The following is a 57,671-nucleotide window of genomic DNA, read 5'->3' as shown; positions in this document are numbered from 1 at the left end:
GTAATGAGAAAGCTCAAAGCGATTGCGCATCGTCCAGCGGGAACTCAGTTTATACTGTCCGCTCAAGCGTACTTGTTGGCGCTGCACATCCGCAACGAACCGATGGGGTTGCTCCATAGCAGCATTCTCTTGGCGCTGCCGATACCGATAGCGCACGGATACATGTGCCTTCTTATACCAAGTATAGGTAAATTGCGTAAGTAAATCTACGCCACGCGACGGTACATCCACGCGGTAGCGCAACCAAGGGAAGCGGAAAAAATCAGCATACACCGTCCATTCCACTTTCCGGCTCGGATGATACACCAAACCGGTATAAAAACCGCGCTCGTTGGACACGCCGCTGCCGGCCGCGAGTCCCTGGCTAAAAAACGAATGGTAATTGCGCTGGTAGTTGCGGTAATGCAAGGCCAAAGACAGATGGTGGTGCAACGTGGCAATCAGCCCTTGCATAACTGCAAAACCACCACCATAATTATGTGCGGCCTCACCGAAAAGGTAAACTCCCCGCCACGAATGGCTGTAATAGAAGCTGCTGTTCCAAAGGGCGTCGCCGCTAAACGCATATCGGTTACGAAGCAGTGGCTGCGGTTCGATTGGCAGATCGAACCGGGTGTAGTAGGTTAATAACCCTGCGCGGAACCGTCTGTGCTGATACAATACGTTGGCCCCCGACACCCACTGCTGAACAGCATCGCGGTTAGCAACCTCGGTACGGGTACGGTGCAAACCGGTTTGACCCAGGGTGCCCACCGTCGTTCGGCCATCATCAGCCTGCGAAAGGGATCCGTCAAAACCACGCCTCGAAAAAAAAGGCGTAACTGCTAACTTTCCGAGCGACACCGTAGCCGCCCCACCCCGTAAAAACAACACCTCATTGGATGACGTATATGGCCGTAATCCTGTAGCTTGTTTGGCGATGCCCTGCACCATGGCACCCTTACCAAACCCAAGGCCATTCCACATCGCCAAGCCTTGCCCGAATTGAAGCGCATAATCGCCCACCACAACATCCCTCAACCTGCCTTGATTTCGTAAATGAACACTCCCGGAGTAAAAGTCAAAACCACGCTGCTGGGCGCCACTGAAAAACGACTCGCCCGCATCTTTCTTCATATTCAACGCCACCCGCAGGTCGTTGCCATAACGGTAACGATACCGCACGAACACCTGATCCGGGCTACCGAGATATCGTGAACGACTGGTATCCGTAATCGCGTAGCCCTTTCGTTGCTGTACCGTCCGGCCATACCGTACCATCAAATCGTGCGTCCCGGCCTTCAGTAATTCGCTCACACCGACACCAGACAATGCAGAGGTTTCTCTCACCGTTACATAAGGCAATAGCGAACGGAGCAATTCGATATTCAATCCATCAATCGCCTGCAGCTCTTCGATAGCAACAAATGCTCCCGAACGGCTGCGGTGTTCCAATAAATTATCAATGAATAATTGGGGCACAAATTGGAGTTCCCTTAATTCGCTGCCATCGGTACGGTTTAAGTCGATAGGATGTCGCTGGTAGTAATATAAACGGTCAGCGAGGTCCGACAAGTCGAAATTTTCGTCAAGGTCTTCCATGGCCAATTCAGTGAGCTGCTCGATTAACCGGTCTACGTTGTTTTGCCCGTAAGCATAATCCGAGGACAGCAAAACCACCAAGACGAGGCATAGACTAAAACGCATACCCAACACCGATTTGTGGCGACACACCCAAATGTGGGTGGAACGTCGCAGCTACATCAAACATAAAGTGCTGCCAACGGAAACCGAAACCGGCGTGTTGCTGCATGGGGTTAACGGACAACCCGCCACGTAAACACAAAATATCGCCAATCCAATACGCAATCCCCAAGTGGCCACTTAACCGATTCTCAAACCGATAGGCCAAGTCAACGGCTAGCGTAACCATTGCCAGCGGGTAACTGAACCCGATCTTCACGAAGGATGGGATGGTACCGTAAACCGCTGCGCCATACCCGGCATTGCCAATATTCGTGTACTGGGCACCAATCGTACTTCCCTGTTCGAAATGGTATTGAATACCCATATCGACAGCAAATGAGTTAACACTCAAATAATTTGGGATATATAGTTGATGGTAACTGGCCGTCATTCCCGCCGATAGATGCGGACCAAATCGGCGTGCAAAGGCGAACCCCGCTTTGGTGTCATGGTATGCACCCTCCATTCCGTATCGACGCACCACCAAACCCCAGGTACCCAGCCTTGTGGGAACACCGAATACGGCCGCTTGGGTGGTGATATCGGTCGCGAAAAAATGATGTTGGTAGCCAACGTTCAAGGCCATGTACTCGAGTCCCGCCAAACCTGCCGGATTCGCTGTTATGCTGTATATCCCCTCAAGGGCTGTGCTCGCTTGGCCCATGGCTTGCTGGCTTGGACCGACATAGGTTTGGGCGAAGCTTTCATAGGAGATCAGGAGGAGTAATATGCACCTTCCAAGCATGGAGGTGAAGATACTATGAAAAATTGATAATTGGAAACAAATGATTAACAACTAGTTCCCAATTATCAATTCAACAAAAAATTAAACCTGGTAATATTGTTCCCACCCCTTACGCGGTGGCGGACCAACCAACAACTCGTTGGCTAGGCTATTGTTCGTTATCTGCTTCTTCTTCCGGTCAAACTCCAATTTCGTATGGAGTTTCTGAGACATGACACCCAGCGAGAACACTTGGCTCAAAGGTGCTGAGATCTCAAACCGCGACCGCGTCTTTTCCTCACCTTTGCATGCCTTCAGGAAATTGGCAAAGTGGTTGGACGGGCTCACCGGCACTTCCGGCAGGCGCGATGCCATATCCAGCGCTTTCTCTTCGGGTATGATGGAAAGTGTGCTACCGTGGGAACCTCCCTTAAATGTGAGCTCCTTGCTGTAAATGATCTTACCCGGATTCAACTTCACGGGCTCAATATCGCCCGTGCTTGGCGGCGGGATATTGGGGTCCAACCCCGATACGCCGTACCCTTCAGGGATAGGCGGCAGGTTGTCGAGCCCGTCGTACCAGGTAATATCGAGCGCCGGCATCCGCTTGCGTTTGGGGAACCGGAACACGATGGTGGATGACATCGGGAAGAAAAAGTCGTTATGGCCGGTAGCTTTCGTGCATTCCACCTCGTAAGGCAAGCCGAGATCCAGGAACTCATGGGCAGTATCCATGATGTGCGCACCCCAATCGCCCAACGCCCCCATACCGAAATCATACCAGCAGCGCCACTGCCCATTGATGTAATCGTGGTTATAGTCGTGCTGCTTCGCAATGGCCGAGTGCCAAAGATCCCAGTCTATCGAATCGGGGATCTGTTCTGCTGGCGGAAACGATTTGATATTCGGATCCCACCCATGCCAGCGGCGCGGTGAGTTCATATGAGCGGTCATGGCTGTCACATCTTTGATGATCCCAGCATCCACCCATGCCTTGAATTGGAAATAGTTCGCTTCCGAATGACCCTGGTTTCCCATCTGGGTAACCACCTTGTTGTATTTGCGTGCCGCCTGCATCAGCAACTCACACTCCTGGAATGTGCGGGCAAGGGGTTTCTCGACATATACGTGTTTGCCCAACCCCATGGCGTGCATGGTGATCGGAAAGTGCGAATGGTCAGGCACTCCGATGGATACGGCATCGATTTCATTGCCCATTTTATCGAACATCTGACGGAAATCCTGAAAACGCGGTACATCGGGGAATTTCTCCAGTATCTTCACGGTATGCGGCGCGCCCATATCTACGTCGCACAATGCAACGATATTTGCCAACCCTGTCGCGTATAAATCGCCGATGATCTGTGCGCCCCGATTACCAATACCGATGCACGCCAAGTTGACGCGTTCGTTAGGAGTAGCCAACTTGGGCTTTGCCGTCAGTAAGCTAGGCGCAACAGTAGCCGCCGCAGACGCTAGCATTGCCTGTTTGAGGAATGCCCTCCTCGAATATTCATATTTATTCATTTATACTGATTTATTGATGGAACTAATTAATTACAACGTTTTTCCACTAGGAAGAAGCATCCGATACCCCTTTGAAATAACCGACGCTTTCTGCTAATCCTGCCAGTGGGTCTTTCATGTCTTTCTCGAACTCCAGACTGCATTTCCCTTCATACCGCACTTTACGTAAAGCGTTGATGAATGCCGGGATGTCGATCACCCCCCTCCCCAACTCACAGGTCTTTCCGTCTTTGTTCGCCGCCGTTACATTCTTGAAATGGATATCGAATATACGCTTATGGTATCGTTTGACATCGCGGATGGGGTCCTGGCCATCGCGCATGTTATGCCCCATGTCGAAACATAATCCCATTCGGGGATCCAAATCTTTCACCAGTTCAAAGACACTCGTAGCATTGGGATACAATTTATCCTCCGGTCCGTGATTATGAATGGCATACCGAATATCATATTCGGCGGTCTTCCCGGAAATATACGCTAAATCTTCTTTTTTTGGAATACCGACCATTAATTTCACACCTACCCGTTTGGCATACTCGAACGCATTATCGATCTCGCTTTTGGTTTTAGTCATGTATAGTGGCCCCACGGCGTAACCCGTTACACCAGATGCCGCGAGCTTTTCATGAAAGGCGGCTATTTCAGCACCTGTACTAGCCAAAGGAAGGTGAAAATCTTTGATACATAGGAAATTTACATCCATACGCTTCATCATCGCCAACGACGCGTCTATATCAAAATGTGCAAAACTGTAGCCAGCAATTCCGAGTGCAAACCCATCCGCTGCAATGGCACCGGAAGTGCTGCCGGAAGACGCCTGTACAGCGGACGTACCCATCACCGTGGCCGCAGACACGCCTAAAAGGCCTTTTTGAATAAATGTTCTTCTTGTTTCCATTATCTTCTTGTTTCCATTAATTTAAATAGTAAATCTTATGATGTTCATTCCGTATCGTTCCCGTACCCTCTTACTCCAGCTTTTTAGTTATATTAGCCCGATGGACCACAAGCGCGCTACATTAAAAGATATTGCATCGGCATTGAATCTTTCGCCATCGACCGTGTCTAAAGCGTTGCGGGACCATCCTAACATCGGGATAACCACCAAAGAGCGCGTCAAAAAGCTTGCAAAGCAACTGCACTTCGTTCCAAACCAGAGCGCTATCCGTTTCAAGCAGCAGAAATCATTTACGCTTGGTATCCTCATACCAAGCATGCTCGACCATTTTTACGTGGCTGCCGTGGAAGGATTCGAAAAATTTGCATACGACCATGGCTATAATGTGCTTATTGGCCAAAGCCATGAGAGCATCCAGCGAGAGAAGGAGCTTCTCATCACCATGCAAAGCAACCGGGTAGATGGTTTGATCATCGCTATATCACGCGAGACCGTAGACACCACCCATATCAATGAATTCGTGAACTCGGGTACACCAATCGTGTATTTCATGCGTAAGCCCATCAACGAAGAGCACCATTGCGTATGCAGTGATGTATATACCGGTGCTATCGATGCAATAGCGTACTTTGCATCGCGCGGTCACCGACGAATTGGTTTCATCAACGCTTCCTCATATTGGACCACCAGTCGGGATCGTTTTCTAGGGTATCGCGATGGCCTGATTCAGCACCAAATCCCTTTTGATAAATCGCTCGTACAGGAAAGTGATTTTACCCAAGCAAATAACGTGCTCGCTACGCGCCGCTTAATGCAGCTTGACAAGCCTCCCACAGCAATCCTCGCTTTCAAAGATCAGGTGTTGCTCGACGCGCTGAGCTGCCTGCGGCAGGATTTCGCGACGAAGGCCGACTCCATCGAATTGATTGGTTACGGCGCCAATCCCGTTATCCAATACCTCGAACGCCCCCCCCTAGCTTCACTCAAAGAACAACCTTATGAAATCGGACAAAAAGCCGGTTCATTATTACTGGATCTGGTTAATCACCCACAAGCGGCATATCAGCCCCAACTTGTCAAAACATCTTGTGAATTACAGGTCTTCTCCAGTCAGAAACAAAGGTAGCGAAAGCCGACTCCAAAATGCCTTAGCGATTATAAAACTTTGACCGACCGATTGGAAAGGCGACAGAAAAGTCGGGTTTTAGGTTTTTCAAACGATGTACTTGGTTTTTTGTTTGCCCGACGAGAAATTACCGAACGATGATTTCGTCAATGAAAACCCATGACGGATTACCCGCTGCCGGATAGCCTTCAGGTATGGGAACATATGGCCTCGCCTCTACCCGTAAGTAACGAATGTTGCGTGCAATTACCGGAATTTCTACCATACGTGTGGGTAATGCAGCAGCAGACAAATCGGGCCGGCTCTCGGTGAGCAATCGGGCATCGGCAGAATCAGCACCTCCCCACAGACGAACGTGTTGCGGTGGATAGATGTGACTGCCGTAATCCTGCTTGATACTGATACCAACCGTGTGGATATCGGTCGCTGTATCGAACGATAAAACGGCCATCATCGGCTCACCATAAAACCCTAGCCATTTTCCGTCGGCGTGGTTCGCCCCGCCGCTTTCAAGGTTATGCAGGGTATACCCTCCCCTGCCGCTGTATCGGGAGTCCGGCGACGTTAACAACGACACCACACTCGGAACACGACCGGAACGATGGAACGTCCGAGCAATTTCCCTGCTACTCATCCATCCTGGTTTGTAACCCTTTACCCGAATAGGGGTGATGTCGGTGATCAAAAATGGCTCCTTATAAACTGGCGCAATCAGGCTGTCGGGTTCGCTTCCGTCGATGGTATAATGCAACACTACGCCCGGTACAGGATGGCTAAGCGTAACCCAAAGGCTGTCACGGAAAAACTTGGTTGAAGGCGCAATGACGGGGTCATTTAAGGGTAACACCGTTTCCCCGTTATCGATGTAGCCCTGTTCAATACGGACATGTGCATATTCCCGCTGAAGTCTTCCAACCGCTGCCGAGTCGACGGCTGTGTTCCACACATAGACCGATCGCAAGGTTGGGGCGGACAACAAGGTGGTTAGGCCTGCTTCGGTTAATGCGGTACTGCTCACACGCAGTGTATGTAACTTGGGCAGGCTGGATAACATATCAGCCCAAGTGTCATCCACCGGTGTACCGTTTAATGTCAGCTCTCGTAAATTGATAAAACTCGCCAAGGTATTACGGTCGCCCGCAACAAGCGGTATACCACTGAGCGTCAACGAAACAACCTGCTGGTCGACCTGTGCCAATGCTTGAAGCGACTCCTCGGTATAGAATGATTTACCAAAGAAGCTGACCGACAACGCTGGCGATGATTGGGCAAGCGGACGCACCAAACGGTATGGGGTATTTAATGATTTGATAACATCGGCATCGGCAGCTGGGAAATCGTATGTATCTTCAGCCACTGGGTAGATCGCCTCCGCTAACCGGCGGATCGTATCGTCGGCGGGCAATGCGGCCAATGCTATATTGAAGTCCGCTCCCGACGCTACCCAAGCATTGATCAATGCCAGCTCATCGGCTGTCAATTGCGGCTTTCCCTTGGGAGGCATCCGGTGCTCATGGTCGAGATCAAGCAACAACCGCTCAATGAGGAGGCTTTCCGTCACCGAACCTTTCACCAACACCGGGCCGCTGTCGCCTCCCTGCATCAAAGAAGTCGTATCGGCCAATACAAGTCCACCTTTCGCTTTGCTACTGCTGTGGCAGTTCAAACATTTGGCCTTCAAGATCGGGTAAACCACATCCGGAAATACAACGGCGGTCGCAACATCCAATGCCGGCTGTCGATTACGGCGTAAAGGCTCAAAAAGATAATTGTCACCATGGGTTAGCGCGGCCCCGAAATGACCAGCAACCATCAAAACGACCAATGAAACAGTCAATCCTGCCCGAAAAAAAACGTGGTAACGGCCAGTAGCACCAATCGTATAGCGATGATACATTAGCAATAGAATTGCCAACAAACATAAAGCCACCCCCATCCATTTATGCCATTGGAAACCGTTGCCGTCATAGCCGCCTTCTTGCGCAAGCACCAAACCCGCCAGCACGGTAACAGCGGCCGTCCAAGCACTGACAAAAAGAAACGCATATACCAGCCGGGTAACGATGTGCCGCGGTAACGAGAACCGATCACCAAAACACGCCAACAGCCATGATAATACCAACAGGACAATTGGAAAATGTAACAACAGGGGGTGTGCACGTCCCAATACCTGTAACGCCGGCGGAACAACGATAACCTGTTCGAACACCAGGAAAAACAAGATAAATATAACGAGGCCAATCAGCAGATTCAGCAACAAAGAATGGACAATCTTCATCTTTTTTATGCCAATATATCCTTTACAACCGTTCCCGCAACGTCTGTAAGCCGGTAGCGCCTGCCCAGATGCCGATAGGTGAGTTGCTCGTGATCCAGACCTAACTGATGGAGTATGGTAGCATGGAAATCGTGCACATGTACCGGATCCTTGATAATATTATACCCGAATTCGTCCGTTTCACCATAAACGATGCCGGGCTTAACGCCGCCGCCCGCCATCCACACGCTAAAACAACGCGGGTGATGATCCCGTCCATAATTGTTGTGGGCTAATGCACCCTGGCAATAGTTTGTCCGTCCAAACTCGCCGCCCCAAATAACCAAGGTCTCGTCAAGCAGCCCCCGCTGCTTCAAGTCGGTAATTAGGGCTGCCGACGCCTGGTCGACATCTTTAGCCTGCATGGCCATCTGGCCGGGCAGGCTATCGTGCTGGTCCCATCCCTGATGGTAAAGCTGCACAAAACGGACACCGTTTTCGGAAAGTTTACGTGCCAACAGGCAATTTGCGGCATAGGTGCCGGGCACTAAACAATCGGGTCCATACAGCTTGATGATATGATCGGGCTCGTTCGAAAGATCGGTCACCTCTGGCACCGATGTCTGCATCCGGTAAGCCATTTCATATTGCTGTACTTTTGCCGTGATTTCGGGATCACCGAATGCATCGAATTGGATACTATTCAGTTCTGCCAGCTTATCGAAAAGCGCCCTACGGCTCATCCGGTCGGTCCCGGCGGGATCACTTAGGTAAAGTACGGGATCTGGACCACCCATAAACTGTACCCCTTGATGAATAGAGTCCAGGAACCCGTTTGTCCATAGCTTAGCATAAACGCCCTGCCCATTGCCTCGCCCCTTGGATACCAGCACGCAAAAAGCCGGCAGATTCTGGTTTTCGCTACCCAGGCCATAACTTAACCAAGCGCCCATGCTGGGCCGATTACCTTGTTGTGCCCCGGTCTGGAAAAACGTTATTGCCGGGTCATGGTTAATGGCATCGGTATGTAGCGACCGGATAATGCACAGGTCATCTACAACGTTGGCCATGTGGGGGAATACGCTGCTCACCCAAGCGCCACTTTTGCCGTATTGTGCAAAGTCATAGTAGGAACCCACCAATGGAAATGTCGCCTGACCTGCGGTCATACCGGTAAGCCGCTGGTCGCCACGCACCGATTCCGGAAGGTCCTGCCCCATCATCTCCCGTAACTTCGGCTTCGGATCGAACGATTCCAATTGGGAAACGCCACCGCTTTGGAACAGGTAAATTACCCGCTTGGCCTTGGGTGCGAAATGTGGGAGCATCGACGCCATCCGGTCGCCCCCCGTACCGCTGCCCGAAAAAAGATCCGGTATCAACAACGACCCCAGTGCAGCACTTCCAATGCCTATGCTTAGACGTGCGAGAAACTGCCGCCTATTCTGGTATAAACTGGCTTGCTCCACTTCCTTCGCAATCATGTTATCTTTCTTCATGCTTTTTCAGCTATCGATACGCCTTCAAATCTTCAAATCGTTACGTAGGTATATTAAGTTCGTGTAATCGCCTCTTCCAAATTATATAAGGCATGGACTGCTGCCATTAATGCGGCATGCTCCGCCACCGGCACCTCGGTATCTTGTGGAGCCTCACCTACGGTTAAAAATGCTTGGGCCGCATCCGGCGCCTTATTATACCGCTCCAACTCGTCTATATAATATTTTTCCATCAACGACAGTTCCTTCCCACTCGGATCTCTGCTTAGTATACGGCGGTACGCATGTTCAATATAAACACTCGGCCGGGCATTCGGCATCGCTCTCATCAATCGCCCCGACAGCACACGCGAAGCTTCAAGTATAACCGGGTCGTTTAGCATCACCAACGCCTGCAACGGTGTATTGGTACGTTGCCGGGTCACCTCGCACATATCTCGGTTACTGGCATCAAAAATCAGCATATTGGGTGGTGGAACGGTCAATTTGATGAACACGTACATGCCCCGACGGTACAAGTCCTCGCCGTGGTCTTGCACATAGTTAGCCAGCGCGCCCCGCCCCGAACTGGTAACTTCCCATAGCCCGTCGGGCTGGTAAGGTTTTATACTCGGACCGCCGATTTCCGTGTTCAGCAAGCCACTGCTGGCCAACGCGAGGTCGCGGATGGACTCAGCAGAGAGACGCAGTCGCTTTGAACGACTAAGGTATATATTTTCTGGGTCTTCGTTCAGTTGTCTTTCGGATATTCGCGACGATTGACGATAGGTAGCACTCATTACCAACTGTTTCATCAAACGTTTCACATTCCACCCATTATCGCGGAAATCAGCGGCGAGCCAATCCAGCAATTCCGGGTGGCTGGGAAGGTCCCCTTGGTTGCCAAAATCTGCTACAGTAGCAACTAAACCACGACCGAAGACCATCGCCCACAGCTGGTTTACCAATACGCGTGCAGTTAGCGGATTTTCCTTGCTAAATGCCCATTCGGCTAATCCAAGCCGGTTGGACTCGTATGCTGTACTATCAAAGGGTAAGATTGCCTCGGGTGTACTGGGGTATACTCTTTCGGTAGGCGAATCGTAGAGCCCACGATCTAAGATAAACGTAGGCCGCACCTCATCACGCTCGCCCATCACCGATACGGATACCGCCGAGGTATCATCTCCTTTATTGATGAATTGCAGGATATCCTCCACATCTTGCTGTGTGATGGTGAGGCGTGGAGTTTTCGATGGACCCGAATTAACCAATCCTTCCAGGCCTTTCTCCAAAGAGTTATTGAAAAATGCGTAAAGTTGGAAGTAGTTTTTTTGCGAGAAAGGATCGTATTTGTGGTCGTGGCATTGCGCGCACTCCATGGTGATGCCCAGGATGCCTTTGCTGAACGTGTTGGTCTTGTCAATAGCGTATGCCACGCGGTATTCTTCTTCGATGACGCCGCCCTCTTCGGTAATTTTATGATTCCGGTTGAATGCCGAGGCCAGCACCTGCTCCTTCGTCGCTTCGGGTAGCATATCACCGGCCAGTTGCCAAGTCACAAACCGGTCGTATGGCATGTTCCTATTGAATGCGTGGATTACCCAGTCGCGCCACGGCCACTGCGTCCGAATATCATCGTCCTGGTACCCATACGAATCCGCATACCGTGCTACATCCAACCAATGCATCGCCATACGTTCGCCGTAGGCCGGCATCGCCATCAGCTCATCAACCATCTTTTCGTAAGCATTTTCGGAGTCATCGGCGAGGAACCGCTGGAGCTGCTCTTCGGTGGGTGGCAACCCGGTAAGGTCAAAGCTCATCCGTCTCAGCAGGTAATGTTTTTTGGCTTCTGGATTGGGTTCAAATCCGTTTTCCTCCATACGGGTCAGCACGAAACGGTCTATTGCATGGGTAGCCCAATACTCATCATCGACAGTAGGTATCGGCCCCTGCTCGGGTGGAAGAAACGCCCAATGGGGCTTATATTCCGCCCCTTGCTCAATCCACTGTTCGATGAGCTTTATCTCGCGGTCGGTCAATGCCAGATTGGAAGATACCGGTGGCATCCGCTCCATTTCATCCGTACTGGTTATGCGTCGGTAGGCCTCACTCCTATCCGGATGACCCGGCACGATGGCATGCATACCGGCTGTTTCCACCAGCGCTTTATAGGCTCCCTCTTCCGTGTCGAGGCGCAGGTCGGCTTCTCGTGCATTCGGATCCGGACCATGGCACGCAAAGCAGTTATCGGAAAGAATCGGCCGGATGTGGTAATTGTAATCGACTATGGCAGGCATGGGAGCCGAACCCGCCCCGCCACTGTTCTTCCTCGACGTGTAGAAATAAGCCGAGAGCAATACCGCGATCAAAATAATCGCCGTACCAATAAACCATTTCGCTGAAAGAAGGCGCGTCATCATCGATCTATAGTGGTATTCCAGTCAAAATTAATGAAACTTTTGGAATAGTCAGTGCTAAATCGATAAAATCAGCATGCTGATAGCTAATCCTTTCCAAATAGCTGATACAGTTCAACTTGCGTAAATGGCTCCGTCCGTTTGCCGAACGTGGACCTAATGGCGCCCAGATCTTCCGGCAGTACCTCATCACCGGCGGCATTCCCCCATGCATTTCGGATATAGCTCAATAATTGAGCTAGCTCGGCATCGTCAATAGTTGTGTTATGGGCAATACCCGGCATTTCACCACTTACTTCGGGCGCCTCATACGTATGTCCGGCTACATCTACTGCCCCGGTGAGGCCGTATAGCACCAAGGCCATCAAGCGCTGCTCATCACCCGTTACCCATTGCGAACCCGCTAATGGCGGTGCTATGGGCGAAACGCCCCGACCATCTTCTCCATGGCAGGGTTGGCAGGTGTTCTGAAATAGTGCTATGCCTTGCGGATATCGCTCGGCCAATAACCGTTGATTGCCTTGTTTCTCTTTAGCCGCGATATCGTCCACAACGGTCGAAACACGGTGGTACAAGGCCGACGTTGTGTCGGGCAGCTGTTCCGCAATTTCCTTGAGGAAGGGTTGCTCCCGGCCGCCGAGTCCGCTGACCAGCGCATCAGCGAGGTATTTGTTGTTCGGATATTTCAAGGCCCACTGCTCGCTGGCCGTATCCTCCAAATCAGCAAATGCCGCCATTGCCAAGGCAGCATAAGGCATTAACAGCGTGTCCCGATTGGAAACGTGAGCGGTTATCATGTCTGCCAGTTCTTTTTGGGGAACGGTTGAGGCCAGCGATACCGCCGCCGCAATAGCTTGCGCGCGAAGTTGCCATTGCGGGCGCTCCAATACGGCTTGGATGTCCGCCAAATTCAATTCGGTCAACCCCTCAAGTGTCCACAACGCATGCACGACCTGTACGTGATTACGTCCGCTACGCAATATTTCGCGCAACTTGCCTACAACGTCTGTAGCGTGTCGGTCGACCAATACCTGCTGGGCTTTGTCGCGTACCCAGCCGTTAGCATGTCCCAATAGCGCAATCAGGGAATCCGCGCCTTGGGGCATCGTTGTCCAATACCTTTCAGCACCCTTGGGCATGACCCGATAAATCCTTCCCATATCAAGGGGAACGGTCAACTCACGGGCTTCGATTTCATTTTTCAGATAAGGCGTGAGGTAGGTGCTATGCTGGATAATACCGCGGTACATATCCACAATATAAAGGGCACCATCGGGGCCATCATAGAGATTCACGGGGCGGAAACGCTCGTCGCGGCTCGCCAAAAATTCCTTGCCACCATAAGCTTGTTCGCCTACGGTCCGGTACCCTTCTTCAACCAGTACATCCCGTTTAACCAGATTGGCGGCCGGCTCCGCAACAAAGGCATTGATGCCCGGCAACAACCCGCCCCGGTAGACCAACGGTCCGCAGGCTGCCGTGAAATTCACCAAATGGCCCGTACTATCGAGCACATTTTCCATATAGCCACGATTCACGCCAGTGGTGGGGTGAATCGGATAAACCCGGGTATCCGCCACGATGGTTTCCCGGTATCCGGCAACTTTGCGTTGGTTGGGGTTGCTCGAACCGAGACCGGGCGGAAAATAATCGCCCGAGAGGTTGCTCGAGTTGTCGTTGTAATATAACCTACCCCAATTATCCTGACTAATGCCCCACTGCCCGCGAAAATGGGTTTTCTCTTTCTGCCATTCTCCGTCGGGAAGCCGCCGGTACCGCCAATCGTATTTAGCACTGTAAATCCAATTATCCAACCCCCGTAAAAGGCCGTTAGGCTGATGCTCTACATTCCCACCCTCGGCATACGCACTGTCTACCAGTATACGACCAGTAGGTTTATCCTCCCGGATTTCGTAAAACCACAATTTCGGGGGCTCGGCCAAGAGCAGTCCGCTATCAACAAGGCATATCGCTCGCGGCATCACCAACGAGTCGAGGAACACGTTGCGTTCATCCATTTTACCATCACCATCTTGGTCGGTTAGCATAACAATACGGCCTATCGGCGCATCTTCGCCATCGCCCAATGTATCGGGCATATAACCTTCCATCTCTACGACCCAAATCCTGCCTTTTTCATCGAATGTCATGGCTACAGGTGCCATCACCAGGGGTTCTGCCGCCACCAACTCCACATCGAAGCCCGCTTCGACCTCCATGGCTTTCAACGACGCGCGAGGAGACAGCACACCGTCGCCGTCTTTTTCTTTGCAGCCCTTCAATAGCCCACCAACAGCAAAGATTACAGCGGTGGCAAAAAAACATAGTGCCTGTTTGCTGCCTATGTAGCGGCGTTGAAGATTACCAATACGTTTAATTTCCACGCGCCAAATTTGTAAAATTAAGTGCAGACATCCTAAAATCATGTAGAAACGTCGTGCTTGTTTTTACATAGCCGCATATCCATTTCTTAACCTAGGACAATGCCCCCAAAAAACATCTTCCGTACTTTTGTAGCAAACGGAGAACAATTATGGAATTAGGTATCAGTATGTTTGGGGATTTACCAGTAGATCCAGCAACAGGCAAATTTCTGCCAACGCAACAACGGCTTCAAGAAATCATCGAGGAAATTAAGCTGATGGACGAGGTGGGACTAGATTATTTTGGTATCGGCGAGCACCATCGCCCCGATTACGCGGTATCCAGTCCCGAAATCATATTGGCGGCCGCAGCTACGGTAACCAAGCGCATTAAACTGGGCAGCGCCGTATCGGTGATCAGTTCTTCCGATCCCGTGAAGCTTTATCAAAACTTCGCTATGATCGACCTATTGTCTGGTGGTCGTGCGGAATTGATGGCCGGCAGGGGTAGCTTTATTGAGTCTTTTCCACTGTTCGGGTACAACCTGCAGGATTACGAAGCGTTATTTATCGAAAAATTAGAGCTGCTCCTGGCCATTAATCATAACGAACAGGTAACATGGAGTGGAAAATTCAGGGCGCCGATTGACAACCAAGCGGTATTGCCGAGAGCGGTAAACAATGACCTCTCTATATGGATCGCCGTGGGCGGCACGCCCCAGTCGGTCGTCCGGGCAGGCAAATTGGGTTTGCCGTTAATGATCGCCATCATCGGTGGGTCGCCGGCACAATTCAAGTCACTCTTCGAACTTTATAAGCAGACCTACATCGAGCATGGCCACGATCTTTCCAAATACCGTGTAGGCATCCATTCCCACGCTTTGTTTGGCGATAATGACCAAGAGCTGAGCAGCAATTACTATCCTTTATATGCCGCACAGATGGACCGGGTAGGCAGGTCCCGCGGTTGGCCACCGTACCAACGCAGCCAATTCGACTTTGGCAAATCCAAACACGGGGCCCTATTCATCGGTGAGCCCGATGCCATTGTCGACAAAATCCTGTATATGCAGGAGTCATTTGGATTGACACGATTTGCGGCACATATGGATGTAGGTGCGCCCGCGCACAAAGACTTGATGAAGTCCATCGAGCTTTACGGCACTAAAATCGCACCCAAAGTAAAGGCTGCTCTTGCCGGCAGATAAAAGGCTATCGGCGAATCAATCGCGTGATTTAATCGCTTCGAATGTGTCGGGGAATGCATAGCCGAAGCGGTCTGCCGCTTCGGCATTGTATACACGCTTCCGCACATGGAGCATTTCCACTTGTAAGCCATCGGTCGATCCACTGGCAAGGTAACTCGCCGCCTGCGCACCACTTTGGTAGCCCCATTGATAAATATCGGCACCAAACGCGGCCACGGCGCCCCGTGCTACCAGACCCGATTCACTGGTAAACACTGGAACATCGCTATCATTGCAGTTTTTCAGGATGGTTTCAAACGCTGCGAACACGGTATTATCGGGATTGGCAAAAAAGGCATCGATGTTCTCGCTTAACAACGACCGGACAACCAATTGGGCCTCAGCTGAAGAATTGAGCGGCAACGCCACCAATTGCACATTCATGCTGTCTGCAAGTGCAGCAATCCGTTCATAGGCTTCCAGCGACTGCGGCTCGGATTGGTTATAAATCATGCCAACTTTTAACTGGGCTTCCTTGGGCTTCACCATTTCTGCGATAAGGGTGAACGACGTATCGATATAATTCAGGTTCTCACCCGTACCGAACAGATTATCGGGAGCTGCGCCGTCTGCCGCCAGTAGCCCCAAGATACTCGGCATGGCGGTGACGGCCTGGAATATGGGTATATCTTTGCCTCGCTGTACGGCCGCAATAGTCGCCAACGTGGTACTGGTACCGATGAGACTTACTTCCTTGCTGTTAAAATAGCTGATAATCTGGTTGAGCGTAGCCGCATCACCTTGCGCATTGCGATGGATGATTGCCACGGTACCTTCGGCTTCACTATATCCACTGTCGGCCAACGCATCCATAAAGCCATTACGCGCTTGCGAAATGGTAGCATCTTCAAAGGCCTCCACGAAGCCCACAACAGGCACGCCCGACGGTTTCTCGACAGACTGGCAGGCCATGATAAAACCACCCAGAAGTACGATTAGGATACGGCATTTTCTAAACATAAAACAAAATTAGCGAAAATGTGTCGCTTTTATGCCAAAATTCGTAATGTTGCCGAATGGCTTTCAATTTCAAGAAACTATGGGGTCGGCCGCAAAAAGTAGGTCTTGTGCTTTCGGGCGGCGGCCTACGGGGCATTGGCCATTTAGGCGCTATCAAAGCCCTCGAGGAACACGGTTACAAACCGTCAATCATTTCCGGATGCAGCATCGGCGCCATCGTAGGTGCATTTTACGCCGCGGGATATACAGTAGAAGAGATGTTGAGCGTCGTCAAGGAAAACAACCTGTTTCCCACAATGAGTTTGCGCTTGCGCACCTCCGGGTTTGTTGACAATCACTTCGTTTCGCGGCTTATCCAGAAATACATCCCTCAAAACACCTTTGAGTCGCTAAAGATCCCGCTCCATGTGTCGGCCACCAACTTTTTATCGGGACAAACCGAACGCTTTCAAACGGGCAAGCTGGATGAGGCATTGTTGGCGTCTTCGAGTATCCCGGTGATGTTCCCTTCCGTAAAACGTAATGGGTCGATTTACTATGATGGTGGTATCCTCGACAACCTACCGGTAACACCGCTGCTCGGACAGTGCAAGACCCTGATTGGTGTGCACGTAAATGCACCGGATCAGATTATGCCCGATAAACTTACTCCTGCTAAAATACTCGATCGGATAACCCACCTCGCCATTGGCCAATCTGTAGCGGATAGCGCCCGAAAATGCGATCTTTTTTTGGAACCACCCGAGATGCTGAAATTCAGCATGTTTGGCAAGAAAGAGTTAATGGATATTTATGAATACGTGTACACGTATTCATCCCGTTTTCTCGACCAACAGTAACAATGGGAGAAATTACCGATATAACATTTTTTATTTTTTTATTGACAATAACGAAAAATATCGTACATTTGGCTCGTCAAACAAAAAAGATGTTAACGCGGAACAATGCATACTGGTTTTTTGGTTTCTTTTATTTTAGCGATAAAAGCCGGGCTTGATATGCATTCATAACATAGAAGATATAAATGTAGAAAGGTCCCGGCAAAAAAGCCGGGACTTTTTTTATTTCCACGTACACAGTATATGAGCATAAAAGTAGCCATACAAGGAATCAAAGGATGCTTCCACGAAGAAGCCGCTTACAAATATTTCGGTGAAGACATCGAAACGGTGGAATGCGAGTCATTCAAAAAAACATGCGAACTGCTCAAACAGGGAAAGGTAGATTATGTGGTAATGGCCATCGAGAACTCCATTGCTGGAGGATTACTACCGAACCATAGCCTGCTTCGCGACTACCGATTTCCTATTATCGGCGAGGTGTACCTCCACATCAAATTACATTTGATGGTGGCTCCGGGCGTTACGATCCACGACATCAAGTTCGTGGAATCACATCCCATAGCCCTACAACAATGCGGTGATTACCTCGAGGAGAATCCGCAGTTCAAGGTGACCGAAGGGGAAGATACAGCTGGCAGCGCAAAGAAAGTAAGTGAGCTGCAACTGAAAGATACCGCCGCTGTCGCCAACCAGCTTTCCGCGAAGCTATACGGATTGGATATCCTGGAGCGACGTATCGAAACAAACAAGAAAAACTATACCCGCTTTCTTATTCTCGCTAAAAAAGCAGTCGAAAAAGCCGAAGTCAATAAAGCCTCGCTCTCTTTCCAAACGGGCAACGGTGTGGGGGCATTATCCCATGTACTGCAATGTTTTGCCGAGCAAAACATCAACCTCAGTCGAATACAATCCATGCCCGTATTGGGAAAACGGAACGAATACGACTTTTATGTCGATGTGGAATGGAACGACCAAGCAGCTTACGAAGCCGCCATACGCCGGGTGTTGAAACTGACGAACAACTTCAACATCATGGGCGAGTACGTCAAGAACGATAAGGTTTGATCGGGCAGTAAGTAAAAAAGCGCAAAAACAACGAGAAAAAAATAAGGACTAACAATAAAAACATAGAAAAACGATGAAACAGACATTAGACATTGTACCTTTAAATTCGTGGATCGATACGGGTGACTTGCCATTGGTCATTGCCGGTCCGTGCAGCGCGGAAACAGAAGAGCAAGTACTGGCTACTGCTCACCTGCTAGCTAACACCGGCAAAGTAAATGTACTTCGCGCAGGCATCTGGAAACCACGTACACGTCCGGGTGAATTCGAAGGCATCGGAAGCGTCGGCCTCCAGTGGCTTCGCAAAGCGAAGGAAGAAACCGGTCTCCCCATTACCACGGAGGTGGCCACCGCCAAGCACGTTGAGGAGGCACTTGCCGCAGGTGTGGATATCCTTTGGGTGGGTGCCCGCTCCACAGCCAACCCCTTTACCGTACAGGAAATTGCCGACGCACTAAAAGGTGTAGATGTCCCCGTATTGGTTAAAAACCCGGTTAACCCCGACCTGTCGTTATGGCTCGGTGCCCTAGAGCGCATCAACCGTGCCGGCATCAAAAAGCTTGGCGCTATTCACCGAGGCTTCTCTTCTTACGAAAAAACAGCTTTCCGTAACGAGCCGATGTGGGATTTGGCCATCCAGCTTAAAACGATGGTACCCGATCTTCCGGTAATCAATGATCCCAGTCATATCTGCGGTAACCGCGAATTAATCCCTTACATTGCACAAAAAGCACTGGATATGGATATGCAAGGGCTCATCATCGAATCGCATATCGATCCGTCCGTGGCATGGACCGACGCGAAACAACAAGTGACCCCACAAGCACTTGCCGAACTGATCACCAACCTCGTGGCTCGACATGCGGAATCCAACGATCCCGTATTCGAAGACACCCTTGCTGGATTCAGAAAGGACATCGACAAACTGGACGACCAAATCATCAAAATCCTTAGCGACCGGATGAAAATCGTAGAGAAAATCGGGGAATACAAGCGCGACAACAACGTCACCATCCTTCAGGTAAGCCGATGGGATGAAATCATCCAGAAACGCAGCAACGTAGCGCAGGCACTTAAGCTAGACAAGGATTTTACCGTAAAGCTCTTGGAACTGATTCACAACGAATCCATTCGCAAGCAGAATGAAATCATGAACACCACACCTATAGCAGAGGCGTAATGGCAGATCGGGCAATCGGGCTTTCCCACACAACCAAATCGCTCAGCGGCACCGTACAATTAACAGGTTCCAAAAGCGAGAGTAACCGGGCGCTGATCATCGAAGCGCTCGGTGGTGGTAATGTCGTGATCGAAAACCTTTCTGAGGCTGCCGACACGGTAACGCTTCAGCGGGCGCTCGCGCAGGTAGCAACCGCGGCCCCGGGTTCCGAAACACAGATTGATATTGGACCCGCCGGCACAGCCATGCGGTTTCTAACCGCTTATTTAACGATTGCTAAGGGCCGCTACCACCTCACGGGCAGCGAACGGATGAAACAGCGTCCGATCGGCATGTTGGTAGAGGCGCTGAAAACCTTAGGTGCCGACATCCAATATGCAGAGCAGCCGGGCTACCCTCCGCTCGCCATTCAAGGAGCTTTAACCCAACAGACAACCGCTGTACGCATAAAGGGCAATTTAAGCAGCCAGTATTTATCGGCATTGCTACTTATTGCTAACGCGCTACCTGAAGGACTGGAACTGCAGATCGAAGGTGAACTCACGTCCCGCCCCTATCTTACCATGACACTCGGTATGCTGGCAGAAGCGGGTATCTCGCACCGCTGGACAGGCGACACCATTTCTATCGCACCGCAAGAAGCCAAACCTTGCCGGTTGACAATCGAACCCGATTGGAGTGCGGCATCCTATTGGTATGCCATGGTAGCACTGGCAGAAAAAGCAGATCTTTTTCTACCCAACCTCAAGAAACACAGCCTTCAGGGAGATGCGGCCATCGCCTCCATCATGAGTCATTTTGGTGTGTTGTCTACTTTTGAAAATGGGGGACTGCGTATCCGGAAGGCTTCATCAAGCACCGCCGATCCGATAAAAGAACTCGATTTCACGGCGTGTCCCGATCTGGCACAAACGGTAATCGTTTGTGCGGCCGCACAACGGCGCAACCTTTCATTTACTGGCTTACATACGCTCCGGATCAAAGAAACCGACCGGGTAGCTGCGTTACAGACCGAGCTTGGTAAAATCGGGGTACAACTGGTGGAAGATGGCACAGCATGCCACCTTCGTACCGATGGGCTATTTCGGCCCGGAAGCCTGATCATCGACACCTATGAAGACCACCGGATGGCCATGGCATTTGCCCCGCTGGCATTGCTATTCAACGGGATGCAGATCAATGAGCCGGATGTGGTGGAAAAATCATATCCCGATTTCTGGAAACATTTGAAACAACAGGGATTTGTTATATCTTAGCCACCAAAAGCGATTGATGGGATTTGGGGTATGCCAAATCGTAAATCGGCAATCGTAAATCGACAATCAGTATGGCAGGGAACTCTTTTGGAGATGTATTTCGTATAACCACTTTTGGCGAGTCGCACGGCAAAGCGATCGGCGTGATTATTGACGGCTGTCCGGCTAACATCACCATCGACGAATCGTTCATCCAGTCCGAATTGGATAAACGCCGTCCGGGACAATCTAAAATCACCACCCAACGGAAAGAGAGTGATACCGCCCAAATACTCTCCGGCGTATTTGAAGGCAAAACCACCGGTACGCCATTAGCCTTGGTCATTCCCAATGAAGACCAGCGATCTAAGGACTATTCGCACATCAAGGATAAATACCGCCCCTCACATGCCGACTACACCTATCAAATAAAATATGGTATCCGTGACTATCGCGGTGGCGGTCGTTCATCCGCACGCGAAACAGCCGCGCGGGTAGCGGCAGGAGCAGTGGCAAAAAGCCTCCTCGCACAGGTAGGCGTCCGTATTTTTGCCCATGTCTCCGGTGTCGGTAAAATCGAAGCGCCGAATCTAGAACCGCTACCCATCGATGAACTCATTGCCATCCGGGAAAGTAATATTGCCCGTTGTGCCGACCCGGCTACGGCCAATGAGATGGTCGATTTCATAGACGGTATACGCAAAGCCGGCGATACCGTGGGGGGGCGCATCAGCGTGGTCATCCAACAGGTACCCGTGGGTCTGGGCGAACCTGTTTTCGATAAGCTGCACGCCGACCTGGCGAAAGCCATGCTCAGCATCAATGCCGTGCATGGTTTCGAATATGGATCGGGGTTCGCCGGTTCGGAGATGCAGGGATCCGAGCATAATGACATCTTTGTCAACCCCGAGCACGATGCCAAGGAGCTGAAAACATTGACAAATTTCTCGGGCGGTATACAAGGTGGGATTTCCAATGGCATGGATATTACCTTCCGTGTAGCGTTTAAGCCCGTAGCCACCATCATGCGACCTCAGCAAACGATTGACCAATCTGGGAAAGCCAGTGAAATCACCGGCAAAGGCAGACACGACCCTTGCGTGGTTCCGCGCGCGGTCATCATCGTAGAAGCAATGGCAGCACTTGTCTTAGCCGACCATTTACTCAAAAACCGAATTTATGACCAAAAATAACCCCATGGTAATCGCCGCAGACATCGGGGGAACCCACATTACCGTGGCAGGGGTAAATACCCACCACTGGCAAGTAGTTACTGAGTCTATCGTGAGACATTCTGTTGACTCACACGCCGTTGCTAAATCGATTTTATCAGCTTGGGCAACTCCGTTGCTCAATGCTGCCCGAAACGAACAGGATTTGACAAAAGTCGTCTTCGGAATCGCCATACCCGGACCCTTTGATTACGAAAACGGCATTTCGCACATGCGTAACCAAGATAAGTACGACAACTTATACGGTATGAACATCCGGAAGGAGCTCGCGGAACGAATCGGTGTGGATGGTACTCATATTCGCTTTATCAACGATGCAGCGGCATTCTTACAGGGCGAAGTCTTTGCAGGAGGACACAACGGCTACCCAAAGGTGTTAGGGATTACCTTGGGTACTGGATTAGGGACCGCTGTCTGGGAACAAGGTAGCAACGCCATGGATGCTGATCTGTGGAAAACCCCCTATCTCGGCAGCAACGCCGAGGAACATCTAGTAACCCGATGGTTTGTACGCAAGGCTGCGCAACACGGTATCGAGGTAACCGGTCTTCGGGAATTGTTGGCTTTACGAAACAACCAACCCTGCATCAATGACATCTTAGCGGAGTACAGTGATCACTTGCTCCATTTTATCCGGTTTTTTAGCGAAAGGGAAGCAGCGGATAGATTTATTATCGGTGGCAACATCGCTAAAGCATGGGACATTTTCCGGGCGTTCAGTCCCGCAGCATTTGACCGCTTCGATATTCGGATAAGCCAATTGGGAGAACACGCTTCATTGATCGGAGCAGCCGCACAATTTGCATAGATAAACAAAAGCTGAATTAAAATAACGCCGGGTATTTCCGTGGATCTGATTCGTGCATGATCGCATACACCGCCTCGATAACGTCGTCTGCCGAAGGCTTGGAGAAATAATCGCCGTCCGACCCATAAGGAGGACGGTGAGCTTTGGCTGTTAATGTGCAGGGTTGACCATCGAGATGATAGTACCCATTTTGTTCTTCCAACACCTGTTGCAGGATAAATGCCGAAGCTCCGCCTGGCACGTCCTCATCTACCACCAACAACTTATTTGTTTTGCTAAGCGAGTGGGTACAAAGGTGCTCCTCATCAAAGGGCTGTAAGGTCTGTGGATCGACGATTTCGATGGAAATACCGAGTTTTACCAACTCGGCGGACGCTTCCTGTACCACGCGTAGCGTAGACCCATAAGATATGACCGTGACATCCTCTCCCACCCTCACGATTTCGGCTTTACCTAATGGCACTGTGAATTCACCGATATTAGCGGGCATACGCTCCTTAATCCGGTAACCATTTAAGCATTCGATGACCAAAGCAGGTTCGTCAGACCGCAATAACGTATTGTACATGCCCGCAGCTTGAGTCATGTTCCGCGGCACGCATACGTGGATACCCCGAAGCGACCCCAATATCATACTCATCGGTGACCCCGAATGCCATATTCCTTCCAATCGGTGCCCCCGTGTACGGATAATCAGCGGCGCCTTTTGTCCACCTTTCGTACGGTAACTGAGACTCGCCACATCGTCTGTCAAAACAGTAAGGCCGTATACTAGGTAATCGAGATATTGGATTTCGGCAATGGGACGCAAACCACGCATAGCCAACCCCACTCCCTGTCCGATAATAGCCGCCTCCCGGATTCCCGTATCGAAGATGCGGTGCTCACCATACTTCGCCTGAAGTCCTGCAAACCCCTGGTTTACATCACCGATTTTTCCCACGTCCTCTCCAAATGCCACGATGCGTGCATCCCGTGCGAAGTTGGCATCAAAACAAGCGTTGAGCACTTCCCGTCCATCCACCGGTTTACTGTTCGGATCATATGCTGTAGCAACACTGGGCACATGTTGTGGCGCTTCGGTGGTTTCCGAAAAAAGATGAGAATTATAGCGATCATGATTGATTCCCTGCTTCTCACGATACCATGCTACCAAGGCCGACTTCTCTTCACTTTGTGTGTAACGCAATAACCGGATGGCTCGCCTTACAGCGCCATATACCTCTTTGAGCGATGGCTCGGTGGTTGATTTTAATTCATTGAGCAACATCTGGGTGGTCTCGTGAGGAATTACTGCCAACAATCCGATGGCCTCATCCACCTCTTTCTTCAGCATCTTATTGTAATCACTCCACGCACGTCGCTGCTCGGCACGGACCCGCCCCTTCAGGCTTTGTTCAATCGCAACCAGCTCGTCTTCGTCTGCAATGCCCGATTCGATCATCCACCTACGCATCTTCGTTATACAATCGTACTCCTCCTCCCATGCCAATCGCGCTGTCGATTTATACCGTTCGTGCGAGCCGGAAGACGAATGGCCCTGCGGCTGTGTCATCTCCGTAACGTGTATCAATACGGGAATATGCTGCTCACGACTGATTTTCGCGGCTTGTTCGTACGTCTCGCAAAGCCCGGGATAATCCCAGCCATTTACCTTGAAGATTTCAAGACCGTCACCTTTTTCGTCTCGCTGGAACCCCTTCAGCACCTCTGATATGTCGGCTTTCGTCGTTTGCACCTCGTTAGACACCGAAATGCCGTAACCATCATCCCATATCGAGATCACCACCGGAATCTGCCTCACTCCCGCCGTGTTCACGGCCTCAAAAAACACACCTTCGGAGGTAGACGCATTGCCCACCGTTCCAAAAGCCACCTCATTGCCATTATTCGAGAAGGTAGTCATTCCCGCCAAATCGGGATTATTCCGATACATCTTGGAGGCCAGCCCGAACCCCAACAAACGGGGCATCTGCCCTCCTGTAGTCGAGATATCCGCGGCCGCATTCTTCATCAATGTTTGATCTACCCACTGCCCTTCTGGTGTAAGCATCCGCGTAGCGAAATGGCTATTCATCTGCCGCCCCGCTGATGACGGATCTGCCTCGACATCGGGATGTGCGTAAAGCTGTGAGAAAAACTGATAGACCGAAATGATCCCCGCGGCAAACATAAAAGTCTGGTCACGGTAATAACCGGAACGCCAATCACCAAGTTGAAACACTTTTGCCATGGCTATTTGCGCCAGCTCTTTGCCGTCACCGAAAACACCGAATTTCGCCTTCCCGGTCAACACCTCTTTCCGCCCCAACAAGCTAACGGCTCTACTCTCCACGGCAAGGCGGTAGTCGTCGATAACAATAGCCTTGAAATCGTCATAACTAAGCTTGGCGCGGGTAGGGTGTTCGCTTTGTTTAATATGGGTATCAGACATAATTAAATTGCGTTTGATCCAAAACTACAGAAAAATATTTGCTCAAAAGCGTTTTTTACTTTCAAATTCAGTTGCTTTTGTCGGTTTTGGCAAAATTGGCCACTTGCAACGGATCGCGCTAACTGGTGCGCAGCGAAACCCGCCTATATTAATTACCACAATGATATAACGTTTCCCGCAGGAAAAGATTGCCCAAAAACATCAAATACACTAACCCAACACCTCCGCTACACGACCAATTTGCCCGTCTTCCAATCGCACTTTTATGCCACGGGAATGAAATGGGGCAGACGTAAGGATATCCTTCACCACACCTTCGGTAAGCTGACCGGTCCGTTGGTCCTTTTTTAAAATTATGGCAACTTCCAAGCCAGGATAAATGTCTTTACGATTCTTTCCGTCCATATTGCCAAAAGCTACGTCACTGTCCAGCCTGCACCCTTCGTCTGCCCCATGTTGGGCTTATTTCAACCACGAGTCGTGTACCGCGACCTTGTTCCAAAACTTCGAGTATTTTTCAATGGCGGCGAGATGGATGGGGTGAGTCTCGTATGTATTGATATCTTCCATCGTATCAAAGTATACTAATAGGTTATACGTAAAGCTATTGTCTACCACGTCACGGTCATGCGTACTGGCAGCACGGCCATAATGTAGCGATTTGATGGTTGGGATAGCTTTCAACTCCTCAAAAAAGCCGGCAAAATCGGTTATTTCTTGTTCAGAAAGGCCATCATTTAGCCAAAAAAGCACGTAATGGGCAATCACTTCCTTGTTTTCCATAGTTTCTTTAGTTTCTTCGTTTGTGTTTGATGATTGATTGTCTTCTTGATTTGATGTTGGCGGTGCACATGCAGCGATCATACCGCCGCCCACGCCTGCAAGGGCAACCGCTGCCCCCGCCCGTTTAATAAAATGACGTCTTTCCATAATATTTGATTTATTAATTTATGCAATATACTTTACGCGATATACCTGTTGTTTATTGCCTATCCGTTATCATTTATTCACAATCTTCAGAATGTCATTGCCGAAGACAAAAACCATGAGTGCCAGCAAGATAAAGAATCCGGCTATCTGAGCCTTCTCCAAGAACTTATCACTCAATGGTTTGCCTTGGATCATTTCAATAAGCAAAAAGACGACATGCCCGCCATCCAATGCCGGGATTGGCAAAAAATTCATCAGCGCCAACGCCATTGACAAAAGCCCTACCAACGTCCAGAACTTCACCCAATCCACCTCAGAGCCAAACATTGTCGCAATGCGAACAGGGCCCGATATGGCCTTATCTGCCCGCAACTCACCTGTTGCAATTTTACCCAAGCCCTTCGCGTTGTCAATCAGCGTACCCCACGCTTTGGAAGCCCCGATAGGAAAGGATTCGAAAAAGCCATAGGAGGTTGTGACATACGGGAAATCAGTATCCTGATTGATGAAAAAACCCAGTGCCCCTTCTTCAGGTACAGCCGCCAGCACCGTCGTAGTATCGCCGCCGCGGAGTAAAGCCAACGACACGTCCTTACCCACGCTGCCGCCTATAATATCTTTCACCTGATCCCAAAACGGTGTGGCCGACCCGTTGATGGTCAAGATGCTATCTCCCGGCCGAATACCTGCCCGATCAGCCGCACTTCCTACGATAACCGAGTCAATGGCCAATGTTCGCGCTCGAGGCCCCACAAACTCGTTGCGATCGTAATCGGCAACGTCGTTCAGGATATCTCCCGGCACCGGTATGGACAACGTTTCTCCCTCACGAACTACAGTCAATGTCGTATTGCCCATGAGTACTTTCGAACCCAAGAGATCTTTAAATCTCACGATCGGTTCTCCGTCTACTTCGGTAATGTGGTCACCTGCCTGCAAACCTATTTGTTTGCCAATTACGCCGGGGGTAATACCGTTTACCAACTGTGTGTTGTCGACATATGTTTCGCCATACTTGAATGTTAACATCCAAAAAATAAATATACCTAAAATGATATTGACGATAATACCCCCCATCATCACGATGAGACGCTGCCAGGCGGGCTTGGAACGGAACTCCCACGGCTGGGGCTCGCCTTTAAGCTGCTCGGTATCCATAGACTCATCGATCATCCCAGCAATCTTCACATAGCCCCCCAGGGGTAACCAGCCTATGCCATACTCGCAGCCCCGATACGTAAATTTAAATAGCTTAACGCCCCAGGCGTCAAAAAACAAGTAGAATTTCTCCACTTTGATTCCAAAAGCACGAGCTGCCAAAAAATGACCAAACTCATGCAACACAATCAATATAGACAAGCCCAATAACACTTGTCCAATCATCACCAATACACCCATTTATTTTATTTTGCTATGTGATATACTTTGCTAATATTCGTTACTAAATCCGCAGCCACTTCACGGCTTCGCCTGTCGGTCTCCATACAGTCATCCATCGTCGGTACCGCAATCGGACCCACTCGGCCCATTGTCTCTTCGATAACGTCACTCATCTGGATAAACCCCAGCTCGCCTCTCAAAAATGCGGCCACGGCCACTTCGTTGGCGGCGTTAAGTACGCAAGGCATGGTACCCCCTATTTCCAATGCTTGGTACGCCAACGCCAAATTACGGAACGTATCCATGTCGGGCTTCTCAAAAGTCAGCTCCGGAAAATCCATGAAATTGAATCGTTTAAGTTGATTGGGAACCCGCTCAGGATACGTAAGTGCATACTGGATGGGCAGCCTCATATCCGGCAATCCCAACTGTGCTTTGATACTGCCATCGGCAAACTGCACCAAAGAATGTACAATGGACTGTGGGTGAACAACCACGTCAATTTGTCGGGTTTGCAGATCGAACAGCCATTTTGCCTCGATAACTTCTAGTCCCTTATTCATTAATGTGGCAGAGTCTATGGTAATCTTTGCCCCCATCACCCAATTCGGGTGCCGCAAAGCCGCTTCGCTGCCCACTGTTGCCAAGTAATCCAATCTTTTCCCCCTAAAGGGTCCGCCTGACGCCGTCAGGTAAATTTTTTCAATCGGATTACGTTGCTCACCTACGATGCATTGGAAAATAGCAGAATGCTCAGAGTCTACCGGCAACAATCGTACGCCATGTTTTAGCACAAGGTCCATCACCAATTGGCCGGCCACGACAAGCGTTTCCTTATTGGCTAATGCGACATCTTTACCGGCCTTGATGGCTGCCACGGTGGGTCGGAGCCCAACAGATCCCACCAAAGCACTGACTACCAGATCAACGCCTTCGTATTGTACTACATCTTCTAACGCTGCACGCCCCGCCAGCACTTGTATAGGCATATGCGATAGTGCCGCTTTCACTTCTTGGTACTTACGCTCGTCGGCAATAACCACCGCACGGGGACCAAACTCCGTTGCCTGTGCAATCAAAAGCTTGGCGTTCGTCGCTGCCGTCAGCACAGCTACATCAAACCGATCCGTGTTCGCACGCACTACATCAAGCACCTGTGTGCCGATACTACCCGTGGCGCCAAGTATGGCTATTTGCTTTTTTACCAAAATAATCCGCTAACTTCAATCTATTAAATCACACCGCACACATTCACAATGCTACCTACCCACATGTTCACAGGTACCGTCACTCACAAAATATGTTTCATCACCGCCGGGTCGTCCCCCCCGCGATAGTCGGCCATCATACTACGATAAGCCATTGAAACAACCACGCTCGACAATGGCCCCACCAAAAAGGAATTAACCAAACTCAACACCGTCGATACCATTGGATAACCCCCGTAGTTGAAATATACATATAAAAGGTGCAAAATGGCAAAAAATGCCAATATCAGCAACAATCTGGTAACATTTCCTCTCGTAAGTGCAAAACTGAGACGCAACGCACGGAAGGGTTGTGCCTGTTGCTCAATAATAAAAAACGGATAGAAAGCTACCCGAAGCAAGAATGCGAACACAACAATAGCGGCCACCATACGTGCAATGCTCACCATCAATGAAACGTCGATACCCGTGTATACCAAGGGAAACGCCAACACCGAAATAAAAAGGTAAAACAACAATGCAAACAGTGCAATGCTCAACATCCCCCAAAAAAAGTAGCGCAATTCCCGAGCGCTGGGTATGGTATCGATAAGGTTTATCTTTTCTTTTTTGTCGGCCAACGCGAGAATGTATTTAAACAGCGTGAGCTGTGTCCCGAAATACAAGACAACGAAAAGCAAGGCCATAAATACGCTTAAGAACGTATTCACCTCACTGAAATAAAAGGCTAAGATACCGGACGTGTTGGAAGTCAAAAACAGCAGGAAACAAAGCCCCGCTATAGAGAAATAATGGCTCCTGAGCAGGTCCCAAGACCGGGAAATCACCTCATTTACGGCAAACGTACTGGCTTTCAGAAATTGAATCATCGGCATCCGTGCTAAACTGGCAACTAGCCCCTAAAAAAAATCCCGACAACGTCGGGACATTCCGTGGAGGATACCGGATTCGAACCGGTGACCTCTTGCCTGCCAGGCAAGCGCTCTAGCCAGCTGAGCTAAACCCCCATTTTGCGGACTGCAAACATAGATAAAATAGATTTTACTTGCAAGCGGCAAAATGAAATTTAACGCTAGCGGATATCTTTCAAATATCGGGATGCTGCTGGGCAAAAAGCAATAAGCCGTTGTTTCCTTTGATATCCAGTTTAGCACAGATATTCCTTCGATGCGTTTCAACCGTAAAAGGACTTAGAAAAAGCCGATCAGCAATCTCTTGGGTCGATTTATTCGCCCTTACCAATTGGATAATCTCCACTTCCCGCTTGGTAAGGTTATATTTCTGTCGGATGCTCTTCGGCCCATCATCGTCGTCATCCCCACCCGTCGGGCTTATTACAAAATATTGGCCTCCGCGGTGGATTTCTTCGATAGCCTGTATGAGCACCGTGGCGTCAGAATCTTTCGGAATAAAGCCCGAAACGCCCATCGCTTGCAGCGATGATTGCAAAGACGCCGTATAGTACATAGAGACAATCAGTATTTTCAATTGAGGATACATGGACAGCGCTTTGGTCGCAGCCTGCTGCCCGTCGATCCGCGGCATATTCAGATCCATCACGACAACATCGGGTTTACGATATTGAAGGAATTTAAGTGCTTCTCTCCCGTCATTTGCCGTGTGCATGACAGATAGATGCACGTGCTTATCCAAAATAGAACGCAATCCATCAATGAAGAGTTGATGGTCATCCACCAATAACAGGTTGATCTTGTTTGGTTCAGCGCGGTTGGTTTCCATGATTTTGCAGGGGTATCTCTAGGGTAATCGTTGTGCCGTTTTTATTGGAATCGATGGTGCAGCGACCACCCAAGTACTGTATTCGTGAATACACGTTATTGAGGCCGATACCTTCTGAGCTATCGTGCCTATCAAACCCAATACCGTTGTCTTCTACTGTAACAACAAGCTCATCGGCCGTTTCTACGAGTTGAATGGTCGCCTGCGTGGCGCACGAATGTTTCACCACGTTGTTGATGAGCTCATTCACCATGCGATAGATAGATAGCTCAATTTCGGGGTCCGACCGGCCTGTATATTGGTAAACAAACTCAAAGCTGATGACGCTGACCCGATTCAGGATAGAAAGCCGTTCCTGAAGCGTGCCAATAAGGCCATTTTCGAGAAAAAACTTAGGCTTAAGGCTATGCGATATTTCGCGGAGGTCATCGCATGCCCGCGTAATCAGTCTGATGGTTTCATCGTGTGCCTCTTTTTCCTCCGGCCGCAAACGATCCAACTTTGTTTGAAAGTCGGTTACTTTAAGCCGGATAACCGAAAGTGTACCGCCCAAATCATCATGCAAATCTTTAGCCAACCGGTCACGTTCATCTTCCTGCGCCTGGAAAACCTGTCGAACGGATTGCATCCGAATCAGGTCGTTTTCCTTTTTCAGCTGTGCCTTTTCACGCTTCAGGAAATTGTACCGCTGAGTGAGCGCAAAAGATAAAATCACCACCTCCGCCGCAAAGCCCACGGTAATCCCATTGGGTTTGAGCAACTGTTCGCCCACCAAACCCATAATCTGCAAGATGTAATTGCTGGCGCCAATAATCAACGGTAAAATGGCCAACAGGTAATAATAGCCTAAAATGAAGCCCCGCCTTATCCGTTCAATCACACAAACGGCAATGAGCGGCAGCGACAGGATAACGCTGATATTGGCCACATAGAAAATCGTTTTCTCTAACCCGATATTTACGGGAAAAAGCATCGCGAAAAATGGCAAGATACCCAAAACATATACCAGGTACTTATAGTAATTTGCCAAGTGATAAAGTTTGCTGTTCGCGGATGTTTGATTAGTAAACAGCTGCATCACCTGGATCAAAAGACCGCACCCTAACATGCCACTGGAAGATTTTACATAGTCGTGTAATCGTCCAACGTCGGAAAAAAACCATTCTTTTGCGAGCCCGACCTCATCAAGCACCAAAATAACCGAACACAAAATATACAGCGCATAATACAAATGGATCCGATCGGCAACCGAAAGATACATCAACACGTTGAAGAGGAATGCAAAAGCGAATATACCGGTATAAAACCCGAACGCCGCGTATATGGGGATGTCTTGTTGCAAAATCACTTCCCGCTTACCAAGCTTGGCTTTGATAGAGAAATTCTGCCCGCGTTTATCTACCTTGAATAACAGCGTCGTATGCTCATGCCCTGCAAGCCGGATAGGAAAAAGGAAATCCCGCACGGGCCATGGGCGCTGGGCAAAAGGCAGCCGGTCGCCCGTTTGGCTCACCAACGTTGGGGTATTGTCTCCGGCACCGCATCGATAAAAATCGATCCGGTTGATGCTCGGAATCGGTATAGAAAGAAATAAATCTACATAATCGGGAAGGGTGTTCTCGAGTTCGATCAACACCCAATAATACGAATCAGTATAACCCAGGCTCACGTAATCATCGCCATTAACGTTCGTGAATAGCCCCTTATCTTTGAATGCCAGCACGTCGTCAGGCGTCGCCATCAACGTCGTATCTTCGTAGTAAGCAACATATCCATTAAGGCTATACGTGTCTGAAGCATCGATACGTACAAGCCTAACCTCTTCTGCATGCACGCCCCAGACCGAACAGGCGTAACCAAAAAGGAGCAGAAAAAAACGATATACCCTTCTACGCATCAGCGAACTAAAATAATACCTAATCCAAGAACACCAAAAATACAATTGCTAGCTAATAATTGAAATACCGAACGTCAGGTAATTTTTGAGTGGGTATCGCCAGCTGTACAAACGGAACGGATCGGAACGTATTACCGTAATGCTTCAGGCACGGGTTTTTCTAATAAATATTGGTAATAAAACCGATACCGCTCTTTCCGGTCGTAGGCTGATTTCTCGCGCGAAAAGCCGTGTCGGCTTCCCGGATAAATCATCAGCTCGAAATGCTTATCCCTGTCCGTGAGGGCATCAACCAACTGGATAGTATTCTGCATGTGCACGTTATCGTCCATGTCGCCATGCAAAATGCGTAGCACACCTTTGTACTGGTCGGCATAGGTTAGCACCGAACCGTTTTTATATCCCTCTGGGTTATCCTGTGGCGTGTCCATATACCGCTCGGTATAATGCGTATCGTAAAGGTCCCAACTGGTTACCGGCGCACCGGCGATACCGTAGTCGAAATAGTCCGCACCTTTCGTCAGCGCCAAGCAGGTCATGTATCCGCCATAGCTGTGCCCGGTGATAAGCAGCTTATCGTTGGCCACCCAAGGCTTGCTTTTCAGCCACTTCGCGGCGGTAATATAATCCACCATTTCCCAATAACCGAGCTTGCGGTGCATCAACGCTACCCCCTCCTTGCCAAAATGGCCTGACGCCCGGTGGTCTACCGTGATCTGGATGATGCCTTCATTAGCCCAATACTGGTTGGCCGTACCTTTCCAGGTATTCTTTACCGAACCCGCATCGGGTCCGCCATAGATATTGAAGATAACCGGATGGGGCTTGGTCGCGTCAAAATCTGTCGGCCAGGTGATCGTTGCCGGCAGTGCATAGCCATCGGGCGTAGGGATGGTCATGAACTCCGTTTTAGCGTAGATATAGTCATCAAAATCGTCAGCCCGACTATCGGACAGTTCCTTGATGAGCTTCCCTTTGTTATCCAATAACGCCATTTTGGGTGGTGTGCTTACATTGGAATACGTGGTGATGAAATACTTGCCATCGGGCGATACGGTTACCTGGTGGCTATAATTGCCAAAGGTGAGTCGCCTGAGGTTCTTTCCGTCGTAATCAACGCGGTAAAGATCCTGCGTGGCCGAATGTTCCTTACGAGCCGTGAAATAGATGACCTCTTTTTTTTCATCGACCAGTTCTAGCGCAGCAACCTGCCATTCCCCTTGGGTAATCGGATTCACCAATGTACCATCAAGCGTGTAGAGGTAATAATGTGCCCAGCCCGTCTTATCGCTCTTCAAGATATAATGCTTATTATCCTTCAGGTAGGTAATGCGTTCCTCGTGGCTAAGGTCTATCCATGCGTCCTGCCGTTCGTCGTAAATTTCCTTTTTAGCACCCGTTCCTGGATCTACCTGGTAAAATTTGAGATTCGTCTGGTCGCGGTTCATCCATTGCACCATCAAATTGCTGCTATCGAAGCTCCAATAAGGCTGTCCGAAATACTGATCATCTTCCGCATTGAAATCGGCCCAGACCACATCGCCACCTTCCACAGGCACGAAGCCCACTTGCACTTCGGGGTTGGGATCGCCCGCCTTTGGATAGCGGGTTTGTTCCACATACCCGTGCTGGCCAGTAGATCCATATATCGGAAACATGGGGACCTGCGTATCATCGAACCGCATAAACGCCAAGGTTTTGCTATCCGGGGCCCACCAAAAAGCACGGTAACGCGATGCTCGCCCTAAAATTTCTTCAAAATACACCCACGATGCCCAACCGTTGTAAATAACGTCGGTGGCATCCGTGGTATACCGTATTTCGCGGGCATCAGAAACGCTTACCGCGTACAGATCGTTGTTCCGGGTGAAGGCGACGTATTGGTTGTCTGGCGAGAGCGTGGGGTTCTTCTCTTCTTCCTCGGGCGACTGTGTCAGTTGCCGCGGGCTGTCGGAACCTTCGCGGATGAAAACATCGTTGTTTTCTACATAAACCTCCACATCGCTGGTAGGCGGGGGTGTGTAAGGACTGCGTTCACCGGTTTTTACATGTACCTGGTAGCGCTGCTTTGTTTGCACATCGTACTCAATATAGTGCTGGGCGTCTGCCCAACCCTGTACGTGATTAATGGGTTTGGTCAACGATGCCTTCTGCCCGAAGGATTGTTGCAAGTCTAAACGCTTGGTTTGGGCGTCAACGCTGTAAATAAACAGCAAAAGAACCCCTACAATAAAAAAAGATACGCTATTCATATTCATATGTGCAAAGATTGGTTACCTTCTAATTATCAAACCACCACATTCACAATCCGGCCCTTCACGTAAACCACTTTTCTTACCGGCTTACCATCCAAATAACGCAGTACGTCTTCGTTGGCAAGTACCGCCCGCTCCACATCAGCCTGCTCAAGATCAAGCGGCAACGTCAAGTTCAACCGCGTTTTTCCGTTGACCGAGATGGGATAGGAAAATTCGTTCTCGACCAAGTATTCGGGATTGAAAGCCGGATATTGGGCAAACGAAAGCGTACCCGATGCATGGCCCAACAACGTCCACAACTCTTCGGTAATATGTGGTGCGTACGGGTGCAATACCACGCATAGCTCCTGCAAGATAGCCCGCTTGTTGCATTTCAGATCAGTGAGCTCATTCACGCAAATCATAAAAGACGAAACCGATGTGTTAAAAGAAAAGCGCTCGATATCATCTTCTACCTTTTTGATGATCTTATGCAGGGCTTTCCATTCAGCCTTATCCGGCTCTCCGTCACTGACAGCAAATCCGCCATCCGCATCATGAAATAGTTTCCAAAACTTACGAAGGAACTTATAAACGCCTTCGATCCCGTTGGTATTCCACGGCTTGCTTTGCTCCAACGGGCCAAGGAACATCTCATACATCCGTAAAGTATCTGCCCCGTACTGGTCAATGATGTCGTCCGGGTTCATCACGTTATACTTGGATTTCGACATCTTTTCCACCTCGTGTCCACAAACGTATTTCCCATCCTCGAGGATAAACTCGGCGTCAACGAAGTCTGGCCGGAACTGCCGGAATTTATCCAAATCGAGCACATCGTTGCTCACGATATTCACGTCGACATGCAGGGCTATCGTTTGGTATGCGTCTTTCAACCCATAAGAAACAAAGGTGTTTGTACCCTTCCCATCCTTATCAAGTACACGGTACACAAAGCTACTCCGTCCTTGGATCATCCCCTGATTGATGAGCTTCTTGAACGGTTCTTCCTCCGGTACATGCCCCAGATCCTTGAGGAACTTATTCCAGAAACGGCTATATAACAGGTGTCCGGTGGCATGTTCCGATCCACCGATATACAGGTCCACATCCCGCCAGTAGTCCACGGCGGCTTCTGAAGCAAACGATTGATCGTTCGTGGCATCCATATAGCGGTACCAATACCAGCTGGAGCCCGCCCAACCGGGCATTGTGCTCAGCTCATATTCGAATTTGCCCTGATATTTCCAGCCTTTCGCCCGGCCCAATGGCGGTTCGCCGGTTTCCGTAGGCAAATATTTATCCACTTCGGGCAACAGCAAAGGCAGCTCACCCTTATCGATCAACTCCGGTAGTCCGTCCTTGAAATATACAGGCACAGGTTCGCCCCAGTACCGCTGCCTACCGAACACCGCGTCGCGCATCCGGTAGGTCACGGTGGCTTCGCCGGCACCGATAGACGCCAGCTCGGCAATAAGCGTTTCCACCGCTTCGTGATAGGTCATCCCGTTGATGATACCCGAGTTGATATACCGCCCCGCTTTGGTCGGGTCTGCCTGTTCATCCAACTGCTGCGCATCTGAAATGGGGATAATGGGCAAGCTGAAATGGTTGGAAAACAGGTAGTCGCGTTGGTCGCCCGAAGGCACGGCCATCACGGCTCCGGTACCATAGCCCGCCAATACGTAATCAGCAATCCATATCGGCACCTCTTTGCCGGTCAGTGGATGCACGGCATGGCTCCCCGTAAACGCGCCCGATACGGACCGGGCGTCGGCCATCCGGTCGAGTTCAGATTTCTTTTTGGTCTGCGCAATGTAGGTGGTTACATCGGCACGGTATTCCTCGGTGGTTAGTTGCCCAACCCATTCGTGCTCGGGCGCCAGGACCAATGCATTCACACCATAAATGGTATCTACCCGTGTGGTAAACACCTCGATGGCTCGATCTTCGCCCAGCGCGGGTACGGGGAATCGTACGTTGGCGCCGACGCTCTTGCCTATCCAGTTGCGCTGCATCTCCACGAGGGGCTCCGGCCAGTCGATGGTTTCCAAACCACTTAACAACCTTTCCGCATACGCGGTGATCCGCATGCTCCACTGCATCATCTTCTTTTGCTCCACGGGGTATCCACCCCGTTCGGAAACACCGTTGACCACTTCATCATTGGCCAGCACCGTACCCAGCGCCGCACACCAATTTACCGTGCTTTCACGCAGGTAAGCCAACCGGTACTTCAACAGTTCACGCTGTTGCTCTTCCGTGTTAAATGCTTTCCATTCGTCAGCAGTAAACGAACGGGCATCATCGTCGCGAACCGCGCTAATCCCGTCAGACCCGTGCTTCTCGAACTGCGCAACCAACCGGTCAATCGGTTCTGCCCGATCGGCCAACCTGTTATACCACGAGTCGAAAAGTTGCATGAATATCCATTGGGTCCACCGATAATAATTCGGGTCGCTGGTGCGCACCTCCCGGCTCCAATCAAATGAAAACCCAATATTATCCAACTGTTCCCGATAGCGTTTGATGTTGGCTGCCGTTGTAACTGCCGGGTGTTGGCCGGTCTGAATGGCATATTGCTCTGCCGGAAGGCCGAACGAATCATACCCCATGGGATGCAATACGTTGTATCCCTTCAACCGTTTATACCGCGCGAAGATATCGGAGGCGATGTATCCAAGGGGATGGCCCACATGCAAACCAGCCCCCGATGGGTAAGGAAACATGTCTAACACATAATATTTGGGCTTTTCAGACGTATTATTTACACGGAATGTCTGGTTGTCCGCCCAGAATTTCTGCCACTTTTTCTCAATCGCACGATGTTGATAATCCATTAATTCGGAATTTAAATAAGAACCGCGAAAATACAAAAAATCTCAATCCCATGGCCAATATCTCATATCTTATCAGTATTTTCGCCTCCAAATCGAAGGGAAGATGGAAGCGTATGAAGTAAGTACATCCTCAAAAAAAACGAAATCTGTTTACATATCCACGGTGATCAGTATCGCATTGGTATTATTGATGACGGGTATGTTGGGTTTATTGCTCGTGCATGCGAAAAACCTTTCCAACTACGTAAAGGAAAACATCGTACTCAACATCATCATGAACGAAGGGGTGAGTGAAGGGAATGTACTTGCCTACCAAAAAGAGCTCGAATCCGACAATTTCGTATTGCGCTCGGAATATATCAGCAAAGAACTAGCGGCAGAAAACCTATCCAAGGAATTGGGTGAAGATTTTGTCGAATTTCTAGGTCACAATCCGTTACTATCGTCTATAGACATCTATATGAAAGCCGAATATGCGAATACGGACAGCATCGAGACATTCATCAAAAAGGTGTCGGCCAAACAGATGGTTAAAGAAGTGGTTTACCAGGAATCCCTGATCGACATGGTCAACAAAAACATCCGGACCATCGGCATCGTCATCCTGGCCTTTACCGCACTGCTTCTCGTTATCGCTGTGGCATTGATCAACAACACCATTCGCTTAGCGATTTACTCACAGCGTTTCCTGATTAAAAGTATGCAGATGGTCGGTGCGACCAGGGGCTTCATCAGGCGGCCATTCCTCGGGTACGGCATCCTGCACGGTCTATTGGGCGCGCTAATAGCCATCCTGTTATTGCTCCTAACCCTTCATTTAGGACAGCGGGAGATTCCCGAATTGGTATTTCTCCGCAATTGGTTCGAATTTATTATCATATTTGTCATCGTAGCTTTCCTCGGCATCCTCATTTCGGGGCTAAGCACCTATTTTGCCGTTAGCAAATACCTGCGGCTCAAATCCAACGAATTATATCGATAATCACTGCGTATGTCATCTTATAAAAAATCTTCAGCGCCCCAAAAAGCATCGTTTGTATTCGGCAAACGGAACTATCAACTGTTTTTGGCCAGTATTGCGGTTGTCGCGCTTGGCTTTATCCTGATGACTGGTACAGAAAACATCTATAGTTTCACCAAAATCACGTTAGCGCCCTTGGTCGTTGTCATTGGCTTTGCATTAGGAGTGGTCGCTATTTTAATAAAACCTAAAAACCACCGGGACAGTCAATGACGTTGTTTGAAGTGATTGTGCTGGCCATCATTGAAGGCCTCACAGAATTTCTGCCGGTATCATCCACCGGTCATATGATTATTACAACTGCGCTGATGGGCGTATCGCCTACCCCATTTGTGAAATTGTTTACGATAGCCATCCAATTGGGAACCATCCTCTCCGTGTTGGCATTGTATTACCGCCGCTTTTTCCGTTCGCTCGACTTTTATTATAAGTTAGTTGTTGCAGCCATTCCCGCGTCCATCCTTGGCTATCTATTCAGCGATACCATCGACGGGTTATTGGAAAGCCCGATGGTGGTGGGTATCATGCTCGTCGTCGGTGGCGTGGTCTTATTATTTGTAGACAAATGGTTCAACAAACCACATATCGATAATTCAGACGAAATCACCTACGCGCAGGCATTGAAAATTGGTTTTTTTCAATGTTTGGCGCTCATACCGGGCACTTCCCGTTCGGCCAGCACCATCGTTGGCGGCATGACACAAAGCCTCACCCGCAAGGCCGCGGCCGAATTCTCCTTTTTCCTGGCGGTACCCATGATGTTTGGTGCCACAGTACTGAAGCTGAAAGACTATTTCGACGAAGGGCATGCGTTAAGTGGCCCAGAAATCAACCAACTCATCATTGGCAACGTAATTGGTTTTATCGTCGCCATCATTGCCATCAAATCGTTCATCGGCGTCGTATCCAAATACGGCTTCAAAGCATTTGGATGGTACCGTATTATCGTGGGCGGAATTATCATGGCCATGCTCCTTAGTGGGCATAGCCTGCAAATCTTATAATGGCACACACCACACAACAAGCTTTTAATTTTGCCGACGGCGAAGTGCTGTTGGTCGACAAACCCCTGCGGTGGACCAGCTTCGATGTGGTACACAAGATACGCAACGCCATCAAGCCGCTCAAAGTCAAAGTGGGGCATGCGGGTACGTTGGATCCGCTGGCAACGGGCCTGCTGGTGATCTGTACAGGAAAGTTCACCAAACGGATCGATGGGTTCCAAGCACAAGAAAAAACCTACACGGGTATCATTACGTTGGGTGCAACCACTCCTTCATACGACCTGGAGCAGGAAATAGACCAACGGTTCGACCTTGCAGGGATTACCGATGAACAGATCCAAGAAGCGACCAAATTGTTTTTGGGTGATATCGAACAGGTCCCCCCAGCCCATTCGGCCATCAAGATAGATGGCGAACGCGTGTACGAGAAAGCGCGCCGCGGCGAAACCGTAGCAGTTAAGCCCCGTAAGGTAAGTATACGCGAATTTGAAATCGTGCGCATCGACATGCCACATGTCGAATTTCGCGTGGTATGCAGTAAAGGCACCTATATCCGATCATTAGCACATGATTTTGGAAAAGCACTGAACAACGGGGCGCACCTGAGCCAACTACGGCGGACCAAAATCGGCGATTTCCATGTAGTTGATGCATGGCAATTACCAGATTTGGTGAAACGAATAAAGGGCGTTAATTTTGAAGCATCGGATGAAAATATATAGGAACCTTGAAGATTTTATTCCGCTAGACAATGCGGTGGTCACCATTGGCACCTTTGATGGGGTACATGTGGGTCATCAAAAAATCATAAGCTCCCTGCGGGAATCGGCTAAGGCCATTAAGGGCGAAACGGTCCTACTCACCTTCTTTCCACACCCCCGCCTTATCCTCCATCCCGAAGACGACAGCTTGCGTATCATCAGCGATATCGATGAAAAGGTGAAACGCCTTGCCGATGCTGGAATAGATCACCTTATCATCACGCCCTTTACACGTGATTTCTCTAACCTTTCTCCCGAAGAGTACATCCGCGAGGTACTCGTGGGCAAAATAGGCACCAAAAAGATCATCATCGGCTACGACCACCGTTTCGGGAAAGACCGCAAAGGTTCACTCAAAGACCTGATGGAATACAGTGAAATTTATGGCTATGCTGTAGAACAAATCCCCGAACAGGACATCAATGATGTAGCCGTATCGTCGACCAAAATTCGGGAGGCCCTCATCAAAGGTGATATCAATACCGCAAACACCTACCTAGGATATCCATTCCAGCTGACGGGAAAGGTGGTCCGAGGCGATCAACTAGGGCGGCGTATCGGCTACCCTACGGCCAATTTACAGGTACAAGAAAGCCACAAGCTTATTCCGGCATACGGAATTTATGCCGTGGAGACATCCATTATCGAACCAACAGATCTCAAAACGGGCCCCTATGTGCCCCACCCGCCCGAACGCGTTATATACGGTATGGGATACATCGGCACACGCCCTACAGTAGATGGGGTAAGCAGAAGTATCGAAGTTCATTTACTTGATTTCAATGAAGACATCTACGGTGAAACGTTACGGGTAAAGTTCCTTCATTTCGTGCGTCACGACCAATGGTTCGAAAACATGGAGGAAATGATCCAGCAAATGAAAACCGACGAGCGGCGGGTTAAAGACTTATTGGGCCTTACGCACTGAAATAAGCCCGCACGTTTTTCCCTTCCACCCAATTCATGTAAGCACGGTTAACCACACGGTTTCCCCCGGGAGTTGGATAATCACCGGAAAAATACCAATCGCCTTTATGTCCTGGACATGCAATGTGCAGGTTCGCCAAGGTCTGGTAAATCACTTCTACTTCGGCATTGATATGGGCACCCCTAATGATGGCGGCTATCTCGATGGAAATTTCTTCATCCGTAAATGGTGCATAAATGGCCTTTACATAATTCTCCACGTCTTCTTTGGGAAGCTCCAACGATGCCAAACATTGCTGGTAAACCTCCTCTACGACATGCCCCAAGTCATGTTTATACAGTAGCGATACAGCGGCCTCGAAAGCCACAAATTCACCCATCCTCGACATATCGATGCCGTAACAGTCGGGGTACCGGATTTGCGGTGCCGAGGAAACGATGATGATTTTCTTCGGATTCAAACGGTCGAGGATGGTCAAAATACTTTGCTTTAGCGTTGTGCCCCGTACAATGGAATCATCCATGGCAACAATCGTATCTTCCCCATCTTTGACGATGCCATAGGTCGTATCGTACACGTGCTGCACCATATCTTGCCGATCGGCATCTTGCGTTATAAACGTACGGAGCTTCGCGTCTTTGATATTGAGCTTTTCAAACCGAGGCGAGATACTTAACATCTCATCCAATTCCGCGTCCGAAATTTTGTCGGCGCGATTGAGCAGGGTTTCTTTCTGCAGGGTCCGTACATATTCGTTTATGCCTTCTTCCATGCCATAAAACGATACTTCTGCCGTATTCGGGATATAGGAAAAAACGGTATTCTTGATATCGCCATTGATCGCAGTCAATACCTGCGGGCACAGCAGTCGCCCCAGGTATTTCCGCTCCTGGTAAATCGCCGCATCGCTACCCCGCGAGAAATAAATCCGCTCAAAAGAACAAGATTTCTTTTCCACCGGCTCCCTAAACATCTCCTCCGTTATGGAGCCATCTTTTTTAACGATGAGGGCATAACCGGGCTTCACCTCGTTAATTTCCTCAAATTTCACATTGAAAGCAGTCTGTATCGCCGGTCGTTCAGAAGTTACCACCAGCACTTCGTCGTTGACGTAATAGTAAGCCGGTCTAATCCCCGCCGGATCGCGCATCACAAATGCATCGCCATGCCCTACGATTCCAGCAATGGTGTAACCGCCATCCCACGTCTTCGCGGATTTTCGTAAAATACGTGCAATATCGAGGTTTTCCGCAATCAGGTTGCTAATCTCAATATTGCTATACCCTTGTTGTTTAAACTTATCGAATTGCTCTTGGTTTTCGGAATCCAAAAAATGGCCAATTTTTTCGAGCACGGTTACCGTGTCCGCTTTTTCTTTAGGATGCTGCCCCAGCTCATACAGTTGCTCAAGCAATTCATCCACGTTGGTCATATTGAAATTACCAGCGAGAACGAGGTTTCTCGTCATCCAGTTGTTTTGGCGTAAAAACGGATGGCAGCTTTCAATGCTATTCTTGCCGTGTGTACCGTACCGCAGATGCCCTAAAAGCACTTCGCCGGTAAAACTCACGTTCTCCTTCAACCATTGGCTGTCGGGATATCGATCGGGGTAGGCCCGTTGCACGGCGGCAAATTTCCGCTGCACATACTCGAAAATATCCGCCACGGCATTGGATGCCATCGAACGGTAGCGGCTGATGTAGCGGCTGCCGGGCTTTACTCCGAGCTTAATCGTGGCAATCCCCGCACCGTCCTGTCCGCGGTTATGTTGTTTCTCCATCAATAAGTACAACTTATTGATGCCGTATAAGGCCGTACCGTATTTTTCCTGATAATATGAAAGGGGCTTTAGCAGGCGAACTAGTGCGATACCACACTCATGTTTAATAGCGTCACTCATTGTATGCGTTGAATGGGCAAAGGTACGAACAAGTTTGTAAAGCACAACAACTATGCGTAATTTCGTCCCGTAATTTGCACACTGAATGTCTCAAAACACACAACACCTGTGTGAACTTTCGTTCGAAAACACAGAAATCGCTTTTCGGGGTAAAAGCGATAGTGATCTAAACAAGGCCTATTGGCTATTTAAGATCTTGAGTAATAATTTCTTGACACGCGTCGGTCAACCGATTACCGACTTTGCGCTGAAGGTGGGTTTACCAATTAAGGGCATCATACGCTCAACCATTTTCAATCACTTCTGCGGGGGCGAGACCATCAACGGGTGTATACCTGCCATGAATCGGCTGGCAAACCAGCGGGTAGGAACCATCCTTGATTACTCCGTTGAAGGTGAAAGCATGGAAAACCCGCTCGATGAAACCTGCGAAGAAATTCTCCGTACGATCGCTTGTGCCAAGACCAGTCCAAACATATCGTTTGCGGTCTTCAAGCCCAGCGGAGTGGGCCGCTTTGAATTGCTGGAGAAAATCAATGCCAAAGAACCACTCAGTGCCGACGAAAAACTGGAATACGAACGGATCCGGAAACGTTTCGAGCGGATTTGCCAAAGTTGTTACGATAATGGGATAAAGGTACTTATCGATGCCGAACATTCGTGGATTCAGGATGTCGTCGATGACCTCGCCCGAGAGATGATGCAGCTGTTTAACCGTGAAACGCCTATTGTGTACAACACGTACCAGCTTTATCGGCACGACAAGCTGGCTTCGCTGCAGGTCGATTATTACCTGGCGGAAACGGACGGATTTTCCCTCGGAGCCAAGCTGGTGCGGGGCGCTTATATGGAGATCGAACGGGAACGTGCACAGGAAAACGGATACCCATCCCCGATTCAACCCGACAAAGAAGCGACAGATCGCGATTATGACAGCGCTATTCGATTCTGCCTCGATCACATTGACCGGATTGGGCTCGTGGCCGGCACGCATAATGAAATCAGCAGCAAACTATTGGTTGACGAGTTAAATCACCGCCAACTCCCGCACGACCACCCCCACGTCCATTTTGCCCAGCTGTTGGGCATGAGCGACAACCTGAGCTTCAATCTCGCAGCTGCCGGTTATCGAGTGGCGAAGTATATGCCCTACGGGCCGGTGAAAGCCGTAATGCCTTATCTATTTCGACGGGCACAGGAAAACACCTCGGTAGCCGGCCAGACAAGCCGCGAATTGTCGCTTATTGATAAAGAGAAAAGAAGAAGAAAGGCAGAAAGATGACAACGATTATCCCTATACACGAAAAATTGGATCAACTCACCCAAATCGGCCGGAAAAAGGACTATAAAGCGTTCTTATACGATTGCGACGGTACGCTTGCGGACAATATGCACGCACACAGAGCAGCCTATAAAAAAGCAGCAGCAAAATTCGGTATTGCGCTCGACACCGCCATCATTGACGAGCTGGCCGGCTGGCCCACACCGTTAATCGCGCAGGAAATAAACAAGCGATACCAGACCAACGTGCCTCCGAATGAGTTCGCCACGATGAAGTCCACCATCTTTTTCGAAGACTTTATCGAACAGACCGTACCGATAGCATTTGTTGTCCAGCACCTGAAGAACCACATCGGCAAGGTGCGCATCGGTGTGGTCTCCGGCGGCAGCCGCAAAACGGTAACCCGCACACTGACGGTGATTGGCCTTATCAATGATATCGAGGTGCTCGTCTGTGCCGACGATACCGACCGGGGCAAGCCCTATGCTGATCCGTTTTTAAGCGCAGCAAAACAACTCGGCGTGGCACCGCAAGACTGCCTTGTCTTCGAAGACGGTACCCCAGGGGTGCAAGGTGCTATCGCCGCCGGCATGGACTGGGTACGCATCGACGAAATCATATAACCGTAGTTATCGCGGCACCGCTGCAGCTTTGAGCATCAAGTAATGCATATCGGTATTGCGAACAAACGGTTTGAGGAGCTCACACCCCGGGCCATACGCCGCCACTTCTACATGATCGCCCGAATGGCCGGTACTGCCCCAGCCTACCGATGTATACCTTCGTTGGATATCGGCAAATTCGGCAAACGGCAACTTGTACGGATTATATAGTCCCTCCTCGTCCCTGTCGGTGACATAATGCGACAATAACCGGATGGCTTCGTCTGCATTGATGGCATAGCCTTGCGCATGTTCGATCCGTTCGCGGACCTGATTCGCCGTAAAATCCCGATCAATCCCCTGCAACACCCAATCATTGGTATGTTTAAAACCGATGACTCGTTCAAACTTTTTCGTGGAGCCAAATAAGCCAGGGTTGGCATTCCCATGGTCGGTGGTTACGATAACCAGGGTATCGCCGTCCGCTTCCGCGAAAGCGATTGCCGTGGCTAATGCTTCATCGAACGCCAACTGGTCATAAAGCAAGCCACCAACATCATTGGCATGTGCCGCCCAGTCCACCTTCCCCCCCTCAACCTGCAACACGAAACCGTTTTTGTCCTTCGCTAACCTCCGAATTGCCGTCCCTACCATTTCTGCCAGCGACGGGGTCGTCTGTTTAAGCGCTGCATCATGCTCGCGATCTAACGCATAAGGTAAACCATCTTGATGAAACACACCCAAAACAGGCGCAGATGCCGACGCGGCATCGATGGCTAACATTTCATCCCGTGTCTGGGCAACCTGATAACCGTTCGCAGCGAACTTCGCGAACAAATCTTGCTTATCCTTCCGCTTATCGGCACTGAAATACTCCGTCCCTGCCCCCATCATTACATCAAAGCCCAGCTTCAGGTATTGTTCAGCGATGCCCGGCTGATCGGAACGGCTTTCGCTATTCACACAAAACCCTGCCGGAGTGGCGTGCGTAATAGGCACGGTGGTGACACAGCCAACGGCTTTCCCTGCGGCTTTGAATTTTTGGAGAATCGGCACTGGCCTACTTCCATCGGGGGCAACGTTCAATGAACCGTTATTTACCCGTACGCCGCCGCCCCACGAGGAGCTTGCCGCAGAGGAGTCCGTAACCAAGCTATTCGCCGAAGCCGTGTCCATCAGTCCGCGACTCACCAACCCCTGCTGATATAACGACATCCAGGTGCACAACTTGCCATCGCGAAGCTCGCTGAGCATGTTGGCCATGCTCAATGTACCTATGCTCATACCATCGCTAACCATGAAAATAATATTCTTGGCACGACCTGCGGCTAATGAACCATTTGCCGTGCCTCCGCGGAACCGGGTTGCCGCGGCGGCGTGAAAAGGTGATAATACGGCGGCGCCTGCGGCGGCAATAGCGGTGTTCTTGAAAAAATCTCTACGCTTCATGGAAAGAAATTGACGGTTAACTATTTAAATTTCCTAAAAATAAGAATATTACCTTAATTGGCGACAAAATCAGGATTAATTTATCGATATAACCAAACCAATGGTTAAACTTGGCCTTTAAAACGGATACGATAGATAGAGCATTCGTCAAACGTATATTGGACAACACCCGCAAGTTGGCTCGTTAACGAGTGAATCAGTCGGAACCCCAATGTTTCGTTCGTTTTTTGGCGCTTATCCTCCGGAACTCCTACCCCATCGTCTTTAAAAACCAGCTCATATTCCCTTTCTCCTTCCCGTTGCATATCCACATGGATATGACCTCCATCCCTTCCTTCGAATGCATATTTTAATGAATTGGTTATTAGCTCCGTCAATATCAACCCAACAGGTATGGCCGTATCGATATCCAAGAACACATCATGGGCAGTGACCTCGAATTGTACTTCCTTTTGATGGTCATTATAAATACTCAGCAAATGCGCCCCCAATTGTTCAATATAATCTTGCACATCCAATCGGTTGATGCTTTGTTGTTCATATAGTTTATTATGAATCAACGCGATGGAATGAATCCGGCTGCTGCTTTCGCGCATCATGGAAATCACGTCGGGGTTGGCCGTTTTCCGCGACTGCAGACTAAGGAGGCTATTGATAATCTGGAGGTTGTTTTTCACCCGGTGATGTATCTCACGCAGGAGCAATTCATTCTGTTTATTGGCTTGTTTCAGCACCTCGTTCTGAACGGATATTTCGGTGTTTTTTATGGCTACCCGATGGGCCAATTTATCCTTCTCCCGGAAATGGAAATAAAGGATAACCAATATGGTCAGTAACACTGCAATACCGGCAATCAGTCCGTACCGTTGGTAGCGTGTATTGGATAATAACAGCTCCTGTTCTTTGATTTGGCGCTCAAACTTATCCAATTTATAATTTTCGCTCATCTCCCGCCCCTGGCCGATAAAATGTGCCGCGTACAGGCTGTCTTTTGCATACTCATACGCGTTGAACAGGCTGTCCGCCAGTTGGCTATCGCCCATAGCATAAACTATTTTCACGTGAAGCGCCTGAATACGGTGACGCTCCAGCCCCATATCCACACTATCCAGCGAGGAATATAATCGCTCACATATCTCTAACGCCCCATCATAATCTTCCAGGAGATAAAGTTCCGTGGCATAAAGAAGCTGATAACTGATCGACAGCCCCTCATTGCCCACGGTATCAACGAGCGCGCCGGCTTCATCCAATACGGTGGCTAAACGCTGCTCATCGCGGTTGGCAGCGTATACATCACCCTCAACCAGTAACACACGTAAAAGTGACTCCGCAGACGATTTCAGGTCGAACTCCTGCTGGGCCGCTGCCACATAATGCAGTGCTTTGTCATAATCACGTTGTCCGGAGTAACTAATGCCATACTGCAGATAGATCGAACCCAGCGCGTCCGTATAACCCGACGCTTCCACCAGTTCTGCCGCATCGTTAAGAGCGGCGACAGCTTCCCCATAGTCTTTAGATATGGTGTTATGATAGTTGGCCAGCTCGATGTTTAGCTTGACCCGTTCGATATCCTGACCTTTATCGGTTGCCACACGAAGGCCACTGAGGAAATTCTGCAGCCCTGTATAGTACCGGCCATCCTGTAAGTAAATCTGCCCCAATCGAAGGTGGCAATCGGGTAAGTTATCCAAGAACTGCCCTTGGGCGTAAAGTGAAACCGCCTTTTCAAAATACCGGCCTGCAACATTCCATGCGCCCTTTCGCATGTACATCGTGCCCGTATAATAGTATCCATCAGCAATACCTTGGTCATAACCAATGTCGATAGACATCTTCCATGCCTTATTGATCAGGTCGTCTGACTTTCGCAGATTTTCTTCAACAGTCAAGAACGCATCCTCGTAGAAACCATTGATAACGGCCGTATCAACCTTCTGGAGGGGTTCATCACGTTGGGGTGCGGCATTCGACACCTGTTGAGCAATCAACAAAAAGACCCCTAGGGTAAAAAACATACCATTACGCTTCGCCATCTTTTGCCTTTGCAATTCCAGTCCCACACATCACCGAGGAACCTGAATCCTATTCTAATACACCGGCCCGCTCGCTCAAAGCGCGCCTTGTCAATCCAATAAATATACCGGTAGATGATTAGGTATCCAGCTCGGTTGTATCATCGCAGTAAAACCGAGGCGTCCAAAAACAGACAAATCAAATATAGGCGATTCGATTAACTAAACAAAATGAAAGCTTTAATTAATGGATCCGTTGCGAAATCTGTCAAAACCCGGTCACGATCCGTATCCCGCCGTTGGTGAAGTTCATTTCCTCTTTCGAAAGCCGGCCAATAGGCAGTTTGAAATAGGGCTCTATAGACAGGAAGAGTTGACTGGAAATGGGCAGTTTCTTGCCGACGGAAAAATTCATGAAACCCGCATAGCCTTTTCCCTGTAATGGCTTCGCGGCTATTTTTTCCGAAGAATAGACAAATTCGGTCGCCGCAAGGCGATCTGCGGTTGATAAGCGACTACTGGCAAATGTATTTTTGTTCAGGCGGTCGACATAATGACCCGTACGCCGCTCATCGAGGACAGCCACGTATGACACGCCTACCGACGTGTAGAAACCCTTTGCCATTTCATACCGTATATCCAAGGGGATATCCAGGGTCACCACGCTGCTTGTCAACGAAACTTCCCGCTTGTAATCGAGTGCCATTTCCGATTTTCCGTCGAAGTACGGACCTCCAGCCGATACATCGTTGGGCAGTTGATTGTCATAATGAGGTTGATAATTCGGATTCTCTCCTACCCCCAGCTGGGCGACCGATATCCCCGAACCAATGGAAAATTTGTCCGAAATGTGGTATGCAACTGCAAAACCGCCACCGATATTAACCGCCTCGCTGGTGAGTGATGGTGACACCATGAGCCCCAAATCCCATTTTTCCACCTCATTATCCGATTTCGGAAGCGTCCCAGCATAGGGCTCACTGCGGGTTCCGGAACCTTCTGTTTCGACCGCCACCGCCAACGGGTGTGGTTCCGAAGCATCCGCTATTATGGTATCGGCCGCAGTGACAGCCAAGACAGTCGGCGAAACCGATTCACCCTGGTCAACCTCACGGTAATCGGCATAAACCGGAATATCGGCCGGCTGCGTCACTGCACCCGGACGTGGGTGGCGTTCAGTGGTCGGACCGGGCACAGGGGCAGACACCGCCGGATGAATCCTCGTCATTTCGGCACCCGTGCTTTCCGATAGCTCTTCTGGCTCTTCCCCTTGCTCAACAACGTCGGCCGACTGGGCACCAGACTCATGCTGCACCATTTGGGGCAACGGCGGTGTTTCGCTTAAATATTGCGCTGCCCAATACCAGCCCACTGCCGCAAGTAGCACCGCCGCTGCACTCGAATAATAAGGCCATAGCTTGCGGCGACGCTTGCTATGAGTAGCCGCAAAGCGCTCCCAGGCACCGTCCTTATAGGGTTCGGTGTGGTTGCGGAGGCGCTCCGCTAGCCGGTGGATTAATTCGTTATGCTCTTCACGCTCACTCATCTTGTATATTATTCATATCGCGCTGTAATATCTATTGATGCCAAATACAATTTCCTGAGCTTTTTCTTCGCCCGGGTAAGGTATGTCCGCGATGTACTTTCGGGTATACCTAATAAGGTAGCTACTTCCTCATGCGAATACCCTTCTACCTCATATAAGTTAAATATCGTCCGTTGTATCTCCGGTAGCTGGAGAAGAAGCTTCATGATATCTTCCACGTGTAAGTCGCCCGTTACTTCAACACGTTGTTGCTCAAACTCACCCTCACTGACATTATCCAACGCAACGAATTGCTTCTGCGCCCGTAAAAAATCGATGGATATATTTACCGCTATCCGGGCCAGCCACGCACGGAACGACTTTTCAAAACGCTCGCCGGTGTCGTTGCTGTTAAATGTAACAACCTTCGCGAATGCCCGCATGAAACTCTCATTCGTCAGCTCCTCGGCATCATATTCGTTCTTCACATAACGCATCGTAATGGCGCGAACATAACCATAGCACTGCTTATATATGAATTCCTTGCTCCGCTCGTCTCCCTTTTGGGCACAACGCCGTACCGCGCTTTCCAACGACAACGCATGCTCCCTCTTTAAGTATCGGATATTAAAACTCACTACGCGGCTACACTCTATTGATCAGCTCTTTGAATTTACATTTGCAAATATACGTCCAAATCCATCGGTATGTAGCCCGCTTCACGAAAAATTAACCATATAATACGCTCATATCACGTTGTCTAGTCAATTAGACGGGATGCATGCAGGAAAAGCTACACCACTCGCTAATTTTGTTGGATCACTCTAATGAAAACTACCATTTGTCCATAAAAACAACTTAGCGCAGCGATCTCATTGATGCCCTTGAAAATTATTAAAACATCAATAACTTAGCGTAGCGATCTCATTGATGCATTGAAAAACAATTAAATTATCAATAATTTATCTAAGTTTGCCGCATAATTTCATACTGGATGAACACCGTACTATCTGAACAGGAAATACAGCGCCGAGATGCACTCGCTAAACTCGAAGCATTGGGGATAAATCCCTACCCTGCAGAAGCTTTCGAGATCAATGCCTCTGCCAAAGATATTTTAGCAAATTACGAGCGCGATAAGCTCAACTATAAAAATGTCAGCATCGCCGGTAGGATGATGGGCCGCCGCGTGATGGGTAATGCATCATTTATCGAGTTGCAGGATGCTTCCGGACGGATCCAAGCCTATCTGAAGCGCGACGACCTTTGCCCCGGTGAGGACAAGACATTATACAACACGGTTTTCAAAAAATTACTCGATATCGGCGACTACGTTGGGATTAAAGGGTTTGTTTTCACCACCAATTCGGGTGAGATTTCCATCCATGTGAATGAATTGACCTTGTTGGCAAAATCATTGAAACCCTTACCCGTGGTGAAATCTGCCGATGGTAAGACCTTCGATGCCGTCACCGACCCCGAGTTCCGCTACCGGCAACGGTATGTAGACCTGGTGGTAAACCCGCAGGTTCGTGAAACATTTGTCAAAGTTTCGAAAATCAAAACCGCTATCCGCGATTTCCTAAACGATCGTGGAGCACTCGAAGTCGACACGCCCGTATTGCAAAGCATCCCGGGAGGAGCTGCGGCAAGGCCATTCGTAACCCATCATAATGCGTTAGATATCCCCTTGTATTTACGCATCGCGAATGAACTTTACCTCAAGCGGCTTATCGTGGGTGGCTACGAATGGGTATATGAATTCAGCCGCAATTTCCGCAACGAAGGCATGGACCGCACCCATAACCCCGAGTTCACCGTATTGGAGTTTTATGTCGCTTACAAAGACTACTTATGGATGATGGAAATCACCGAACAACTTTTTGAACAGGTGGCCATCGCCACCAACGGAACAACGACCTTGACCGTTGGCGACAAAGAAATTTCGTTCACCGCACCGTATCCGCGGGTCAGCATTTACGATGCCATCAAAGAACACACCGGGTTTGACGTCAGCGGAATGGACGAAGTCGGCCTCCGCGACGTATGCAAGCAGCTGGGTATCCCAACAGACACCAGCATGGGTAAAGGAAAGCTTATCGATGAAATCTTCGGCGAAAAATGTGAACACCACTATATACAGCCTACTTTCATCATCGACTATCCGGTAGAAATGAGTCCGCTCACCAAAAAACACCGCAGCAAAGCAGGACTAGTCGAACGTTTCGAACTGATGATCAACGGTAAGGAACTCGCCAACGCCTACACCGAGCTGAACGACCCTATCGATCAACGCGCACGGTTTGAAGAACAACTGAAGCTGATGGAGCGCGGCGATGATGAAGCCATGTTTATTGACTATGATTTCCTCCGGGCTTTGGAATACGGGATGCCTCCTACCTCGGGAATCGGTATCGGTATCGACCGCTTGGCCATGCTGATGACCAACCAGCAAAGCATCCAAGACGTGCTGTTCTTCCCGCAGATGCGCCCCGAGAAAGTCGTCAAACAAGCAAGCAATGCCGACTACCATGCCCAAGGAGTGCCCGATGAATGGGTGCCCGTGCTCCAAAAAATGGGCCTAACCACCATCGAAGCGCTTCAATCGGCTAACCCCAATAAAGTGTTCAACGACTTGGGCGGATTACGCAAAAAAATGAAGCTTGATATACCCATGCCTACCAAAGACGAGGTGTTGAAGTGGTTTGAGTAGTTGGCATAATCACGCTTGGGCGTTTAACGCCGCTGCATACAATTTCATCTGCTTCACCATGGATAGCAATCCATTAGCCCGGGTGGGCGATAGGTGTTCCTGCAGACCGATTTGGTCTATAAAATAAAGGTCGCTTTCTACGATTTCCCGCGCGGTGTGCCCCGAGAGCACCTTAACCATCAATGCTACCAGGCCTTTAGTGATAATGGCGTCGCTATCCGCTGTGAACCCCACTCGCCCCGCCTGATGATCGGCATGTAACCATACTTTTGATTGGCACCCTTTGATCAGGTACTCGTCCTTCTTAAATTGTTCGTCGATGAGCGGAAGCTCCTTACCCAACTGGATGATATACTCGTATTTCGCCATCCAGTCGTCAAAAAAGGAAAAATCCTCGATCAACTCGTCTTGTATTTCGTTTATGGTCACTTTTTGAGATATGTGATATGTGATATGAGATGTGTGATTGAGATAGGTGTTTACAACCAACGATCTATAACAGCATCGCTGCGGACCGCTCAACTCCAGCAACCAAGGCATCAATATCTGCCTGCGTGTTGTACATCGCTATTGATGCGCGAACAGTACCGGGAATACCGAAACGATCCATCAACGGTTGCGTACAGTGATGGCCGGTGCGCACTGCTATTCCCAGCTTATCCAGAATAACACCCACATCGTAAGGGTGAGCGCCATCCAGCAGGAATGAAAGTACACTAGACTTCTCCCGCGCTGTACCGACCATACGCAGGCCGGGGACTTCCATCAACCGCTGGGTTGCATATTCGAGCAGCTCGTGCTCATACCGCGCAATCTGGTTCAGCCCAATCGCATTGATATAATCAATGGCATGCGTTAAGCAAACAACCGCTTCGATATTAGGTGTGCCCGCCTCATACTTAAACGGAAGTTCATTGTAGGTTGTCTTTTCAAAGGTGACCTCTTTAATCATCTCGCCTCCTCCCTGATAAGGTGGCATCGCATCGAGCCATTTTTCCTTCCCATATAGTACACCTACCCCGGTTGGGCCATACATTTTATGTCCAGAAAACGCAAGGAAATCGACGTCCAATGCCTGCACATCTATGGGCAGGTGCTGAATGGCCTGCGCGGCATCCAGTAACACCGGAGCACCCACACCATGGGCCAAATCGATGATGTCTTTCACGGGGTTTATGGTACCCAGCGCGTTCGAGACATAGGTAACGGCGACCATCTTGGTCCGATCGCTCAGCAGCGATCGATAGGCATCCATATCCAATTCGCCTGCATCATTGATCGGGATGACCTTCAGCGTAGCGCCCCTTTCTTTACAGCACATTTGCCAGGGCACAATATTGGAGTGGTGTTCCATGGCCGAGATGATGATTTCGTCGCCCGCTTTCACAAACGCACGGCCGTAACATGCTGCTACCAGGTTAATACTTTCCGTGGTACCTTTGGTAAGGACAATCTCATGTTCATGTGCCGCATAAACGAATGGTTTGAGTTTCCTTCGGGTCACTTCAAACGCATCCGTCGCCAATTGGCTAAGGTGGTGCACCCCACGGTGCACATTGCTGTTCAATTGCGTATAATACGCAAGAATAGCATCGATGACCTGTTTGGGTTTTTGCGTGGTAGCGCCGTTATCCAGGTACACCAGCGGCTTATTGTTTACCGTACGGGTAAGAATCGGGAAATCTTGCCTGATATGATCGATGTCAAAGTGTTCTAAAACGACTGGCTGTTCCATAATGGCAAATGTACGAGTATTTTTTCGTTATGCGTAGCGACCCGACCCACCCGCCAACCTACGAAAAAAACACTGACACGTTGATGACACGTTTGGGTATTTGCCCGTTTACTATAACGAACCCGTGACATGGGCCGCTAAATCACCATACGGTCTGATATTTGTGCATCGTATAGCAGATACTAAAACATACATTTTTTAATGAGACACTTGCTCTATACAGTGCTGCTAGTCCTTTGCTCACAACCCATACTTGCTCAACAATACACCCTTAAAGGCACTGTACATAGTACTGGCGACCACACGCCATTTCCCAACGTAACCGTTTTACTCATGAATGCCACAGACTCTATCGTGGTGCATGAAACACTGACCCACCAAGACGGTTCATTTGACTTGAAAAAAGTGGAAACGGGCGATTATGTGCTCCGTCTCCAATACCTCGGCTACGCGCCAACAGACGAACCGGTAGCGATGACCAAAAACACCAACCTCGGTGCGCTTTACCTGAAAGAAGATGCGCGGCTTCTTGATGAGGTAACCATCAATGTACGCCCACCAGTGGGCAAACAACTTGGCGACACCACGCAATTCAACGCGGCTGCCTTCCAAACCATGAAAGACGCAACAGCCCAAGACCTCATCGAAAAAATGCCGGGAATGAATGGCGAAGACGGCACCCTCCAGGCCCAGGGCGAGGCGGTCGCGCAGATCCTGGTAGATGGCAAGCCGTTTTTCGGAACGGATGTCAAGGCCGCCCTGCAAAACCTGCCCGCCGAGATCATCCAAAATGTGCAGGTATACGATAAAATGAGTGACAAAGCCGAATTTAGCGGGTTCGACGACGGAGAGCGCTTAAAAACCATCAACATCATTACCAAGCCCAACAGCCGCAAAGGGCTCTTTGGCAAAGCATCCGCAGGCTACGGCGATAACGACCGTTATATCGTGGGTGCAAGTGTAAACGCATTCAACGAACAGCAGCGGCTCACCATCACCGGGCTGACCAACAACATCAATGCCGTAGACTACTCCGCCGACCCCAATAGCCAAGGCGCTGTTCTTCCCCAGAACGGAATCATCAACACCAATAGGATCGGTTTGAATTATACGGATAGCTGGGACGATAAAGTGGACCTCAATGCCAGTTACCTGTTTAACCACCGCAAGAATTTCGGCGAGTCGTCCTTATTCCGGGAATATGTGCTCCCCGATGACGATGGCCAGCGTTATACCGAATCGAGCGAAAACACGCGGCGGAATAGGGACCATTACTTCAACATGCGACTGGAATATAACATCGACAGCAACAACCGTATCCTGTTCCGGCCGGACTTTTCGGCCCAAATGGACGACGCCAACAGTTTTTTTTCGGGAAGGACCCTTAACGATATCGGCCCGATAAACCAAACGGAAAATCACCGGCACGCCGATAATTTGGATATCGATTTCAATAGCCACCTCTATTACAGCAGGCGTTTCGCTAAGGCGGGCCGCACCCTCCGGCTGGGATTAACGACTGGCAACCACAAAAACGATGATGACGCCCATCGCGAAGCGGAAAATATATTCTATGACCCCGATGAGCGCGTGAAAATTATCCGGCAAAATATCGTGCGCGTGCGGAAAGGATTTTCCTGGGAAGCCAGCACCTCCTATACGGAACCCATAGGCAAACACGGCATGGTGGAGCTGGAATATGAAATAAGTAATAGCCGAAACGATTCCGATCAATTGACATACGACTTAGATGAAGCGGACAACCGTACGCGGATAGACACCGCCCTCAGCAATACCTTCAACAGCGACTACCTTAGGCAAGAAGCTGAAGTGGGCTACCAATACGCCCTCGAGAAGCTCCGGGTACAGGTAGAAGCCGAATTCCAACACGCACAATTGAAAAACGACCAAGAATTCCCGAGTTCATTTGCCTTACAACGCACATTTAGGAGCGTATTGCCCTCCGTACGGCTCGACTACGAATTCACCGATTCGAAAAAAATAGAATTCGATTATGATGCGCGGACCAACGCACCTTCAATCGGTGATTTGCAAGGCGTTATCGACAATTCAAACCCACTGCACCTGCGGACGGGAAACCCCGACCTCGATCAGTCGTACAGCAACCGATTCCGGCTCCGGTATCGCAGTTACAACCCAGAAACCGAACGCAGCTTCTTCGCCATGTTGCATTCCTCAACGACATCAAACCGCGTGGTTAGTAATACCATCATTGCCGATGAACCCATCGAATTAGCCAATGGCATCATACTCGAACGGGGTGCACAGCTTACACAACCCGTGAATCTTAGCGGCTACTGGGACATTGCCTCGTATTTCCACTATGGCTTACCCGTCCGCTTCTTGCCCTCCAATTTCAATATACACGGTGGCATCCGCCATAGCCATAGTCCCGGGATGGTCAACAACGAGACCAGCATCGTCAATTCCACCCGGTATAGCGCCGGTCTCTCGCTGAGCAGCAATATCAGTGACCGGCTCGACTTCAATATCCGGACCCGCTCGTCGTTCAACAATGTCCAAAATTCGCTGCGCCCCGCACTTGACAACAATTACTTTACGCAATCAAGCCATGTCAATTACAAGTGGATCATATGGGAGGGACTGATTTATCGGCTCGACCTCAACCACCGGTTCAATAGCGGCCTGTCGGAAGGATACGATAACACCACTTTTTTGGTGAACATGGCAATCGGCAAGAAACTATTGAAAAGTGAACGGGCAGAGGTCAGTGTCAACGTCTATGATCTTTTCGGGCAAAACAATAATATCCACCGGAACATTACGGAGACATACGTACAAGATGCCGAATCCAATGTATTGCAGCGCTATTTTATGGTAAATTTAACCTACAACATCCGCTACTTCTCACGCGGCACCACCGAGGATGATTATGAAGAGTTATATAATTAATCACTAGTGTCCGGTAAAAAATAAAAGGGTTGGCGCAAGCGCC

43 protein-coding genes and 1 tRNA gene (1 of these 44 running past the window's edge) are annotated in these 57,671 nt (G+C 49.6%); 17 read left to right on the top strand and 27 right to left on the bottom strand.

The annotated features are described in order from the left end of the window. The 4 genes from U9S71_RS17135 to U9S71_RS17120 form a co-directional block, all read right to left on the bottom strand. Window positions 1-1,686, bottom strand: partial view of a ComEA family DNA-binding protein gene (locus U9S71_RS17135; RefSeq protein ID WP_326328880.1) — the 5' portion only. The gene continues 360 nt to the left of window position 1, outside the view; the window shows 1,686 of its 2,046 coding nt (coding positions 1-1,686); its start codon is at window positions 1,684-1,686; its stop codon lies beyond the left edge, outside the window. Beyond that, window positions 1,676-2,470 (bottom strand): PorV/PorQ family protein, encoded by a 795-nt coding sequence (locus U9S71_RS17130; RefSeq protein ID WP_326328879.1) that lies wholly within the window; start codon window positions 2,468-2,470, stop codon window positions 1,676-1,678. Before U9S71_RS17130 ends, U9S71_RS17135 begins: the two co-directional genes overlap by 11 nt. Window positions 2,471-2,551: 81 nt before the next feature. After that, on the bottom strand, window positions 2,552-3,976 hold the full coding sequence (locus U9S71_RS17125) for a Gfo/Idh/MocA family oxidoreductase (RefSeq protein WP_326328877.1): 1,425 nt from the start codon (window positions 3,974-3,976) through the stop codon (window positions 2,552-2,554). Window positions 3,977-4,022: 46 nt separating this feature from the next. After that, a complete protein-coding gene (locus U9S71_RS17120; RefSeq protein WP_326328876.1) occupies window positions 4,023-4,874 on the bottom strand; it encodes a sugar phosphate isomerase/epimerase family protein in 852 nt (283 codons plus the stop codon). A 37-nt stretch (window positions 4,875-4,911) separates the two neighbouring features. Between U9S71_RS17120 and U9S71_RS17115 the strand changes: the two genes are divergently transcribed. Next, on the top strand, window positions 4,912-6,000 hold the full coding sequence (locus U9S71_RS17115) for a LacI family DNA-binding transcriptional regulator (RefSeq protein ID WP_326328875.1): 1,089 nt from the start codon (window positions 4,912-4,914) through the stop codon (window positions 5,998-6,000). Between the two features lie 127 nt (window positions 6,001-6,127). Here the strand turns inward: U9S71_RS17115 and U9S71_RS17110 are convergent, their stop codons facing one another. The 4 genes from U9S71_RS17110 to U9S71_RS17095 all read right to left on the bottom strand — a co-directional run bounded on the left by U9S71_RS17110 (window position 6,128) and on the right by U9S71_RS17095 (window position 14,542). Continuing rightward, the gene (locus U9S71_RS17110) at window positions 6,128-8,278 is read right to left on the bottom strand and encodes a c-type cytochrome domain-containing protein (protein WP_326328873.1); all 2,151 of its coding nucleotides are present in this window, start codon (window positions 8,276-8,278) and stop codon (window positions 6,128-6,130) included. 5 nt (window positions 8,279-8,283) lie between these two features. Then, window positions 8,284-9,756, bottom strand: a complete 1,473-nt coding sequence (locus U9S71_RS17105) for a DUF1501 domain-containing protein (RefSeq protein WP_326328872.1) — start codon at window positions 9,754-9,756, stop codon at window positions 8,284-8,286. 53 nt (window positions 9,757-9,809) lie between these two features. Then, entirely contained in the window at window positions 9,810-12,161 is a 2,352-nt protein-coding gene (locus U9S71_RS17100; protein ID WP_326328871.1) for a PSD1 and planctomycete cytochrome C domain-containing protein, read from the bottom strand. A gap of 83 nt (window positions 12,162-12,244) precedes the next feature. Further along, window positions 12,245-14,542: a DUF7133 domain-containing protein gene (locus tag U9S71_RS17095; RefSeq protein ID WP_326328870.1), complete on the bottom strand. Its 2,298-nt coding sequence runs from the start codon at window positions 14,540-14,542 to the stop codon at window positions 12,245-12,247. 149 nt (window positions 14,543-14,691) lie between these two features. Between U9S71_RS17095 and U9S71_RS17090 the strand changes: the two genes are divergently transcribed. Then, window positions 14,692-15,729 carry an LLM class flavin-dependent oxidoreductase gene (locus U9S71_RS17090; RefSeq protein WP_326328868.1) on the top strand — a complete coding sequence of 346 codons (1,038 nt, stop codon included), beginning with the start codon at window positions 14,692-14,694 and terminating at the stop codon, window positions 15,727-15,729. Window positions 15,730-15,744: 15 nt separating this feature from the next. Here the strand turns inward: U9S71_RS17090 and U9S71_RS17085 are convergent, their stop codons facing one another. Next, a complete protein-coding gene (locus U9S71_RS17085; protein ID WP_326328867.1) occupies window positions 15,745-16,728 on the bottom strand; it encodes an ABC transporter substrate-binding protein in 984 nt (327 codons plus the stop codon). Window positions 16,729-16,784: 56 nt separating this feature from the next. On the opposite strand from U9S71_RS17085, the gene U9S71_RS17080 reads away from it, so the two are divergent. From U9S71_RS17080 to U9S71_RS17055, 6 genes are all read left to right on the top strand, one after another. Next, a complete protein-coding gene (locus U9S71_RS17080) occupies window positions 16,785-17,567 on the top strand; it encodes a patatin-like phospholipase family protein (protein ID WP_326328866.1) in 783 nt (260 codons plus the stop codon). Between the two features lie 243 nt (window positions 17,568-17,810). Then, the gene (locus tag U9S71_RS17075) at window positions 17,811-18,635 is read left to right on the top strand and encodes a prephenate dehydratase (protein ID WP_326328864.1); all 825 of its coding nucleotides are present in this window, start codon (window positions 17,811-17,813) and stop codon (window positions 18,633-18,635) included. A gap of 73 nt (window positions 18,636-18,708) precedes the next feature. Next, window positions 18,709-19,815 carry a chorismate mutase gene (locus U9S71_RS17070; protein WP_326328863.1) on the top strand — a complete coding sequence of 369 codons (1,107 nt, stop codon included), beginning with the start codon at window positions 18,709-18,711 and terminating at the stop codon, window positions 19,813-19,815. Continuing rightward, window positions 19,815-21,071: a 3-phosphoshikimate 1-carboxyvinyltransferase gene (gene aroA, locus U9S71_RS17065; RefSeq protein ID WP_326328862.1), complete on the top strand. Its 1,257-nt coding sequence runs from the start codon at window positions 19,815-19,817 to the stop codon at window positions 21,069-21,071. Before U9S71_RS17070 ends, aroA begins: the two co-directional genes overlap by 1 nt. 71 nt (window positions 21,072-21,142) lie before the next feature. Continuing rightward, the gene (gene aroC, locus U9S71_RS17060; protein ID WP_326328861.1) at window positions 21,143-22,243 is read left to right on the top strand and encodes a chorismate synthase; all 1,101 of its coding nucleotides are present in this window, start codon (window positions 21,143-21,145) and stop codon (window positions 22,241-22,243) included. Next, entirely contained in the window at window positions 22,230-23,090 is an 861-nt protein-coding gene (locus U9S71_RS17055; RefSeq protein WP_326328860.1) for an ROK family protein, read from the top strand. The genes aroC and U9S71_RS17055 overlap by 14 nt, the downstream gene beginning before the upstream one ends. A gap of 16 nt (window positions 23,091-23,106) precedes the next feature. On the opposite strand, the gene U9S71_RS17050 is transcribed toward U9S71_RS17055, so the two are convergent. The 11 genes from U9S71_RS17050 to leuS form a co-directional block, all read right to left on the bottom strand. Continuing rightward, window positions 23,107-25,524 carry an alpha-ketoacid dehydrogenase subunit alpha/beta gene (locus tag U9S71_RS17050; protein WP_326328859.1) on the bottom strand — a complete coding sequence of 806 codons (2,418 nt, stop codon included), beginning with the start codon at window positions 25,522-25,524 and terminating at the stop codon, window positions 23,107-23,109. Between the two features lie 210 nt (window positions 25,525-25,734). Further along, window positions 25,735-25,929: a YwbE family protein gene (locus tag U9S71_RS17045; protein ID WP_326328858.1), complete on the bottom strand. Its 195-nt coding sequence runs from the start codon at window positions 25,927-25,929 to the stop codon at window positions 25,735-25,737. A 57-nt stretch (window positions 25,930-25,986) separates the two neighbouring features. After that, window positions 25,987-26,454 (bottom strand): Dabb family protein, encoded by a 468-nt coding sequence (locus U9S71_RS17040; RefSeq protein WP_326328857.1) that lies wholly within the window; start codon window positions 26,452-26,454, stop codon window positions 25,987-25,989. A gap of 69 nt (window positions 26,455-26,523) precedes the next feature. Then, on the bottom strand, window positions 26,524-27,852 hold the full coding sequence (gene rseP, locus U9S71_RS17035) for an RIP metalloprotease RseP (RefSeq protein WP_326328855.1): 1,329 nt from the start codon (window positions 27,850-27,852) through the stop codon (window positions 26,524-26,526). Window positions 27,853-27,857: 5 nt separating this feature from the next. Next, window positions 27,858-29,042 carry a 1-deoxy-D-xylulose-5-phosphate reductoisomerase gene (locus tag U9S71_RS17030; protein ID WP_326328854.1) on the bottom strand — a complete coding sequence of 395 codons (1,185 nt, stop codon included), beginning with the start codon at window positions 29,040-29,042 and terminating at the stop codon, window positions 27,858-27,860. Window positions 29,043-29,125: 83 nt separating this feature from the next. Then, a complete protein-coding gene (locus U9S71_RS17025) occupies window positions 29,126-29,911 on the bottom strand; it encodes a beta-carotene 15,15'-monooxygenase (RefSeq protein ID WP_326328852.1) in 786 nt (261 codons plus the stop codon). Window positions 29,912-29,975: 64 nt separating this feature from the next. Next, a tRNA-Ala gene (locus tag U9S71_RS17020) sits at window positions 29,976-30,049 on the bottom strand. 79 nt (window positions 30,050-30,128) lie between these two features. Further along, window positions 30,129-30,782 (bottom strand): response regulator transcription factor, encoded by a 654-nt coding sequence (locus tag U9S71_RS17015; protein ID WP_326328850.1) that lies wholly within the window; start codon window positions 30,780-30,782, stop codon window positions 30,129-30,131. Continuing rightward, complete coding sequence (locus U9S71_RS17010) at window positions 30,763-32,679, bottom strand: sensor histidine kinase (RefSeq protein ID WP_326328849.1); 1,917 nt, start codon at window positions 32,677-32,679, stop codon at window positions 30,763-30,765. The genes U9S71_RS17015 and U9S71_RS17010 overlap by 20 nt, the downstream gene beginning before the upstream one ends. A gap of 131 nt (window positions 32,680-32,810) precedes the next feature. Further along, a complete protein-coding gene (locus tag U9S71_RS17005; RefSeq protein ID WP_326328847.1) occupies window positions 32,811-34,937 on the bottom strand; it encodes a S9 family peptidase in 2,127 nt (708 codons plus the stop codon). Between the two features lie 29 nt (window positions 34,938-34,966). Further along, a complete protein-coding gene (gene leuS / locus U9S71_RS17000; RefSeq protein ID WP_326328845.1) occupies window positions 34,967-37,756 on the bottom strand; it encodes a leucine--tRNA ligase in 2,790 nt (929 codons plus the stop codon). 103 nt (window positions 37,757-37,859) lie between these two features. Between leuS and U9S71_RS16995 the strand changes: the two genes are divergently transcribed. Genes U9S71_RS16995 through U9S71_RS16975 form a run of 5 tightly spaced genes read left to right on the top strand, consistent with a single transcriptional unit; the run spans window position 37,860 to window position 41,470 of the window. Further along, on the top strand, window positions 37,860-38,738 hold the full coding sequence (locus U9S71_RS16995; protein ID WP_326328844.1) for a cell division protein FtsX: 879 nt from the start codon (window positions 37,860-37,862) through the stop codon (window positions 38,736-38,738). 9 nt (window positions 38,739-38,747) lie between these two features. Next, on the top strand, window positions 38,748-38,990 hold the full coding sequence (locus U9S71_RS16990) for a DUF3098 domain-containing protein (protein ID WP_326328843.1): 243 nt from the start codon (window positions 38,748-38,750) through the stop codon (window positions 38,988-38,990). After that, window positions 38,987-39,781 (top strand): undecaprenyl-diphosphate phosphatase, encoded by a 795-nt coding sequence (locus U9S71_RS16985; RefSeq protein WP_326328842.1) that lies wholly within the window; start codon window positions 38,987-38,989, stop codon window positions 39,779-39,781. The genes U9S71_RS16990 and U9S71_RS16985 overlap by 4 nt, the downstream gene beginning before the upstream one ends. After that, complete coding sequence (truB, locus tag U9S71_RS16980) at window positions 39,781-40,503, top strand: tRNA pseudouridine(55) synthase TruB (protein ID WP_326328841.1); 723 nt, start codon at window positions 39,781-39,783, stop codon at window positions 40,501-40,503. Before U9S71_RS16985 ends, truB begins: the two co-directional genes overlap by 1 nt. Then, window positions 40,490-41,470, top strand: coding sequence for a bifunctional riboflavin kinase/FAD synthetase (locus U9S71_RS16975; RefSeq protein ID WP_326328840.1), 981 nt, complete (start codon window positions 40,490-40,492; stop codon window positions 41,468-41,470). Before truB ends, U9S71_RS16975 begins: the two co-directional genes overlap by 14 nt. Here U9S71_RS16975 and U9S71_RS16970 read toward each other — a convergent pair. After that, window positions 41,460-43,370 carry an amidophosphoribosyltransferase gene (locus U9S71_RS16970; protein ID WP_326328839.1) on the bottom strand — a complete coding sequence of 637 codons (1,911 nt, stop codon included), beginning with the start codon at window positions 43,368-43,370 and terminating at the stop codon, window positions 41,460-41,462. The genes U9S71_RS16975 and U9S71_RS16970 overlap by 11 nt on opposite strands. Before the next feature lie 85 nt (window positions 43,371-43,455). Between U9S71_RS16970 and U9S71_RS16965 the strand changes: the two genes are divergently transcribed. Next, window positions 43,456-44,652 carry a proline dehydrogenase family protein gene (locus tag U9S71_RS16965; protein WP_326328838.1) on the top strand — a complete coding sequence of 399 codons (1,197 nt, stop codon included), beginning with the start codon at window positions 43,456-43,458 and terminating at the stop codon, window positions 44,650-44,652. Beyond that, window positions 44,649-45,275 (top strand): HAD family hydrolase, encoded by a 627-nt coding sequence (locus U9S71_RS16960; protein WP_326328836.1) that lies wholly within the window; start codon window positions 44,649-44,651, stop codon window positions 45,273-45,275. Before U9S71_RS16965 ends, U9S71_RS16960 begins: the two co-directional genes overlap by 4 nt. 6 nt (window positions 45,276-45,281) lie before the next feature. Here U9S71_RS16960 and U9S71_RS16955 read toward each other — a convergent pair whose 3' ends face one another. The 4 genes from U9S71_RS16955 to U9S71_RS16940 form a co-directional block, all read right to left on the bottom strand. Next, the gene (locus U9S71_RS16955) at window positions 45,282-46,703 is read right to left on the bottom strand and encodes an alkaline phosphatase (RefSeq protein WP_326328835.1); all 1,422 of its coding nucleotides are present in this window, start codon (window positions 46,701-46,703) and stop codon (window positions 45,282-45,284) included. A 104-nt stretch (window positions 46,704-46,807) separates the two neighbouring features. After that, window positions 46,808-48,742, bottom strand: coding sequence for a histidine kinase dimerization/phosphoacceptor domain -containing protein (locus tag U9S71_RS16950; RefSeq protein ID WP_326328834.1), 1,935 nt, complete (start codon window positions 48,740-48,742; stop codon window positions 46,808-46,810). Window positions 48,743-48,989: 247 nt separating this feature from the next. Next, window positions 48,990-50,267, bottom strand: coding sequence for a hypothetical protein (locus tag U9S71_RS16945; protein WP_326328832.1), 1,278 nt, complete (start codon window positions 50,265-50,267; stop codon window positions 48,990-48,992). Window positions 50,268-50,275: 8 nt separating this feature from the next. Next, window positions 50,276-50,884, bottom strand: a complete 609-nt coding sequence (locus tag U9S71_RS16940; RefSeq protein ID WP_326328830.1) for an RNA polymerase sigma factor — start codon at window positions 50,882-50,884, stop codon at window positions 50,276-50,278. Window positions 50,885-51,240: 356 nt separating this feature from the next. Between U9S71_RS16940 and lysS the strand changes: the two genes are divergently transcribed. After that, window positions 51,241-52,959, top strand: a complete 1,719-nt coding sequence (lysS, locus tag U9S71_RS16935; protein WP_326328827.1) for a lysine--tRNA ligase — start codon at window positions 51,241-51,243, stop codon at window positions 52,957-52,959. A gap of 9 nt (window positions 52,960-52,968) precedes the next feature. Here lysS and U9S71_RS16930 read toward each other — a convergent pair whose 3' ends face one another. Beyond that, entirely contained in the window at window positions 52,969-53,388 is a 420-nt protein-coding gene (locus tag U9S71_RS16930) for a SufE family protein (protein ID WP_326328825.1), read from the bottom strand. Window positions 53,389-53,452: 64 nt separating this feature from the next. Next, the gene (locus U9S71_RS16925) at window positions 53,453-54,694 is read right to left on the bottom strand and encodes a cysteine desulfurase (protein WP_326328823.1); all 1,242 of its coding nucleotides are present in this window, start codon (window positions 54,692-54,694) and stop codon (window positions 53,453-53,455) included. Window positions 54,695-54,895: 201 nt separating this feature from the next. Between U9S71_RS16925 and U9S71_RS16920 the strand changes: the two genes are divergently transcribed. Further along, window positions 54,896-57,628, top strand: a complete 2,733-nt coding sequence (locus tag U9S71_RS16920; RefSeq protein WP_326328821.1) for an outer membrane beta-barrel protein — start codon at window positions 54,896-54,898, stop codon at window positions 57,626-57,628. Window positions 57,629-57,671 lie beyond the last annotated feature (43 nt).

The organism is Parapedobacter flavus (assembly GCF_035818675.1).
In the GTDB taxonomy this organism is placed as follows: domain Bacteria; phylum Bacteroidota; class Bacteroidia; order Sphingobacteriales; family Sphingobacteriaceae; genus Parapedobacter; species Parapedobacter flavus.
This window is presented reverse-complemented; position numbering and strand designations above follow the sequence as displayed.

Excerpts from the sequence above, each read along its gene's own strand:
- U9S71_RS17130 (WP_326328879.1), bottom strand. The coding sequence starts at position 2,470 with ATGCTTGGAAGGTGCATATTACTCCTCCTGATCTCCTATGAAAGCTTC.
- U9S71_RS17125 (WP_326328877.1), bottom strand. The coding sequence starts at position 3,976 with ATGAATAAATATGAATATTCGAGGAGGGCATTCCTCAAACAGGCAATG.
- U9S71_RS17120 (WP_326328876.1), bottom strand. The coding sequence starts at position 4,874 with ATGGAAACAAGAAGAACATTTATTCAAAAAGGCCTTTTAGGCGTGTCT.
- U9S71_RS17115 (WP_326328875.1), top strand. The coding sequence starts at position 4,912 with ATGATGTTCATTCCGTATCGTTCCCGTACCCTCTTACTCCAGCTTTTT.
- U9S71_RS17110 (WP_326328873.1), bottom strand. The coding sequence starts at position 8,278 with ATGAAGATTGTCCATTCTTTGTTGCTGAATCTGCTGATTGGCCTCGTT.
- U9S71_RS17105 (WP_326328872.1), bottom strand. The coding sequence starts at position 9,756 with ATGAAGAAAGATAACATGATTGCGAAGGAAGTGGAGCAAGCCAGTTTA.
- U9S71_RS17100 (WP_326328871.1), bottom strand. The coding sequence starts at position 12,161 with ATGATGACGCGCCTTCTTTCAGCGAAATGGTTTATTGGTACGGCGATT.
- U9S71_RS17090 (WP_326328868.1), top strand. The coding sequence starts at position 14,692 with ATGGAATTAGGTATCAGTATGTTTGGGGATTTACCAGTAGATCCAGCA.
- U9S71_RS17085 (WP_326328867.1), bottom strand. The coding sequence starts at position 16,728 with ATGTTTAGAAAATGCCGTATCCTAATCGTACTTCTGGGTGGTTTTATC.
- U9S71_RS17080 (WP_326328866.1), top strand. The coding sequence starts at position 16,785 with ATGGCTTTCAATTTCAAGAAACTATGGGGTCGGCCGCAAAAAGTAGGT.
- U9S71_RS17075 (WP_326328864.1), top strand. The coding sequence starts at position 17,811 with ATGAGCATAAAAGTAGCCATACAAGGAATCAAAGGATGCTTCCACGAA.
- U9S71_RS17070 (WP_326328863.1), top strand. The coding sequence starts at position 18,709 with ATGAAACAGACATTAGACATTGTACCTTTAAATTCGTGGATCGATACG.
- aroA (WP_326328862.1), top strand. The coding sequence starts at position 19,815 with ATGGCAGATCGGGCAATCGGGCTTTCCCACACAACCAAATCGCTCAGC.
- aroC (WP_326328861.1), top strand. The coding sequence starts at position 21,143 with ATGGCAGGGAACTCTTTTGGAGATGTATTTCGTATAACCACTTTTGGC.
- U9S71_RS17055 (WP_326328860.1), top strand. The coding sequence starts at position 22,230 with ATGACCAAAAATAACCCCATGGTAATCGCCGCAGACATCGGGGGAACC.
- U9S71_RS17050 (WP_326328859.1), bottom strand. The coding sequence starts at position 25,524 with ATGTCTGATACCCATATTAAACAAAGCGAACACCCTACCCGCGCCAAG.
- U9S71_RS17045 (WP_326328858.1), bottom strand. The coding sequence starts at position 25,929 with ATGGACGGAAAGAATCGTAAAGACATTTATCCTGGCTTGGAAGTTGCC.
- U9S71_RS17040 (WP_326328857.1), bottom strand. The coding sequence starts at position 26,454 with ATGGAAAGACGTCATTTTATTAAACGGGCGGGGGCAGCGGTTGCCCTT.
- rseP (WP_326328855.1), bottom strand. The coding sequence starts at position 27,852 with ATGGGTGTATTGGTGATGATTGGACAAGTGTTATTGGGCTTGTCTATA.
- U9S71_RS17025 (WP_326328852.1), bottom strand. The coding sequence starts at position 29,911 with ATGATTCAATTTCTGAAAGCCAGTACGTTTGCCGTAAATGAGGTGATT.
- U9S71_RS17015 (WP_326328850.1), bottom strand. The coding sequence starts at position 30,782 with ATGGAAACCAACCGCGCTGAACCAAACAAGATCAACCTGTTATTGGTG.
- U9S71_RS17010 (WP_326328849.1), bottom strand. The coding sequence starts at position 32,679 with ATGCGTAGAAGGGTATATCGTTTTTTTCTGCTCCTTTTTGGTTACGCC.
- U9S71_RS17005 (WP_326328847.1), bottom strand. The coding sequence starts at position 34,937 with ATGAATATGAATAGCGTATCTTTTTTTATTGTAGGGGTTCTTTTGCTG.
- leuS (WP_326328845.1), bottom strand. The coding sequence starts at position 37,756 with ATGGATTATCAACATCGTGCGATTGAGAAAAAGTGGCAGAAATTCTGG.
- U9S71_RS16995 (WP_326328844.1), top strand. The coding sequence starts at position 37,860 with ATGGAAGCGTATGAAGTAAGTACATCCTCAAAAAAAACGAAATCTGTT.
- U9S71_RS16990 (WP_326328843.1), top strand. The coding sequence starts at position 38,748 with ATGTCATCTTATAAAAAATCTTCAGCGCCCCAAAAAGCATCGTTTGTA.
- U9S71_RS16985 (WP_326328842.1), top strand. The coding sequence starts at position 38,987 with ATGACGTTGTTTGAAGTGATTGTGCTGGCCATCATTGAAGGCCTCACA.
- truB (WP_326328841.1), top strand. The coding sequence starts at position 39,781 with ATGGCACACACCACACAACAAGCTTTTAATTTTGCCGACGGCGAAGTG.
- U9S71_RS16975 (WP_326328840.1), top strand. The coding sequence starts at position 40,490 with ATGAAAATATATAGGAACCTTGAAGATTTTATTCCGCTAGACAATGCG.
- U9S71_RS16970 (WP_326328839.1), bottom strand. The coding sequence starts at position 43,370 with ATGAGTGACGCTATTAAACATGAGTGTGGTATCGCACTAGTTCGCCTG.
- U9S71_RS16965 (WP_326328838.1), top strand. The coding sequence starts at position 43,456 with ATGTCTCAAAACACACAACACCTGTGTGAACTTTCGTTCGAAAACACA.
- U9S71_RS16960 (WP_326328836.1), top strand. The coding sequence starts at position 44,649 with ATGACAACGATTATCCCTATACACGAAAAATTGGATCAACTCACCCAA.
- U9S71_RS16955 (WP_326328835.1), bottom strand. The coding sequence starts at position 46,703 with ATGAAGCGTAGAGATTTTTTCAAGAACACCGCTATTGCCGCCGCAGGC.
- U9S71_RS16950 (WP_326328834.1), bottom strand. The coding sequence starts at position 48,742 with ATGGCGAAGCGTAATGGTATGTTTTTTACCCTAGGGGTCTTTTTGTTG.
- U9S71_RS16945 (WP_326328832.1), bottom strand. The coding sequence starts at position 50,267 with ATGAGTGAGCGTGAAGAGCATAACGAATTAATCCACCGGCTAGCGGAG.
- lysS (WP_326328827.1), top strand. The coding sequence starts at position 51,241 with ATGAACACCGTACTATCTGAACAGGAAATACAGCGCCGAGATGCACTC.
- U9S71_RS16925 (WP_326328823.1), bottom strand. The coding sequence starts at position 54,694 with ATGGAACAGCCAGTCGTTTTAGAACACTTTGACATCGATCATATCAGG.
- U9S71_RS16920 (WP_326328821.1), top strand. The coding sequence starts at position 54,896 with ATGAGACACTTGCTCTATACAGTGCTGCTAGTCCTTTGCTCACAACCC.